At 42.2% G+C, this 57671-nt stretch carries 51 protein-coding genes and 1 pseudogene (1 of these 52 running past the window's edge); 33 read left to right on the plus strand and 19 right to left on the minus strand.

The genetic code is table 11. The features are described from left to right. The first annotated feature begins 255 nt into the window (after positions 1-255). Together DW917_RS17180 and DW917_RS05470 are read left to right on the plus strand one after the other, a co-directional pair. Positions 256-399 carry a hypothetical protein gene (locus tag DW917_RS17180; RefSeq protein WP_153082491.1) on the plus strand — a complete coding sequence of 48 codons (144 nt, stop codon included), beginning with the start codon at positions 256-258 and terminating at the stop codon, positions 397-399. Beyond that, entirely contained in the window at positions 386-883 is a 498-nt protein-coding gene (locus DW917_RS05470; protein ID WP_118117046.1) for a DUF6169 family protein, read from the plus strand. The genes DW917_RS17180 and DW917_RS05470 overlap by 14 nt, the downstream gene beginning before the upstream one ends. A 106-nt stretch (positions 884-989) precedes the next feature. Here the strand turns inward: DW917_RS05470 and DW917_RS05475 are convergent, their stop codons facing one another. After that, positions 990-1655 carry an ATP-binding protein gene (locus DW917_RS05475; protein WP_158570071.1) on the minus strand — a complete coding sequence of 222 codons (666 nt, stop codon included), beginning with the start codon at positions 1653-1655 and terminating at the stop codon, positions 990-992. A 598-nt stretch (positions 1656-2253) separates the two neighbouring features. Between DW917_RS05475 and DW917_RS05480 the strand changes: the two genes are divergently transcribed. Continuing rightward, positions 2254-2457 carry a hypothetical protein gene (locus tag DW917_RS05480; RefSeq protein ID WP_118064236.1) on the plus strand — a complete coding sequence of 68 codons (204 nt, stop codon included), beginning with the start codon at positions 2254-2256 and terminating at the stop codon, positions 2455-2457. Between the two features lie 7 nt (positions 2458-2464). Further along, entirely contained in the window at positions 2465-2992 is a 528-nt protein-coding gene (locus tag DW917_RS05485; protein WP_118117049.1) for a hypothetical protein, read from the plus strand. 372 nt (positions 2993-3364) lie between these two features. On the opposite strand, the gene tsaE is transcribed toward DW917_RS05485, so the two are convergent. After that, complete coding sequence (gene tsaE / locus DW917_RS05490; RefSeq protein WP_118117050.1) at positions 3365-3775, minus strand: tRNA (adenosine(37)-N6)-threonylcarbamoyltransferase complex ATPase subunit type 1 TsaE; 411 nt, start codon at positions 3773-3775, stop codon at positions 3365-3367. 29 nt (positions 3776-3804) lie between these two features. Next, positions 3805-5373: a bifunctional response regulator/alkaline phosphatase family protein gene (locus DW917_RS05495; RefSeq protein ID WP_118117051.1), complete on the minus strand. Its 1569-nt coding sequence runs from the start codon at positions 5371-5373 to the stop codon at positions 3805-3807. 232 nt (positions 5374-5605) lie between these two features. Between DW917_RS05495 and DW917_RS05500 the strand changes: the two genes are divergently transcribed. Both DW917_RS05500 and DW917_RS05505 read left to right on the plus strand, forming a co-directional pair. After that, positions 5606-5917: a LysO family transporter gene (locus DW917_RS05500; RefSeq protein ID WP_118117052.1), complete on the plus strand. Its 312-nt coding sequence runs from the start codon at positions 5606-5608 to the stop codon at positions 5915-5917. Then, positions 5914-6516: a lysine exporter LysO family protein gene (locus DW917_RS05505; protein ID WP_118117053.1), complete on the plus strand. Its 603-nt coding sequence runs from the start codon at positions 5914-5916 to the stop codon at positions 6514-6516. The genes DW917_RS05500 and DW917_RS05505 overlap by 4 nt, the downstream gene beginning before the upstream one ends. 91 nt (positions 6517-6607) lie before the next feature. Here the strand turns inward: DW917_RS05505 and DW917_RS05510 are convergent, their stop codons facing one another. From DW917_RS05510 to DW917_RS05530, 5 genes are read right to left on the minus strand one after another with little or no spacing between them, the layout of a single operon-like run. Further along, positions 6608-9955, minus strand: coding sequence for a tetratricopeptide repeat protein (locus DW917_RS05510; protein WP_118117054.1), 3348 nt, complete (start codon positions 9953-9955; stop codon positions 6608-6610). Between the two features lie 34 nt (positions 9956-9989). Then, the gene (locus DW917_RS05515) at positions 9990-10829 is read right to left on the minus strand and encodes a metal ABC transporter permease (RefSeq protein ID WP_022109865.1); all 840 of its coding nucleotides are present in this window, start codon (positions 10827-10829) and stop codon (positions 9990-9992) included. A gap of 20 nt (positions 10830-10849) precedes the next feature. Continuing rightward, positions 10850-11236: a hypothetical protein gene (locus DW917_RS05520; protein WP_022109864.1), complete on the minus strand. Its 387-nt coding sequence runs from the start codon at positions 11234-11236 to the stop codon at positions 10850-10852. A gap of 22 nt (positions 11237-11258) precedes the next feature. Beyond that, the gene (locus tag DW917_RS05525; protein WP_118117055.1) at positions 11259-12542 is read right to left on the minus strand and encodes a 3-phosphoshikimate 1-carboxyvinyltransferase; all 1284 of its coding nucleotides are present in this window, start codon (positions 12540-12542) and stop codon (positions 11259-11261) included. A 42-nt stretch (positions 12543-12584) separates the two neighbouring features. Continuing rightward, positions 12585-13832: a zinc-dependent metalloproteinase lipoprotein gene (locus DW917_RS05530; protein ID WP_118117094.1), complete on the minus strand. Its 1248-nt coding sequence runs from the start codon at positions 13830-13832 to the stop codon at positions 12585-12587. Between the two features lie 557 nt (positions 13833-14389). Here DW917_RS05530 and DW917_RS05535 point away from each other — a divergent pair. Continuing rightward, positions 14390-14896: a toxin-antitoxin system YwqK family antitoxin gene (locus DW917_RS05535; RefSeq protein WP_118117056.1), complete on the plus strand. Its 507-nt coding sequence runs from the start codon at positions 14390-14392 to the stop codon at positions 14894-14896. 125 nt (positions 14897-15021) lie between these two features. On the opposite strand, the gene DW917_RS05540 is transcribed toward DW917_RS05535, so the two are convergent. The 5 genes from DW917_RS05540 to DW917_RS05560 all read right to left on the minus strand — a co-directional run bounded on the left by DW917_RS05540 (position 15022) and on the right by DW917_RS05560 (position 19878). Next, complete coding sequence (locus DW917_RS05540; protein ID WP_118117057.1) at positions 15022-15777, minus strand: exodeoxyribonuclease III; 756 nt, start codon at positions 15775-15777, stop codon at positions 15022-15024. 74 nt (positions 15778-15851) lie between these two features. Next, positions 15852-16445: a GTP cyclohydrolase I FolE gene (gene folE, locus DW917_RS05545; protein ID WP_118117058.1), complete on the minus strand. Its 594-nt coding sequence runs from the start codon at positions 16443-16445 to the stop codon at positions 15852-15854. 3 nt (positions 16446-16448) lie between these two features. Further along, positions 16449-17117 (minus strand): SPOR domain-containing protein, encoded by a 669-nt coding sequence (locus tag DW917_RS05550; RefSeq protein WP_118117059.1) that lies wholly within the window; start codon positions 17115-17117, stop codon positions 16449-16451. A 93-nt stretch (positions 17118-17210) separates the two neighbouring features. Beyond that, entirely contained in the window at positions 17211-19274 is a 2064-nt protein-coding gene (locus DW917_RS05555; RefSeq protein WP_118117095.1) for a BT_3928 family protein, read from the minus strand. Positions 19275-19320: 46 nt separating this feature from the next. Then, positions 19321-19878 (minus strand): DUF1599 domain-containing protein, encoded by a 558-nt coding sequence (locus DW917_RS05560; protein ID WP_118117060.1) that lies wholly within the window; start codon positions 19876-19878, stop codon positions 19321-19323. Between the two features lie 192 nt (positions 19879-20070). Between DW917_RS05560 and DW917_RS05565 the strand changes: the two genes are divergently transcribed. The 15 genes from DW917_RS05565 (at position 20071) to DW917_RS05635 (ending at position 36873) form a co-directional block, all read left to right on the plus strand. Next, positions 20071-21498 carry a CCA tRNA nucleotidyltransferase gene (locus DW917_RS05565; protein WP_118117061.1) on the plus strand — a complete coding sequence of 476 codons (1428 nt, stop codon included), beginning with the start codon at positions 20071-20073 and terminating at the stop codon, positions 21496-21498. A gap of 316 nt (positions 21499-21814) precedes the next feature. Next, positions 21815-23026: an efflux RND transporter periplasmic adaptor subunit gene (locus tag DW917_RS05570; RefSeq protein WP_118117062.1), complete on the plus strand. Its 1212-nt coding sequence runs from the start codon at positions 21815-21817 to the stop codon at positions 23024-23026. Between the two features lie 33 nt (positions 23027-23059). Beyond that, positions 23060-26323, plus strand: a complete 3264-nt coding sequence (locus DW917_RS05575) for an efflux RND transporter permease subunit (protein WP_118117063.1) — start codon at positions 23060-23062, stop codon at positions 26321-26323. 27 nt (positions 26324-26350) lie between these two features. Then, positions 26351-27745 (plus strand): efflux transporter outer membrane subunit, encoded by a 1395-nt coding sequence (locus tag DW917_RS05580; protein ID WP_118117064.1) that lies wholly within the window; start codon positions 26351-26353, stop codon positions 27743-27745. A gap of 26 nt (positions 27746-27771) precedes the next feature. Continuing rightward, on the plus strand, positions 27772-28554 hold the full coding sequence (lpxA, locus tag DW917_RS05585; RefSeq protein WP_118117065.1) for an acyl-ACP--UDP-N-acetylglucosamine O-acyltransferase: 783 nt from the start codon (positions 27772-27774) through the stop codon (positions 28552-28554). A 304-nt stretch (positions 28555-28858) separates the two neighbouring features. Further along, a complete protein-coding gene (locus DW917_RS05590; RefSeq protein WP_022111662.1) occupies positions 28859-29737 on the plus strand; it encodes an ABC transporter permease in 879 nt (292 codons plus the stop codon). A gap of 26 nt (positions 29738-29763) precedes the next feature. Beyond that, positions 29764-29991 (plus strand): DUF3098 domain-containing protein, encoded by a 228-nt coding sequence (locus tag DW917_RS05595; RefSeq protein WP_022111661.1) that lies wholly within the window; start codon positions 29764-29766, stop codon positions 29989-29991. Between the two features lie 3 nt (positions 29992-29994). Beyond that, positions 29995-30792, plus strand: coding sequence for an undecaprenyl-diphosphate phosphatase (locus DW917_RS05600; RefSeq protein WP_118117066.1), 798 nt, complete (start codon positions 29995-29997; stop codon positions 30790-30792). A 3-nt stretch (positions 30793-30795) separates the two neighbouring features. Continuing rightward, positions 30796-31542, plus strand: coding sequence for a tRNA pseudouridine(55) synthase TruB (gene truB / locus DW917_RS05605; protein ID WP_118117067.1), 747 nt, complete (start codon positions 30796-30798; stop codon positions 31540-31542). 27 nt (positions 31543-31569) lie between these two features. Further along, positions 31570-32754 carry a tRNA preQ1(34) S-adenosylmethionine ribosyltransferase-isomerase QueA gene (gene queA, locus DW917_RS05610; protein ID WP_022111658.1) on the plus strand — a complete coding sequence of 395 codons (1185 nt, stop codon included), beginning with the start codon at positions 31570-31572 and terminating at the stop codon, positions 32752-32754. A 9-nt stretch (positions 32755-32763) separates the two neighbouring features. After that, positions 32764-33201: a 2-amino-4-hydroxy-6-hydroxymethyldihydropteridine diphosphokinase gene (gene folK / locus DW917_RS05615; RefSeq protein WP_118117068.1), complete on the plus strand. Its 438-nt coding sequence runs from the start codon at positions 32764-32766 to the stop codon at positions 33199-33201. 861 nt (positions 33202-34062) lie between these two features. Then, positions 34063-34629: a UpxY family transcription antiterminator gene (locus DW917_RS05620; RefSeq protein WP_147344119.1), complete on the plus strand. Its 567-nt coding sequence runs from the start codon at positions 34063-34065 to the stop codon at positions 34627-34629. A 137-nt stretch (positions 34630-34766) separates the two neighbouring features. Further along, positions 34767-35723, plus strand: a complete 957-nt coding sequence (locus DW917_RS05625) for a hypothetical protein (protein WP_118117070.1) — start codon at positions 34767-34769, stop codon at positions 35721-35723. Positions 35724-35743: 20 nt separating this feature from the next. Continuing rightward, positions 35744-36409, plus strand: coding sequence for a hypothetical protein (locus DW917_RS05630; RefSeq protein WP_147344120.1), 666 nt, complete (start codon positions 35744-35746; stop codon positions 36407-36409). A gap of 215 nt (positions 36410-36624) precedes the next feature. Then, positions 36625-36873, plus strand: coding sequence for a hypothetical protein (locus tag DW917_RS05635; RefSeq protein ID WP_118117072.1), 249 nt, complete (start codon positions 36625-36627; stop codon positions 36871-36873). 83 nt (positions 36874-36956) lie between these two features. Here DW917_RS05635 and DW917_RS05640 read toward each other — a convergent pair whose 3' ends face one another. Both DW917_RS05640 and rpsO read right to left on the minus strand, forming a co-directional pair. After that, on the minus strand, positions 36957-38522 hold the full coding sequence (locus DW917_RS05640; RefSeq protein WP_118117073.1) for an ATP-binding protein: 1566 nt from the start codon (positions 38520-38522) through the stop codon (positions 36957-36959). A 353-nt stretch (positions 38523-38875) separates the two neighbouring features. Next, positions 38876-39145, minus strand: a complete 270-nt coding sequence (gene rpsO, locus DW917_RS05645; protein WP_118117074.1) for a 30S ribosomal protein S15 — start codon at positions 39143-39145, stop codon at positions 38876-38878. A 181-nt stretch (positions 39146-39326) separates the two neighbouring features. Between rpsO and typA the strand changes: the two genes are divergently transcribed. Both typA and DW917_RS05655 read left to right on the plus strand, forming a co-directional pair. Beyond that, the gene (gene typA / locus DW917_RS05650; RefSeq protein WP_118117075.1) at positions 39327-41129 is read left to right on the plus strand and encodes a translational GTPase TypA; all 1803 of its coding nucleotides are present in this window, start codon (positions 39327-39329) and stop codon (positions 41127-41129) included. 163 nt (positions 41130-41292) lie between these two features. Next, complete coding sequence (locus tag DW917_RS05655) at positions 41293-42255, plus strand: transporter (RefSeq protein ID WP_118117076.1); 963 nt, start codon at positions 41293-41295, stop codon at positions 42253-42255. Between the two features lie 75 nt (positions 42256-42330). Here the strand turns inward: DW917_RS05655 and DW917_RS05660 are convergent, their stop codons facing one another. The 3 genes from DW917_RS05660 to DW917_RS05670 all read right to left on the minus strand — a co-directional run bounded on the left by DW917_RS05660 (position 42331) and on the right by DW917_RS05670 (position 44301). After that, positions 42331-42816, minus strand: coding sequence for an S-ribosylhomocysteine lyase (locus DW917_RS05660; protein WP_118117096.1), 486 nt, complete (start codon positions 42814-42816; stop codon positions 42331-42333). A 24-nt stretch (positions 42817-42840) separates the two neighbouring features. Then, a complete protein-coding gene (locus DW917_RS05665; RefSeq protein WP_118117077.1) occupies positions 42841-43539 on the minus strand; it encodes a 5'-methylthioadenosine/adenosylhomocysteine nucleosidase in 699 nt (232 codons plus the stop codon). Between the two features lie 81 nt (positions 43540-43620). Further along, complete coding sequence (locus tag DW917_RS05670) at positions 43621-44301, minus strand: porin family protein (RefSeq protein ID WP_118117097.1); 681 nt, start codon at positions 44299-44301, stop codon at positions 43621-43623. Positions 44302-44610: 309 nt separating this feature from the next. Here DW917_RS05670 and DW917_RS05675 point away from each other — a divergent pair, with 309 nt between their 5' ends. From DW917_RS05675 to DW917_RS05700, 6 genes are all read left to right on the plus strand, one after another. Beyond that, on the plus strand, positions 44611-47106 hold the full coding sequence (locus DW917_RS05675) for a YfhO family protein (RefSeq protein WP_118117078.1): 2496 nt from the start codon (positions 44611-44613) through the stop codon (positions 47104-47106). 5 nt (positions 47107-47111) lie between these two features. Further along, positions 47112-47966, plus strand: a complete 855-nt coding sequence (locus DW917_RS05680; protein WP_118117079.1) for a GSCFA domain-containing protein — start codon at positions 47112-47114, stop codon at positions 47964-47966. 39 nt (positions 47967-48005) lie between these two features. Next, positions 48006-50483, plus strand: a complete 2478-nt coding sequence (locus DW917_RS05685; RefSeq protein ID WP_118117080.1) for a bifunctional UDP-N-acetylmuramoyl-tripeptide:D-alanyl-D-alanine ligase/alanine racemase — start codon at positions 48006-48008, stop codon at positions 50481-50483. 212 nt (positions 50484-50695) lie between these two features. Further along, positions 50696-52072, plus strand: a complete 1377-nt coding sequence (locus tag DW917_RS05690; protein ID WP_118117081.1) for a PTS galactitol transporter subunit IIC — start codon at positions 50696-50698, stop codon at positions 52070-52072. 54 nt (positions 52073-52126) lie between these two features. After that, a complete protein-coding gene (gene kduI, locus DW917_RS05695; protein WP_022111640.1) occupies positions 52127-53089 on the plus strand; it encodes a 5-dehydro-4-deoxy-D-glucuronate isomerase in 963 nt (320 codons plus the stop codon). A gap of 92 nt (positions 53090-53181) precedes the next feature. Further along, positions 53182-54645 (plus strand): MFS transporter, encoded by a 1464-nt coding sequence (locus DW917_RS05700; RefSeq protein ID WP_118117082.1) that lies wholly within the window; start codon positions 53182-53184, stop codon positions 54643-54645. Positions 54646-54894: 249 nt separating this feature from the next. Here the strand turns inward: DW917_RS05700 and DW917_RS05705 are convergent, their stop codons facing one another. Then, positions 54895-55635: a nitroreductase family protein gene (locus DW917_RS05705; RefSeq protein ID WP_118117083.1), complete on the minus strand. Its 741-nt coding sequence runs from the start codon at positions 55633-55635 to the stop codon at positions 54895-54897. A gap of 348 nt (positions 55636-55983) precedes the next feature. Here DW917_RS05705 and DW917_RS05710 point away from each other — a divergent pair. From DW917_RS05710 to DW917_RS05720, 3 genes and pseudogenes are all read left to right on the plus strand, one after another. Beyond that, positions 55984-56487 (plus strand): annotated as a pseudogene (locus DW917_RS05710) (ribonucleoside-diphosphate reductase, adenosylcobalamin-dependent); the annotation flags it as partial. Next, entirely contained in the window at positions 56487-56867 is a 381-nt protein-coding gene (gene folB / locus DW917_RS05715; RefSeq protein ID WP_118117099.1) for a dihydroneopterin aldolase, read from the plus strand. The pseudogene DW917_RS05710 and the gene folB, both read left to right, overlap by 1 nt. Before the next feature lie 69 nt (positions 56868-56936). Continuing rightward, positions 56937-57671, plus strand: partial view of an N-acetylmuramoyl-L-alanine amidase gene (locus DW917_RS05720; protein ID WP_118117084.1) — the 5' portion only. 441 nt of this gene lie beyond the right edge of the window; 735 of the gene's 1176 nt are visible here — the first part of the coding sequence; it begins with the start codon at positions 56937-56939; its stop codon lies beyond the right edge, outside the window.

The following is a 57671-nucleotide window of genomic DNA, read 5'->3' on the forward strand; positions in this document are numbered from 1 at the left end:
CACAAAAAACTGCTCAAAAATTTGGTTATGTCTTAGGAATCGGGAAAACGACAAGGGTCTATATGCCACGATGAGAGGTGGGCGTATAGACCCTTCATCGTGTCTTGATACCTGTTGGGTGGATGATATGGGTGTGTGGGCAGTGGTTTTGAAATCCTAACTTTTCCCGAAACTTTTCTCCCGTTTTCTTTGCACTTTCAAAATAAAAGCTTATCTTTGCAACCAACAAGAAGTAGAACTTTAAAATGAATAAGTATGGCTTTAAAAATTAAAACTCGTGAAGAAGCAATTGCTGTATTACGAGATATGGTTAGACGTAAAAAAGAAATGGAAGCAAAGGCTCAAATAGACTTTGCTAAAGCCCGAGAGGAGGCTGCAGACTGTTATGCATGCCTTTAACTTAACTCGCCTCAATTTTCATTCTCCTTATAAGGTCTGGATAGATAATGGATCATATAAGTTCTTAACAGATTATGGTGTTCAGTATCGAATAGAATTTGTAGAAAACAATAATATTTGGGAGGATGAAAAAGCGTATGAATTCGGCATTCTCAATGAAAACAAGAAGAATTCTCCTAACGATTCTAAAGTTAAAGCAACTATACAATGTATTATAGAGGAATTCTTTCTTACGAATCCCGATATACTTCTATATCAATGTGAAACGGGTGATAGCAGACAGGCTATGCGAGCTCGCCTTTTTACCAGATGGTTTAACGAATTCGATAAACGAGATCGTTTTTGTGTCAAGGTTTCTATTCTTAGGGATGAAGAAGTTGACAATTACATAGCCATTATAGTTCAAAAGAGTAATCCTAAGTTGAATGACATTCTTCGAGATTTTGATGAGTTTATCGGTTTCTTTGATACAAAGCCCGAATAATATAGTAAATCTGCAATTAACTTGGTTGACAAGGGTCTATATGCCACGATGAACAGGTGGCGTATAGACCCTTGATTATATGGAGATATTCATAATCTACCTGGCATCAAACCAAAGTAGTCATTTTCAGAAAATCTCGCAGATGAATGTGTTTAATGCCATCAATATTGGTTTGACTGTAAAGCCTATCCATAGAAATTACGTATTTGGGATGACTGTCTTTTATCAATTTCAAATTGCCGAATTCACGCTCTACCGTTTCCTCAGAAGCCAGCAGATAGGTAACTTGCACATACGCCACACTATCCGCTTTCTCGGCAACAAAATCAATCTCAGCCTTATACATCTGACCAACATATACTTTATACCCCATCCTGCACAAATGGATATATACAGCGTTTTCCATCACCTTTTCGATATCAAAACGCCTGTTGCCACCTATAATATGATTCCTGATTCCCAGGTCTTCGAAATAGAACTTGTCGCCTAACTCGAAAAGTCGCTTGCCATGAATGTCGTATCTGTTAACTCGATCGATAATAAAAGCATTGCTTAAATACTCCAAATACGTGAGAATCATCTTGGCAGACGTTTCGGTGTTCTGGCTTTTCAGAAATTTTACAATACTCGTTGCTGAGAATTGTTTACCGATATTATCGCTCACAAACTTCAGCAGCGTTCGCAACAATGGTATGTTTCTGATGTTTTCTCGCTCTATGATATCACGAAGTACTATCGTATTATACACATTATCAAGATAATCTTCTACCAAATCCGTATTTTCCAATCCTAAACTGCGCAACTGAGGGAGCCCGCCATACTGCAGATACAGGTTCAAGGAAGCATCATCATTCCACGTCCAAACATGCGTTCGATACGATTGGAATACCCGAGTCTTTCTAATATTTTTTGTTTCATACGAGTAAAACTTTTCGCAAAGATACTCTTTTTGTTTCGCATAAGTAACAAAAACGATAGATTTTTTGTTTTTATTACTTATAATTAACAGGTTTGGTACACATTGCGCCTCACGGGAAACGACAAGGGTCTATATGCCACGATGAACGGGTGGCGTATAGACCCTTGATTATTTGGTGATAGTCGTAATCTACATTTTCGCTATTATATTTTTATGATATGGTGGATGGCATACAGACGGTAACAATGCCGTTTGCAGCCCTTTTGGGATATGATACGGATGCCGAAAGAGTCGGAATTTTGTGTTTTATGTTGTTTTCTTCACGAATAATTTGGTAGTTACAAAAAAGCGGTGTATCTTTGCAGCAGAATGCTGCACTTGGCTATTTGAAAACAAGTTTTCATTGCGTTTGTTTGCATAGCCAATGAATCAAATAACAAAAATTCTGCTTATGGGAAAGATAGTAGATAAAACAGAGACTAAGATAGTTACGCTTGATGGGGTTGAGATTATCAAGCAGGTAACAAAGGTACTTATGCCTAATGGTAAGTACCGATATCCTACAGTGTATTTTACGGTTAACGATGATGTTAAGGCTCTGACAACAGAACAATTAGACAAAATCCGCATCCCTGTCTATAAACAGTTAATTTGAAATTAATATGGAAGAAAGTGAAGGTTATCCATTCGTCTTTCAAATGATAGATAGGGATAGTGCTGATGAATGGCTGATTGAAACTTTGCAATATAGATTCAAGTCTGCTAAATCTCATCATTCTTATATTGTAAGAGTTGAACGTTATCAGGAACATGCTTATTGTGTGAAGTTCTTTGATAAGGCGAATATGAATAGTAAATTGAAATTTAGTCTTCGGACTAACACTTTTGAGCCAAGAATTATTTTCTATACATTGTTCCATATTATGCTTGATGTATTGAAAAGAGATAGCAAAGCCTCATTCTTCTTTGTTGGTGCAGAAGATGAAAATGATGAATTAGGAATGGCGACAAGACGATTTCGTGTATATAAGAAATTCACTACGTCTGTGGTATCTGAAAGATTATTCAAGCATTATGCAATAGAAAATGAGTCTTTGTATATTCTGATTAATAAGAACAGTTGTTCTGATTGTGATGATTTAGCCAAAAGAATTACTGTTGCAGTAAAAAAACTATTCTCTCGTCATTAAAACATAATTAGGTTTATAGTATATATCTGATTACGGGAAAGCAACAAGGGTCTATACACCTCGACAAAAGGGTGTATAGACCCTTGATTATTTGGTGATAGTCGTAATCTACATCTCCGCTTTCAGCAGCTTTATCTCCTCTGCCGTCAGCCCCGTCATATCCATGACCGATGCATCAGATCTTTTTTCTCCCTGCCCACGCAAGAATTTTTCCGTGGGCAGGGAAAAATAAAAGTGGGTACAGGGAGGGATAAAACATATTATATAGACATATCCATAACAAAGTAGTAAATTTACCGCTTTATTAGACCTTAATAAAGCGCTTCGTTATAGTTTGCTACTTTAATGGGGCTATCATGCCCCCAAAAAGTATCAGAATTCAACGGTTCTACTTCCGTCTTCTTCTGTGTGAATATGTACTCTTGTCACATCTTCTGGTAGAAGGTCTTCTATCAGTTCTGGCCATTCCAGAAAACATAAGTTTCCTCCATAGAAGTAATCCTCATATCCCATATCATAGACCTCGTCTATCTTTTTGATACGATAGAAGTCAAAGTGATAGATTGGGTCGCCATTCCCTGCGGTATATTCGTTGACAATGGCAAATGTAGGAGATGTGATGACATCATCTACTCCCAATTCTTCACAGATAGCTTTGATAAATGTGGTCTTACCAGTACCCATCTTTCCGTAAAAGGCAAAGACTTTACCATCACCCATGTTGGCCAGAAATTCCTTGGCTGCAGCATGGATGTTTTCTAATGAATCAATTTTGATTTTCATATTTTGTTTCCTTTTCTTGTTTTCTTTTTCTAACGTCTTCTTGGTGTCAATGTAATGAGTGGTATCAGCATCTCTTCCATAGATATGCCTCCATGCTGGAATGTGTCCTTGTAGTAGGATACATAGTAGTTGTAGTTGTTGGGGTAGGCAAAGAAGGCATCACCATACGCAAATACATAAGTTGTGCTCAGATTCGGAGCGGGCAATTGTGCTTTATGTGGCTCCTTGATTGTGAACACTTCCTTGGCATTGTAGGCAAGATTCTTGCCTAACTTATAGCGCAGGTTGGTGTTGGTATTACGGTCTCCTATTATCTTGATAGGTTTTGAAGCCCTAATACTTCCATGGTCGGTGGTGATGATGACCTTGAATTCGTCTTGCGATAAACGTTTGAATAGTTCTGCAAGAACTGAATGTCTCAGCCAACTCTGTGTAATGCTGCGATAGGCAGATTCGTTGTTTGCCAATTCTCTCACCATTTTAGATTCTGTACGTGCATGTGAGAGCATGTCAATAAAGTTTACGACCAGTACATTGAGGTCGTTATTCTTGCATTCATTGTATTTATCCAGAAATCTGTCGGCTCCTGCAGAATCATTTATCTTGTGATAACTGAATGTGTAGTGCTTTCTGAATCTTTCCAACTGGGTTTGGATGAGAGGCTCTTCGTTGAGGTTTTTGCCTTCCTCCTGATCTTCATCTACCCATAGGTCAGGAAACATTTCTGCTATTTTGTTTGGCATCAGACCGCTGAATATTGCATTGCGTGCATACTGGGTGGCTGTTGGCAAAATACTCATATACATGTCTTCCTCGATATCGAATAGTTCTCCAATATCTTGTCCCAACATTTTCCATTGGTCATATCTGAAGTTGTCGATAACTATGAGGAATATCTTTTCACCCTGATCCAGTTTTGGAAAAACCTTGGTTTTGAAGATGTCTGGACTCATGACGGGCTTACCTTCTATCGTCTTGCCGATATTCTTGGGATTTACCCATTCCAAATAGTTCTTGGTGATGTATTTGGCAAATCCGATGTTGGCTTCTTCTTTCTGCATGGTAAGCAGTTCTGTCATTGAACTCTCGGTGTCGCTCAGTTCAAGTTCCCATTTTACCAGTCTCTTATATACTTCTACCCAATCCTGTACTGTCCGGCAATCCATGATTTGCATGGCGATTTGCTGGTAGTCTTGCTGATAACCGCTTTGGGTTACTTCTGTGACTATATCTTTGCGATGTATGTTCTTCTTGAGAGAGAGCAATATCTGGCTGGGGTTGACCGGTTTGATGAGATAGTCTGCGATTTTTGAACCGATAGCCTGGTCCATGATGTTCTCTTCCTCGCTCTTGGTACACATGACTACAGGGGTAGCTGGTTGGATTTCCTTGATTTGCTGAAGAGTTTCCAATCCGCTAAGTCCTGGCATCATTTCATCTAAGAGAATCAGGTCGAAGGTCTGCTGTCTGCACTGGTCGATAGCATCCGGACCATTGCTCACAGTTATAACTTCATATCCCTTTTTCTCCAGAAATATGATATGCGCCTTGAGAAGTTCTATCTCGTCATCTACCCAAAGTAATAAACCGTTACTCATGTTTTTATTTTTTAGGCGCTAAAGTACAAAGAATAATTGAATACTGGCAGAAGAATGCTATTAAAGTATGTTAATGTTAAGGAAAGTTTTTATTCGTATGATTCTTTTGGATATTCGTATGTTTCCTCTACTTTTATATAATAATTAGGTGAAGATTCCGTTCTTTATCCAAGAATCAGTTTATTAATCCAATTATTCATCAAATAAAAAAATAAGAAGAAATCAAGAAACAATGCTCAAAATTGTATTGATAATGCTTTGCGGAATAGGTACAGGTTATCTGCTCCGTAATAAGAAAATGAGTTTTTTAGGTCGCATCATCACGGCGTTGATATGGATACTCTTGTTCCTGCTTGGTATTGAAGTTGGCTCCAATCCTCGTATCATAGGAGGTATTCAGACCTTAGGTCTCGAAGCCGTGGTTCTTACTTTTGGTGGTAGTGCGGGCAGTGTGCTTTTTGCATGGGCATTGTGGAAGTATGTTACTGCTAAACAGATGAAGTCTTCTGGTTCCGCTGATACGGAGAAGGGAGGTAAGGCATGAAAGGTAGCTTGATTATAGTTGGTTTCTTTGTCTTAGGTATCATCGCTGGATTGTGTGATGTAGTTCCTGCCAGTTTTTTAGATAGTGATGTGAGTTATATTGCGCTCTGTTGCCTGATGTTCTGTGTGGGTGTCAGCATCGGTTGTGATACTTCTATTTTGAAGAGTTTCAAGAAGGTGAATCCTCGTTTGATGATGCTTCCGGTGATGACTATTTTGGGTACTTTAGCAGGGTGTGCAGCCGTATCTCTGGTATTAGGTCACCGTCAGCTTACCGACTGTTTGGCTATCGGTTCAGGATTCGGTTATTATTCCCTTTCAAGTATTTTTATTACTGAATATCGTGGTGCCGAACTTGGAACCATCGCTCTTCTTGCTAATATTAGCCGTGAAATTCTGACGCTCTTAGCCGCTCCGTTGCTGGCGAGATATTTCGGTAAGTTGGCACCTATCAGCGTAGGTGGCGCCACCACAATGGATACTACGTTGCCTATTATTACCCGCGTGTCGGGAGAGAACTTCATCATCGTTTCCATCTTTCATGGTTTCTGTGTTGATTTTTCAGTACCATTCCTGGTTACATTTTTCTGCTCTCTATAATCAGTTCTGTAATTTATCAGGAATGATTTAAAAATACAAATGGCAGACTTCTCCAGCTATTTATTCTGGGAAAGTCTGCCATATTGTTTCTTTAAAAACCATCGAAATCAAAATATTCGTCTTCTAAGTCAAATTTGTCATCTTTGTCTTTCTTCTCCTCTTTGGATTTCTGGTTCTTATTTTCTTGCTTCTGAGTGTTTTCTGTGTCATCATCGAAATAGAAGATATCTTCATTCTCCTCAAGAGGTTCTTTCTTTTGGATTTCCTTCTTTGGAGTCTCCTTCTTTATGGTCTCTTGCTTTGGAGTTTCCTTCGTTGGAGTCTCCTGTTTTGGCTCTTCTACTTTAGGATCAACTACAATCATCTCATCCTCATTTCTTTCAACTTCAGTTTCTTTTTCAGAATTATTTTTCTTTGGAGTCTCTGTGTTGATGTCCTCTTTGATTTCAATGCCGTTATTATTTCCGGTTTGAGTATTCTCCTCTTTGATTTCTATAGACTCATTGCTGATGCTTGGTGCAACATCTTCCTTGATTTCTAATGAGTTGTCTATATCATTCTTGTCGTCAAGTATCTCTTCATCACCGGCTTCAGTCTCTTCTATTTTCTTCTTCTCTGTCACGATTTCTGTAGGCTCCGTTAAGAGAGGTGCGGCATTCTGTTTCAACTTGAGTGAAGCGAAGTGTTTCTGATAGAACTTCTCGTATTCATTATATGTGAACTGTGTGCCTAAGAGTTCGAGATTTTGTTCGCTGATGAGGATAGCTCGAGCCTTGTTGAGATGGCGGATGATAGCAGTCTGCTCCGACAGCGCATGTGCATATTGCCATGCTTCATCGTAACTTCTGAATCCTGACATAATCATTCTGTGCAGCCCATCTTGCTCCTCGATATTCATGTCGAAATTGCGCACAAGGTAATGGGTAAAGTTGTATTTAGCCATTTCAAAGAGCACCTGGTTCTCATTCACAGAGTCTGGCTGGTAAACAAGCATGAATACAAAGTTGGCATTGCGTTCATTGGTGAATGCTTTCTGTTGGGTGGAATCCTGGTCATTGAGTACAACACTTCTTCTGTTCCATACATCTTCCAAGTCAAACTTTCCACCATGCAGTCGTTTTCCCGCATTGACTCCATTGACTATCATACCCGCTATTTCGCTGATACGGCTATTCGGATATTTCTCTACCACTTCCTGCATATCCTTGATGCAGGCATTGGCGTCACCATCGTTGAGCTTGCTTAATCCACCGATAAACAAGAATTTATCCCTGTTTTCTCCCAGTGGGAAACGCTCGGCAGATATGCGTGCATTGGCCTTAGCCTCTTGGTATCTGTTTGCCTTGAATGCCTCGTAGGTTGCCGCATAAAGAGAGTCTTCTATATGAACACCAAACTGGGCATTTTCTTTGTAGTATGGATCTGTAAGCAATGTTGTCCATTGGCTTTCAGGATATTTCTCCTTCAGTTTCTGTACATAACGTTCTGCCTCTACCGGCATTTCCTTTCGGGAATATAACAGATAGAGGTGGTAATATACATCGTCCATGTGCTCAAAGTCATCAGCATAGTTGTCTTCCAATCTTCTGAGTGCTTTTTCGCTCAAGGAAAGATTATCCAACTTATCCTTGAAGATAACGCCGGAATTCAACAGTCCATCCTCTAACAGCTTGTTGCTGGCTTCTATTTGTTCTTCTGTAAAAGGAATCTGAGCCAGATAATATTCTCGCTTATGTGGATCGTTTTGTGCACTGTCTGTAATCTGTTTCAGAGAATCTTCCTTGATGGCTACATTGGCAAGAGAATCTCTTACTTCGTCTGTCATCTCTTCAGCACCTTGTGGCGCACTGACCACCGTCTTGTTGATGCGTTGCCAGTTATCTACATTTTCTCGTTTGCCCCATAGGCGTTGGAATTGGGTCTTACCCTGACTTACGGCTATAGGGTTGTAGAAATACCAGAGTCCTTTCTGTCCGATATTTCCTGTTGATGTATTGTTGTTCTTGTTCGAATTGTGGTTTCTGTAGGCATTTCCACCGTTTTTTGCTTGTTGACGGTTGCTTTCTTCTTCTGCCAGTTTATTCTTTTCTTCTTTTTCTTTCTTCTTGAGCGCATCTATTACGCGGTCGATGGCTGCATTTCTTTCTTTTTCGCTCATCTTGGCAAGAGCCTGGAGAGAGTCCTGCAGGTGGACAGCTTCTGTATGAGGAACTAATTCATCAAGTATTTTAGAACGTTCTGCAAGAATCTTATAGTCTTTACGGTCTTTATCAAGCAAGCCGATGGCTTCTCCGTAACAGCGTTGGGCATCACTGTATTTTTCCATACCCCAGTACAAGTCGCCTAAATGAAGCAAGAGCACACCTTTCTCAATACCACTGCGTGTCGCCTTGGCATTTCCTTTTTCGTAAGCAGAGATGGCTTGGACGGTATCTTTCTCGTTGAGATAGATGTTACCTATTGCGTAGTATATCTGGTCCAGGTATTCCTTGTTGTTGTCTGATGCAGCCATACGTTTCAGACGGCTGATCATCTGTTTGGCATTTCCTCTGGCCATCACCTCTGTCATGGAGATACGGGCGTTGAATTCCAGTTCGTATGGAGGATTGAGACGTGTGACATGCTTGAAGGCTTTGTAGGCCTCCTGTTTTTTGCCAGTGGCAGCAAGCAACTGTCCTAAGAGGAACCATTCGCGCGCCTTTTGCTTGCGTCGCATCTCGTGCTTGATTACTTTGCGGAGATAGGGAATAGCCTGTTCGAAGTCTCCTGTATGGATATAGTAATCAGCGTATGTATAGTCCCATTCTTTCTGGGCACGCCAGTGAATGCTGTCTCTTTGCATTTTACGGATTACGTCCTCTGCATCATACTGCCATCCTTGTTCGATATAACATTTAGCCAGCCAGGCCCTTGCTCTGCCGTAGATGGCTGGTTGGGTGGAGTAGAGGCGGCTCATATAGGAGAAAGTGGTTGCAGCACTTTCGAAATCGCCTTTGAAAAATTGGGAACGTCCCATCAGCAACCATGCTTTCCATAAGAACGGATTGTATTCCTTACGGCTCAACCATTCAATATCTTTTTCAGTTTTGCGACGGTTTTTGTTCCATTCCGGACGTTTCTTGATACTGTGTTGATGAATCGCTTTCTCACACTTGGTGATGGCTTTCTCATAATTGCCTTTTCCCAGTTCGCGGCTGTTTTTATTGCTTACGGTATAGAGAGGAATCATCTCCGTGAAGTTGTCCTTATTGCCGTTCTCTTTTTCCAATGAACCGTCAATATAGGCTAACGTACCATTATAATAGGTGTTATAACGGGCGTTGAAGGAATGCCACCAGCGGCTCTTCGCTGTATTCTTCTGCGTAGAGCAACTGCCAATACCAATTAGAAGTATAATTGATAATAGGGGAATGATATGTCGGAGATAATTTTGTTTCACTCTTGTATGATTTTAGAATGTTGTCTGCTGATTATCACTTTTTCTCAAGTGACAGCTTGTCTTTATTATACAACTTGTTTTGTAGGGCTTTTATTGTCTTACTGAGCATAAAAACCATGATACTGACAAAAATAATCGTGGCTCCTGATGGAACATTCAGCACATAACTGGCATAGAGTCCGATGATACAGTCTATCCATCCCAGGATGATGCTGGCAAAAATCATCTGCTTATAATTATAGGTGAACAGGTTGGCTGTCATCTGCGGAATTGTCAGCAAACTGATAGCCAGTACGATGCCCACCATTTTCAATGAAGCAACAATCGTCATGGCAATGAGTGTCATCATCAGATATTCTATCGCCGCTACCGGCAAGTGCTGCGAGCGTGCAAAGGTGCTGTCGAAAGCTACACTCTGAATCGGACGGAGGAAACAGGTGAATACGGCGATGGTGATACATGTCAGGATGCCCAATAGCCATAAGTCAGAACCTTCTATCGTCAGGATGCTGCCAAAGAGAAAAGAAGGAAGGTCTGGCATGAAGCCGGGCGTGAGAAAGCAGCAGATAATTCCTACGCTCATTCCCAAGGTCCAGAACATGGCGATGGCAGAATCTTTCCTGACATCTTTTCTGGATGACATCCATTGAACGCCAAATCCGCTCAATATGGCAAAGATCATGGCTGCCAGAATCGGATTGGTACCAGTGAATACGCCAATTCCTATTCCGCCAAATGATGCGTGGGTAATACCCCCGCTGATAAATACCAATCGGCGGGTTACGATATAAGTGCCTATGATTCCACACAGGATGCTTGTAAGGAAGGCGCCCAAGAGGGCATTCTGAAAAAATGTATATTGTAGAATGTTCATTTCCTATAAAATATTCTTTTTCAATCCTCGCTTAAAAAACTGATGACTTCATCTTTCAACTGGTCTGGCAAGTTGATGCCTCTGAGGATGAGGCTTCTGTTCCAGCCAGCCACTTCCTCTGGCTTCATTGTATATAAGACTTCAGCGAATTGTTCAACTTCTTCTTCGGAATAATCATCTGCCGCACGTCCTTTATACGTGTCTAATTCTTCGTCATCATAATATTCTATCTCTTTGGTTGCAGCTTCCATCATGCACTCCTGCTCGCATTTCGTGTTTTCTCCATTACAGGTGTTACACGAAACGCCTTCTTTTAGGGGCTCTTCTTCTCCTTTCCGTTGGGTGAAAAGTCCTATTAGTGCGCTTGCCAGTCCTAAGACAACCAATGCAATAATCAGGTAAATCATTCGATATCTTTTATTGTGATTATTATACCTCGCTGATCTCAAATCCTACTTTTTTCAGGTCTTCCCAGAAATGTGGATAGGATTTGCTTACCACTTCTGGATTGTTGATTTCCAGATAAGGTAACTTGAAGGCAACTGGTGCGAAGGACATGGCCATGCGATGATCCTCATAGGTATCTATGGCTTCGTAGGTTGGTTCGCAGGTTTCGCCATCCCAGATGAGTGTATTGTTGTTCTCGTCTTGAATCACATAGCCTACTTTTCGCAACTCTTTCTTGAGTGCTTCGATGCGGTCGGTTTCCTTGATTTTCAAGCTGGCAAGACCGGTAAACTTGAATTTGATTCCCATCAGACAGCAGCAAACTACAAATGTCTGGGCAAGGTCTGGTGAACCGGTAAAGTCATAATCCAATCGTGGAAGCAGACATCTGTGGGCTTTCAACGTAACGGTTGTCGGTGCGCTGGTATGTATGTTTGCCTTGTCATCTCTATCCTCTGGATTTTGAATGTTCTCAAACTCGGTCTTGACACCCAGAAGGCTGAAGATGTATTTGACGACAGAGTCACCTTGCTTGGAACCATCCATGAGGCCCTCTAATCTGATTTCAGAATCGATATTTCCGTTCAATGCCATCATTTCATACCAATAGGAAGATGCGCTCCAGTCGTTTTCGATCAGATACTTTCTTTCTTGGTATGGCTGAGGTTTTACGACAATTGTGTCCACGTCTGTCCATTCTGCTGAGGCTCCAAATTCGCACATGGTCCACAGGGTGAGGTCGATGTAGGGTCTTGATGCAATTTCTCCTGTAAGTTTGAGTTCCAATCCGTTTTTGAGAATCGGACCGATGAGCAGAAGAGCTGATATGTATTGTGAACTGATGCTTCCTACAACCTCCAGATGACCTCCTTCGAGTGCATGACCTTTGATGCGGAGTGGGGGATAGCCTTCTTTTTCTACATATTCGATGTCGGCGCCTAAATAGCGGAGTGCATCCACCAGAACACCGATAGGACGATTCTTCATCCTTTCTGTTCCTGTAATCGTATGTTCTCCTTCAGTAGCACTGAGGTAGGCTGTCATAAATCTCATGGCAGTACCGGCAGCCTTGATGTCTATCACCTCAGGCATGTTTCTCAAGGCATTGATGATCACTTCTGTATCATCACAATCGCTCAGATTGCATGGCTGAATCTTACCGCCCGTCATGGCATGGATGATGAGGGCTCGATTGCTGATGCTTTTACTGGAGGGCAAGTTGATGGTGGCGTTGAGTGCCTTAGGTGCTTTTATCTTGTATTTCATCTTATTTTTTATTATTTCTGAAATGATGGTGAATCCCATCCTTTATTTTTTGTTAGTACTATGTATTTCTTTTCTGAAAGAAGCTCTTTCCACAGGAATAGCCTTTTCTATAGCCAGACAGATTGGCAAGTCGATATCTTCGTCATTGTCCTGACTTCTTGTACCGTAATTGTCGTTTTTAATCTTTTTCGGACCAGGAATCAGCGGACTGTAATAAAGAACCTGTCTCATGCGGTATTTCTGCTCAGGTGTGAATCTGAAGCTCAAACTTACGGCATAGTCCATGAAATTGTCAGAATCCCATTCCTCTCCCGAATCATTGGAGCGTTTGATGAGTTCTTTCATCACAAGGTCATTACCCGCCTGCTTATGCTGTTCAATATATGAAATCAGCCATCTGTCGTAGGCAGGTTTGTTATAGCTCTTGGTGTCTGTGCAGTAGTCTGTGTCTGTGCAACTTTCATTAGGTTCGCTTCCTGTGTCTGTATCTTTCTCAGCAAACACATGCTTGAGACCTAAATAATGTCCCAGTTCATGAGCCAGTGTGACATTGATGTCCCCAGAATCATAGGTGTATTCTTTGTATCCGTGATCTGCGGCAGTATATCTGGATGACTCTTGGTTGATATAGGAACTGTTGATGGATACGCAGTATTCAAAAGACAAACTGTTCTTATTGATGGCACCTCTTGCGTCCTTCAAACCATCTATTGCGGGATAGCCGTTTTGCTTATAAGGTAGGTTGCTGATGCCAAGCGTTATGCTGTTGTCTTTTGTTTTCTTGAAGTTATACACCATGACGTTGATGTATTCATTCGGGTTCCATATAATCTTATTTTTCTTTTTGGTTTGATTCATGAAACTGTTGCAATCAATAGGATATTCCCCCGAATATTTGATATATTCCACTCCTGGGGTCTTCAGCTTTTTGCCAGATTCATCGTAGAGGGCCAGCTCAAACTGCACATGTATGTTCTCACTTGGCATATCTGCCCCCTCACCAAAGTTATATAATTTCCCTGCATAGAGGTCATTGACATTTTGCAGTATTGTTTTCAGACGGTCGTAAGATACATATTGATTCCTTTTATTGTTTTCATCTACGGCATTTTCATCCTGATACAGTACATGAAAGATTACAGGGAGATGATAGATATAATCGTCTCCTATAATTTCATCACTGTCATGGTCTTGTTCATTGTCTGAATAGAATGGGTCTGGTTCTGACTCTTTACAAGATGAGAAAGTCAGAGCTACCAGAGCAAAGATGATAGATATGTAATACTTCATGCGCATACCTTATTAATATAATAAACCAACTGCAAAAGTACAAAAAATAATCTTTATTCAGTTATAAAATCATTAAAAAGTCCATCTTTTTATTGATAATATGGAAAATAACCTTCTTATTTTGTGTTTTTCCTGATGAACAAACGTATCAAAATCATAGAAAGTTCTACTTTTTGCCTGTTTTTGGTGATAAAATACACCAAAATGTTTGTTATTTTGGTGGTTACCTTTCAAAAGTATATCTTTGATGATATATATTTACAAAATTATACTAACATCAGTAAGTCTGCATTTTTTTATAGATTATAAATGTTATTGGGTCTTAACAATATGTTAGTGAATCGCTGAAAAATTACCATTTTGTAGATTTTAGACTTTACAAAATGTTAGGAATTTATGTTGTAAGTTACAGTTTTGCTGTTTTAAAGCTAAAATTGATTTAAATCAAAAGTAGGTGAAAAAATATAATAAAATTGCGTTAATAAAATATACAACTTATCGTTTTTTTGCCTATCTTTGCATCAGAAAAAGAAAGTAAAACCTAAAAACGTAAAGATATGAAAAGAATAATATTACTCTCTATGATGGTGATGCTGACCATTGCAAGCTTTGGTCGCAAGCACATCGAAAAGGCTACTGTTGTTGCAGATACCATTTTCTATGCTGAAAATATGAGCAACGTAGCAAATGCTAATCAGGCAAGTTACTACAGACTCCTTATGACCACCGGTTCTGGCATCAATAAGAAGGATGTTTTCAAGGATTACTATATGAATGGTAATTTGAGAGCTGAAGGTGGATATAGCTTCATCGATTTAGGAAATGATAGAAATACTGTCTTCAATGGTGAGGTGACCACTTACTATAAGAATGGTAAGGAAAAATGGCACGGCAAGTATGTAAATGGCAAGCGTGAAGGTTACTTTACACTGCAGCTTCGCGAAGGTGGTGTGGCAGTTGTACAGTTCAAGAACGGTAAATCTGTTCACAATTACTTCACTGTAACTCAAAAGGATGGCACAATTGAAAAGAAACCTCTCTCTGAGATTCGTGCTTTCATGTAATATTCGATAAAATCTCTCTTATATAAATTAAAATTTTATGTTGATATGACCAAAAAGGGTTATCGTCCGTGAGGATGGTAACCCTTTATATTTTTGGTATAATCTTGTATGATATGATTCTTGTATTAAATGTCCAGATCAAGTTCTACCGGACAATGATCGCTTCCCATGATGTCTGTGTGTATCTTGGCGTCAGCGATGTTTGTCTGAAGCCTGTCTGATACGAGGAAATAATCAATACGCCAACCGGCGTTCTTTTCTCTTGCCTTAAATCTGTATGACCACCAGGAGTAGGTAACCTGCTCAGGATATTTGTATCGGAATGTGTCTGTGAAACCGTCATTCAGCAATTCGGTCATCTTTTCTCTTTCCTCATCCGTAAAGCCTGCGTTTTTACGGTTGCCTTTCGGATTCTTAATATCTATTTCTTCATGTGCCACGTTCATGTCACCACACACGATAACTGGTTTCTTGGCATCTAAGTTCTTGAGAAATTTACGGAAGTCTGCTTCCCATGTCATACGATAGTCCAGGCGGCGCAGTTCCGTTTGGGAGTTAGGAGTATAAACTGTGATGAGGTAGAATTTCTCATATTCCAGTGTGATAACTCTTCCTTCATGGTCGTGCTCTTCCACTCCCATACCATAGCTTACGCTTAATGGTTGATGCTTGGTATAGATAGCAGTTCCTGAATATCCTTTTTTCTCAGCATAGTTCCAGTAGCTGTTGTATCCTTCAAACGTCAGGTCGAGCTGACCTTCTTGCATCTTGGTTTCCTGCAGGCAGAAAAAATCTGCATCCAATTCTTTGAACTGGTTTTCAAAGTCTTTACCTACGCATGCTCGCAAGCCATTGACATTCCATGATATAAACTTTAACATATTACTTAGTGTTTAATGTTTAGTGCTTAATGTTTGGTGCCCATAAGTAAACACGAAACATTAAGCACTATATATTAGATTCTTTTGCTTTCTCCGCGGAGCAGGTTCATGAACTCCTGTCGTGTATTGAGAGAATTGAATACACCGCTATAATCACTTGTAGTAGTGATGGAGTTCTGTTTTTCCACACCTCTCATCTGCATACACATGTGTTTGGCTTCAATGACCACCATGACACCTTGTGGATTGAGAGTCTCCTGTATGCAGTCCTTGATTTGCTGGGTAAGTCTCTCTTGTACCTGAAGTCGGTGGCTATAGATATCCACTACACGTGCAATCTTGCTCAATCCGGTAATTTTGCCATTTGGGATATAAGCCACATGTACTTTTCCATAGAATGGAAGAATATGATGTTCGCACATAGAGAAGAAATCAATATCTTTGACGATGACCATTTGGTTGTATGTTTCCTCAAAGAGTGCATCAGTCAATACTTTACGGGGATCCTGACTGTATCCGCGGGTTAATATCTGCATAGCCTTAGCTACGCGCATAGGAGTTTTCAAAAGACCTTCTCTTTCAGGATCTTCACCAAGCAGGTTGAGGATTTCTTTGTAATGTGCTGCGAGTTCATCCAAGCCCTCGCGAAATTCTGTTTCTGGATTCATTTTCTAATATTGAACGGTTATTTTTCCCTTGACAAGACAAGCTTGTCGGTAGCCCATAGCTCGGATTTTAGCTAACATCTTCTTAGCTTCTTCTAAAGAGCGGAAGTTACCGATTCTGCATATCCAGCGAGGTGAATAAAAGTGTACATATACAGGCTGGTCTGGAAATCTCATCTTGATGGCATTTCCTGTCTGTTCTGCCTTGAGACGGTCGTTGCGTGAGTTGCCGCCAGCAAAAGCCTGTACTCTATATCCTGTAACCTTGTAGCTGCCACGCATCACTTTCTTGCGCATGTCCACTATAGGTGTCTCTTTTTCTTCTTTTTCTGTGTTTGTCTTTCTGTTCGGACTTTCGTGTGAAACTGTCTTTTCATTGCCAGCTTCGTGGTGCTCTGCCTTTTTTACAGAGTCTGGGAGTGTTTTCTTCTGATTCTCAGAAGTTTTCTTCTGGTTGTCAGGAGTATTGTGTTTTGTTGGGGTTGTAGTTGGGATAGTTTTGTCGTCTTGTGGGATCTTTTTCCCATTGATTAATTCGTCTATAGCCTTGCTTTGGGTCACAGTGACAGTACCTAATCCTGGTGTCTTCTTTTGCAAGTGCTCCAGATAGGTCTGACCATTACTCGAAACAGTGATTCCGAGCATGATAGTAAAAAGTAGGACGAATTGTTTCATAACTTTCTTTTATCGTTTTGTTTATATGTCTAAAATGAAGGAACCATGCCTGTCCCTTTTGGGGGAGGTACAGGCATGGTTATGTGAAAGCAATTACTTCTTCCAAGCGTCGATGATACCCTTGAAATCAGCAGCCTTCAAAGAAGCACCACCGATCAAGCCACCGTCGATGTTTGGCTTAGCGAAAAGCTCAGGAGCATTGCTTGCCTTGCAGCTACCACCGTAGAGGATAGATGTCTCCTCAGCAGCCTCATTGCCATACTTCTCAGCTACGATAGAGCGGATGTATGCCAACATTTCCTCAGCCTGGTCAGAAGTAGCAGTCTTACCTGTACCGATAGCCCAGATTGGCTCGTAAGCAAGGATGATGTTCTTCCAAGCGTCAGCGCTCAAGTGGAATACAGAACCTTCCAACTCTGCCTTAACAACCTCGTTCTGCTTCTCTGCCTCACGCTCCTCGAGAGTCTCACCGCAGCAGAAGATAACCTTCAAACCGTTAGCCAAAGCCAACTCTACCTTCTCCTTCAGGATCTCTGCTGTCTCGCCATAGTACTGACGACGCTCTGAGTGACCGAGGATAACATACTGAGCACCTGTGCTCTTTACCATCTCAGCTGAAACCTCACCAGTGAAAGCACCCTTAGCCTTGTCAGCGCAGTTCTCAGCACCGAGACCTACTACCTCAGAATTCAATACCTGAGCTACAGAAGCCAAGTGGATGAATGGAGTGCAGATTACAACATCACAGTTTGGTTTTTCTGCTACCAATGCCTCGTTGATTTCCTTTGCGAGAGCAACACCGTCTTGCAGGTTCATGTTCATTTTCCAGTTACCTGCTACAATTTTCTTTCTCATTTTCTTTTTCTTTTTAAAAGTTGATAATATTTTATTTGTATCTTCTTTTTCTCTTAACCAGGTTGACCATGCCCATAGGCGGTCTGCAATGGTGAGCAATACCAGTGGCAGTAGGAACCAGAGTACGGTTTGCAGAATTTTCCTTGCCATTCCTTCTGCTGGCAATTTGCCGTATTCGCTCTTTTCCAAAGGTTTGGCGAGCAAATCTTCTGCTGGTAATTCATTATGGCTCCATTTCTGGATGATGGTACCGTTGTGTAGCAGCATCAGTCCCGGATTACTCCTGATCATTGTCTTGAGTGTAGTGGCATCTGTGGTGTAGAATGGGTATTCTGCTCCCGTGATGTTTTGCCACTTGGCGATTTCCTTTTCTGTACTTGCTGTCAGACAGATGAATCGGTAGCCGTGGTCTTCTGCATATTCGTAGATCTGGTCTATCGTACCAAAGTTCGAATCGTCTGCCATAGCCAGGTTGGGCGAGATGAGCAGGAAGGAGTATCCCTTGTCATGGAGAACTTCCTGTGTGATGTCTTCCCCGTTTTTAGTATCTTCTATGCTGAAATCATGGATAGGAGGTACGTAACCTTCTTCGGTTTGTATGGTCTTGGAATCGATAAACTTCCATGTGGAGTCCGGATAGTTATCAATGGTAAATTCTTTCTGTTCGCCATTCTTCTCCAAGATAAAGGTTGTTTCAAACTGTGGCTGCTTGGCACCTTCTGGTATTTCCATGCCTTTCTCGATGTTTGCACCAATGTGGTATGGGCGGAAATCAAAGAGCGGCAAACTCCAGAGACTCCAGGTACTTAGGGTCACAGAAAAGAGTATGGTATAATTAATGACTATCCACTGTGTCGGCTTGGAGATAAACCTGACCATCTGCAGTGGGAATCTCCAGAGTAAGATGGAGATTGCCAAGAGTATGATGTTCTTACCTAAGGTTTCAAAATTGGTCAATTTAATAGCGTCGCCGAAACAACCGCAGTCCTTGACAGGATTTGCGATGGCTATCCACGTAGTGATGAGTGTCATCACCACCATGAATAAAAGTGAAATTTTGGTAGTGAGACGCCTGCGTATGGCAAATAATAAGAAAATGCCAATAGAAAACTCCAATGTGGAAAGAGCAACAGAAGCGGTCAGCGTCATCCAGTCTGGTACGATACCAGATAAACCAAGCGGTTGGAGATAGTCCGTAATCTTATATTGAGTGCCCAATGGGTCTATGGCCTTCACATATCCTGAGAAAATGAAGGTCACTGCAACAATCAATCTTCCTAAGTTGACTGTCAACTTCTTGATAAGATTACTGATACTCACTCTTTATACCTATTTTTATATTGATGATTTATTCTTTTTCCTGCTCTTTCAGTTTGATAGCACCGAAAACGGAATAGTTGATGATGTCCATATAATTGGCATCGATACCTTCTGAAACTAAAGTTGCACCATGAATATCTTCGATTTCTTTCACGCGTTGTATCTTGGTGAGAATAAAATCAGTATAGCTGCTTACTCTCATAGATCGCCACGCTTCGTCATAGTCGTGATTCTTCTTCAGCATCAATTCCAAAGCTTCCTTGGCATGCTGGTCATAGAGCTCCATTGCTTCATCGGCTGTCATATCCACCTCATCTACAAACCCTTTTTCCAATTGTATGATTCCTACAATACCATAATTGATAAGTGCGATGAACTCCGGGCGAATACCTTCACCTACCAAGGATTCTTTCTTGATTTCAAGCGAGCGGATGCGTTTCGCCTTGATGTATAGTTGGTCGGTAAGGGAAGATGGGCGCAAGATTCTCCAAGAAGCTCCATAATCATGCAACTTCTTTTGGAAAAGGGTGCGACACTCTACCATTACGTCCTTAAACTGCTGTTCTGTTTTTGATAATTCTGCCATATTATTTTCGAAAATCGCTGCAAATTTACGCATTTATTATGAAATAGCCAAATAATTATTTTGTATTTTACATAATTTGCAGTAACTTTGAATAAGTTACGCTGCATCTTAACAATAAAAACAAAAAAAATCTTTTTTTATTTTGTATTGTCTTCAATTTGCAGTAACTTTGCACCCCGAAAAGAAAAAATAATGAGAAATTTATCCAATGCCGAACTGGCGCAAATATTAGACAAAGATATATTCCATAAGATTTCTGATGCAGCGGATTCGTTGCATCTGGAGTGTTATGTGGTAGGTGGTTATGTACGTGATCTCTTTCTGGAGCGTCCTTCCAACGATATTGATGTCGTAGTGGTGGGAAGTGGTATCCAGGTTGCTTCTGAATTGAAAAAGATGCTTGGCAAAAAGGCGCATCTTTCTGTGTTCCGTAATTTTGGTACTGCACAGGTGAAGTATAAAGATACAGAGGTGGAGTTCGTGGGAGCCCGTAAAGAAAGCTATCAGCGTGATTCTCGTAAACCGATTGTGGAGGACGGAACATTAGAGGATGATCAGAATAGGCGTGATTTTACCATCAATGCCATGGCTGTTTGTCTGAATAAAGAAAGATTTGGCGAACTGGTAGATCCTTTTGATGGTGTATATGATATGGAAGATGGCATCATTGCTACACCACTGGATCCAGATATTACTTTTTCCGACGATCCGCTTCGTATGATGCGTTGCGTCCGTTTTGCTACCCAGCTTAATTTTCAGATAGAGCCGGAAACTTATGAGGCTTTGAAGCGAAATGCCGACCGTCTGAAGATTATCAGCGGCGAACGCATTGCTGATGAATTGAATAAGATTATGCTCGCTAAGCATCCAAGTTCCGGTTTCTATTATTTGAAGGATACGGGGTTGCTCGAATTGATTATTCCTGAACTGTGTGCACTTGATAAGGTGGAAACCCGCAACGGGCGTGCTCATAAAAACAACTATGATCATACAATGGAGGTTCTGGAGAATGTCTGCAAACATTCTGATAATCTCTGGCTTCGCTGGGCTGCTCTGCTGCATGATATAGGAAAACCTAAGAGTAAGCGTTGGGACAACAGTATTGGTTGGACTTTCCATAACCATAATAATATAGGAGCTAAGATGATTCCTTCTATGTTCCGCAGGATGAAGTTGCCTATGGATGCCAAGATGAAATACGTGCAGAAACTCGTAGAACTCCACATGCGTCCTATCGTGATAGCTGATGAGGAGGTGACAGACAGTGCTGTACGTCGCCTGATGAATGATGCTGGAGATGATATCGATGATCTGATGACGCTCTGTGAAGCTGATATTACCAGCAAGAACCATGTACGTAAGCAGAGATTCCTCGATAATTTCAAAATGGTGCGTGAGAAACTTGTTGATCTGAAGGAAAGAGACTACAAACGTTTGCTCCAGCCATGTATCGATGGTAACGAAATCATGGAGATTTTCCATCTGAATCCTTGCCGTGAGGTAGGACTTCTCAAACAGGCTTTGAAAGATGCGGTACTTGATAATAAGGTGCAGAACGAGCGGGAACCTTTGATGGAATTGCTCATGAAAAAGGCTGCTGATATGGGGTTGAATGTATAAAAGATATGGGTTTATATATAAAAATAATAGGCTTGTACAGATAAAAAGCAAAATAGTCCTTACGAATAATCGGTGGGGACTTTTTTGTTTAATTTATAAGAAAACTATAAATACTGAATAATTTTTGTTAAAAAGATAGGTGGTAAGTGACAAGTTTGCCATATTATTAGTAATTTTGCACAGTCAAAACTTAAAGGAATCTTAGAGTTTCCCAAAAAGACTACGTCATTCAGGATGTTTTGGCGGAGGTAGTGAGGCATGTGAGCCTTGCTTTTTATATTTAAAGGTAATAATCATTATAATAATATAAATAGGTATGAAAATTAAAAACGTTTTGTTCGTTGCAGCAGTTTGTGTTCTTGCTGCGTTGACGTCATGTGGTGGAAGTAAGAAGGGCGGTCTGCCTAACTTCGGCGACGATGAGTTCGCTGTGGCTACTATCGGTACTTCCAGTGCAGCATTGCAGACTACCTATCCTGCTACCATCAAGGGTATTCAGGATGTAGAGGTGCGTCCTAAGGTTTCTGGCTTCATTACAAAGGTTTTTGTACATGAGGGTCAGACAGTATCTGCAGGTCAGGCTTTGTTCTCTATTGATAGCGAGACTTATCAGGCTGCAGTTCGTTCAGCTGCTGCCGCAGTCAATACTGCTAAGGCACAGGCTAACACAGCTAAATTGACTTACCAGAACAACAAGAAGTTGTATGATAGCAAGATTATCGGTGAATATGAACTTTCTACTGCTGCCAATAGCTATGCAACCGCTAAGGCTCAGGTAGCTCAGGCAGAGGCTGCTCTGGCTTCAGCTCGCGAGCAGTTGGCTTGGTGTACCGTTACCAGCCCTTCTGCAGGTGTTGTAGGTAGCCTTCCTTTCAAGGTGGGTGCTTTGGTTAGCGCTTCTGGCCAGGCTTTGACTACCGTTTCCAATATCAGCACTATGGAGGTGTTCTTCTCACTCTCTGAGTCTCAGATCTTGAGCATGTCTAAGACCAGTGGTAGTGTTCAGGCAGCCATTGCTGCGTTCCCAGCTGTTAAGCTGCAGTTGGCAGACGGTTCTATCTATAATCACCCGGGTAAGGTGGTTAAGATGAGTGGTGTCATCGATGCTACTTCCGGTTCTATCTCTCTCATCGCTCACTTCGCTAACCCAGAGAAGTTGCTGAAGAGTGGTGGTGCAGGTTCTATCGTGGTTCCTAACGATCATAACAGCGCTATCGTTATCCCTCAGGAGGCTTGCTCTCAGGTTCAGGATAAGATCTTCGTTTACATCGTAACCAAGGATAACAAGGTGAAGTATTCTGAGATCAAGGTAAATCCACAGGATGATGGCAAGAACTATATCGTAACTGCAGGTCTTCATGTAGGCGATCGTATTGTTTTGAAGGGTATTACCAAGTTGACCGATGGTCAGCAGATCAAGCCTATCACTCTGGAGCGCTACAATCAGAAGATTGCTGAGGCTGCCAAGTTGGCTGAGTCTCAGGATAACGCTCATGCCTTCGCTACTGCTATGGGCGGAAAGAAGTAATATATAATAAGGTATAAAGAAAAATAGTAAATTATGTCATTTACAAACTTTATAAAACGCCCGGTACTTTCGACGGTGGTTTCCATCTTCTTCGTCTTGCTGGGTATTATCGGCTTGGTATCGCTGCCTATCGAGCAGTATCCGAATATCGCGCCGCCTACCATCGAGGTACATGCTACCTATACGGGTGCAGATGCCCAGACGGTGTTGAACTCAGTCGTTGCTCCGCTGGAGGAAAGTATCAACGGTGTGGAGAACATGACTTACATGACCTCTTCTGCGTCTAGCTCTGGTATGGAAATCACCGTTTACTTCAAGCAGGGGTCTGACCCTGATATGGCTGCGGTGAATGTACAGAACCGTGTGTCTCAGGCACAGTCTCTGTTGCCTGCTGAGGTTACCAAGGTGGGTGTCACCGTTACCAAACGTCAGAGTTCCAACGTTATCATGTTTGCTCTGACCACAGACGATGGCCGTTACGACGACCAGTTTGTTACCAACTACGCCCTGATCAACGTCATTCCTCAGTTGAAGCGTATCAATGGTGTGGGTGATGTGCAGAGCCCTTCTACCCGTAACTACTCTATGCGTATCTGGTTGAAGCCAGAGAAGATGAAGGAGTTCGGACTGGTTCCTTCTGATGTTTCTCAGGCTTTGGCAGAGCAGAATATCGAGGCTGCCCCTGGTAGCTTTGGTGAAAGCTCTGATATGCAGTATGAATATACCTTGCGCTACAAGGGTCGTTTGAAGACTCCAATGGAGTATGAGAACATCCTTATCAAGAGCAATACTTCCGGTCAGACTCTCCGTCTGGGCGAAGTTGCCAAGATTGAGTTGGGTGGTTTGCAGTATAACGTAAACCTGCTCAATGATGGTCAGCCTGCCGTGCTGGGTATGGTTCAGCAGATTGCCGGTTCCAACGCTACCCAGATTGCCAGCGACGTAAAGAAATCGCTTGATGAACTGGAGAAGAGTTATCCTCCAGGGTTGAAGAATGTCATCCTGATGGATGTTACCGAGTTCTTGTTCGCATCTATCGAGGAGGTTATCTTCACCTTGATCATCACCCTGGTACTGGTGTTCATCGTAGTGTATATCTTCTTGCAGGACTTCCGTTCTACGCTGATTCCTATGATTGCCGTGCCTGTGGCTTTGATCGGTACGTTCCTCTTTCTCTGGATCTTCGGATTCTCCATCAACCTGCTTACGCTGTCCGCCCTTCTGCTGGCGATTGCGATTGTGGTCGATGATGCCATCGTGGTGGTCGAGGCGGTTCACGCCAAGCTCGATCAGGGTTACAAGAGTGCTTTGACAGCAGCTATCGATGCGATGAACGAAATTTCCAGCGCCATTATCTCTATTACATTGGTGATGTCTGCCGTGTTCGTTCCTGTATCATTCATCGGTGGTACTTCCGGTTACTTCTACCGTGAGTTCGGTGTAACCATGGCTGTATCTATCGTTATTTCGGCTATCAATGCGTTGACCTTGTCTCCTGCACTTTGTGCCGTATTGCTGAAGCCTCACGAGGAGGGTCACGAGAAGAAGATGTCTTTCATCGACCGATTCCACGCTGGATTCAACTATCAGTTTGATAAGATTACCAATAAGTATAAGGGTGGTGTCAAGTGGGTTATCAACCACGGTGTCATCGCTGGTAGCCTCGTGGCTGTCAGTATCGTAGGCTTGGTTGCCCTGATGGGTACTACCAAGACGGGTCTGGTGCCTGATGAGGATACCGGTACTATCTTCGCTTGTATCTCTACAGCTCCAGGTACTTCTCAGGAACGTACTTCCGAGGTGGTTAAGCAGGTAGATAAGATGTTGGCCAACAACCCAGCCATCGCAACCCGTAACGCCATCATGGGTTATAGCTTTATCGGTGGTGCCGGTTCTAACCAGGGTACCATCATCGTAAAGCTGAAGCCATTCGAGGAGCGTCCGGGTGGATTCTTCCACCGTATCAAGGAGGCTTGTACAGGTGGCGGTATTGAGGCATTGTTTGTCAACCCTATGGAATATACTTCTGTTTTGGGTATGATCTACAAGCAGACTGCTGCCATCAAGGATGCACAGGTTCTTGCCTTCGCTCCACCTATGATTTCCGGTTTCTCTGTACAGAATGGTATCACCATGACTATGCAGGATAAGACTGGTGGTGACTTGAACAAGTTCTATGATAATGTGAAGAAGTTCCTGTCTGAGTTGAACAAGCGCCCTGAGATTCAGACCGCTCAGACTCAGTACAACCCTAACTATCCTCAGTATATGGTGGATGTAGATGTTGCCAAGACCAAGCAGGCTGGTATCTCTCCATCAACAGTATTGTCTGTAATGCAGGGTTATCTCGGTGGTCTCTACGCATCTAACTTCAATGCCTACGGTAAGCTCTACCGTGTGATGATTCAGGCTGGTCCTGAGAGTCGTATGCGTCCAGACGATCTGAGCAAGATTTATGTACGTTGTGCAGATGGTACCATGTCTCCAGTAAGCGAGTTCGTGAACTTGAAGAAGGTTTATGGTCCGTCTAACATCACACGATTCAACCTGTTTACCTCTATGGATGTATCTGTAACGCCTAACAGCGGTTACTCTACCGGTGACGGTATGAAGGCGATTGCTGAGGTTGCCAAGGAGACATTGCCAGAAGGCTACGGCTATGAGTACTCAGGTTTGACCCGTTCTGAGGCTGAGTCCAGCAACTCTACAGGTTTGATCTTCGCACTCTGTATCGTATTCGTTTACCTCATCTTGAGTGCCCAGTACGAGAGTTACATCTTGCCATTGTCTGTAGTATTGTCTATCCCATTCGGTTTGGCAGGTGCGTTCATCTTCACCAACCTCTTCGGTCACTCTAACGATATCTACATGCAGATTTCGTTGATTATGTTGATCGGTCTGTTGGCTAAGAATGCCATCCTTATCGTACAGTTCGCCCTCGAGCGTCGTCGTACGGGTATGGCTATCAAGTACTCAGCTATCCTGGGTGCCGGTGCCCGTCTCCGTCCTATCCTGATGACCTCTCTGGCGATGGTTATCGGTCTGTTGCCTCTGATGTTCGCATCAGGTGTAGGTAAGAATGGTAACCAGACCCTGGGTGCTGCCGCAGTAGGTGGTATGTTGATTGGTACTATCTGTCAGATCTTCGTGGTTCCTGCTCTCTTCGCAGTCTTCCAGTGGTTGCAGGAGAAGTTGACCCCAATGAAGTTCGAGGACGAGATGAACGAGGAAGTAGCTGCCGAATTGGAGCAGTATGCCAACGCCGCTCACGAAATGAAGGGTATCGAGAAGAAGTAATAACGCAATGTAACTTCAAAGGAAACAATGAAAAAGAATTTAAATATCATCATATTGGGTCTCGCAGCGCTCTCTCTGAGCAGCTGCAAGACTCTCTACGGAAAGTATGAACGTCCGGATGTGAAGACCAGCGGTATCGTTCGCGATGTAGCTTCTGATACAGATACTTTGGCTGTAAAGGACACTACTACCTTCGCCAACATCCCTTGGCGCAGTGTCTTCACCGACCCTCAGCTCCAGTCAATCATTGAGAAGGGATTGAACAACAATGTCAACCTGCTCAATGCGGCTTTGAACGTGAAGATGGCAGAAGAGCAGTTGAAGTGTGCCAAGTTGGCCTTCGTGCCTGCCTTGTCTTTCTCTCCACAGGGAACTATCGCTTCTTGGGATGGCAACGCTGCTACCAAGACTTACAGCTTGCCTGTTACAGCCAGTTGGATGGTTGACCTCTTCGGCAACCTGCTCTCTCAGAAGCGCAGTGCTCAGATGGCTCTTCTTCAATTGAAGGATTATCAGGTATCTGTAAAGACCAACCTCATCGCCAACATCGCCAACATGTATTATACCTTGTTGATGCTCGATAAGCAGGTGGAGTTAGTTAATAATATGGAAGGTTTGACCAAGGATACTTGGGAGACGATGAAGGTATTGAAGGATACCAAGATTGGTTATCGTGGTACTTCTGTTCAGGCTGCCGAGAGTAATTACTATGCTGTGTTGACTCAGAAGACCGACCTGATGCGTCAGATTCGTGAAACTGAGAATTCCTTGAGCCTTCTTATTGGCGACCAGGCTCATTCCATTGCCCGTGGCAAGCTGGAGAATCAGAGCCTTCCTGCAACATTCTCTACCGGTGTAGGCATCCAGTTGCTCAACAACCGTGCTGATGTTCATGCAGCCGAGATGAACTTAGCTCAGTGCTTCTATGGCGTAGAGACTGCCCGCAGCAAGTTCTATCCATCTATCACCATCTCTGGTACAGGTGCATTCACCAACTCTGGTGGTATGGGCATCGTGAATCCAGGTAAGTGGTTGCTTTCTGCAGTTGGCTCATTGGTTCAACCTATCTTCCAGAATGGTAGAATCATCGCAGGATTGAAAGTGGCTAAGATGCAGTATGAACAGGCTTACAATACTTGGCAGGATGCCGTACTGAAGGCTGGTAGCGAAGTAAGCAATGCCCTCGTGCTCTACAACTATTCTGATGAGAAGAGTAAGGTGGAGGCAAAGCGTATCACCGTACTTGAGCAGAATGTAGAGGACACACGTAAGTTGATGTCAGAGGCTGGTGGTTCTTACCTTGAGGTAATCCAGGCACAGTCTTCGCTGCTCAACGTACAACTTTCTAAGGTAGCTGATGACTTCTACAAGATGCAGGCAGTAGTAAATCTCTACTATGCATTGGGTGGAGGTGCTAAGTAATGTTAAATGTTAAATGTTAGATTATTATGGCTAGTATAATAAGTCCAAAAGCAGAGGTTTCTCCAAAAGCTAAGATTGGAGACAACTGCAAGATCTATCCATTCGCCTATATTGAGGACGATGTGGTCATCGGCGACAACTGTACCATCTATCCATTTGTGAGTATCATGAACGGTACTCGCATGGGTAATAATAATAAGGTATTCCAGGCAGCCGTTATCGCTGCCCTCCCACAGGATTTCAACTTTACCGGTGAGGAAAGTGAGGTAGTGATTGGCGACAACAATACCATCCGTGAGAACGTGGTTATCAACCGTGGTACTCACAAGGGTGGCAAGACCGTTCTGGGCAACAACAACTTCCTGATGGAAGGTGCCCATATCTCTCACGATACCGTAATCGGCAACGGTTGCGTATTCGGTTATGGTACCAAGATTGCAGGCGACTGCGTGATTGGTAACGGTGTCATCTACTCAACATCTGTAGTAGAGAATGCCAAGACCCGAGTAGGCGATTTGGCAATGATTCAGGCAGGTACTACCTTCTCTAAGGATATTCCTCCTTATATCATTGCTGGTGGAAAACCTGTGAAATATGCAGGCCCTAACACCATCATCATGGAGGCTGCTGAAGTTACCGAGAAGGTTCGCAAGCATATTGCGAATGCCTACCGATTGGTATTCCATGGTCAGACATCCCTCTTTGATGCCATCAACCAGATCAAGGATCAGGTGCCAGATGGTCCGGAGATTCAGAATATTATCCAGTTCCTGGAGAGTTCTGAGAAGGGTGTTATCACCAAGATGTAAGTTTATTCTCTCTTAAATGTAATAGATGAGCTTTGTTTTCATGACGAAGCTCTACTTAAAATCGGTAAAATTTAAAGTCATACCTATTTGAATTTTACTCCGTATGTAGAAAGGACTGGCCGTGAGGTCGGTCCTTTTCCCTGTTTGGTATGTTTCTTCATCCTCCGGACTGAAACACTGTGAATTTACGTGAAATTCATTGATGTTTCCCAAAAATACTTATTAATAACTGTTAAAGGTTCGTTTATGTCCTTATTTTTTTGTTACTTTGCACAAAATTTGGTGTATTATACCCTTTTGTAAAATGAGAAAGAAACAATATAAGCCAAGCAATCATCGTGGATTGCAGATGGTCACTTTATGTATAAGTACCTCTATGGTACTCGTTTTGTTGGGTTTTGTCATCTTTTCGGTCCTCATGGGTCGAAACTTGTCGTCGTATGTCAAGCAGAATCTTGTAGTAACGGTGATGTTTGAACAGGATATGACTAATTCAGAAGCTGTTCAGATGTGCAAAACCTTAAAGGCTCGTCCTTTTGTGAACAACTTGAATTATATCTCCAAGGAACGCGCTCTGAAGGAGGCTACCCGCGATTTGGGTGCAAATCCAAGCGAGTTTGCAGGTGTAAACCCATTCCAGCCTTCTATAGAAATCACAACCAAGGCCGATTATGCAAATAATGATTCCCTGAAATGGATTTCCAAGGAATTGAAGGCGTATCCGAGAGTTACCGAGGTTTCTTATCAGCATGATTTGATAGAAAAAGTAAATGAATCTTTGGCTAAGATAAGTTTAGGTTTGCTGATTGTTGCTGTGTTGTTGACATTCATCTCTTTCTCGTTGATCAACAATACGGTAAGATTAGGTATCTATGCACGTCGCTTCTCGATACATACAATGAAGTTAGTAGGTGCTTCATGGAATTTTATTCGTGCTCCTTTTATTCGCAGAGCAATTTTGATAGGTCTGTTATCTGCATTCTTAGCTGATGCATTCTTAGGAGGATGTATCTATGCTTGGTATCTGAACGAACCAGAATTGCTGACCGTTCTCGGTTGGGAAGAACTTGCCATCACAGGTGGAGCGGTATTCCTCTTCGGAATCATTATCACTTCATTGTGTGCAAGCATCTCTGTCAACAAGTTCCTGAAGATGAAGGCTGGCGATCTTTATAAGATTTAAATTCAACATTAAACTATTATATATTCATGGATAGAAGAAATTTGGCATTTGATAAGGTCAACTTTATCTTGTTGGCCATCGGTATGGCTATTGTCATCTTAGGTTTTCTCCTGATGAGCGGTGCAGGCTCTAATGAGAATACTTTCGATATGGACATCTTTAGTACTCGTCGTATAGTGGTAGCTCCTACAGTTACACTGATAGGTTTTCTGTCTATCATTTATGCAGTCATTCGTAAACCAAAAGATAAATAACAAATGAATTGGATTGAAGCTTTGGTCTTGGGTCTTATCCAAGGTCTTACCGAATATCTGCCAGTGAGCAGTAGTGGTCATCTGGCTATCGGTGCACATCTCTTCGGCATCAATGGAGAGGATAACCTGACTTTTACAATTATGGTGCATGTGGCTACTGTGTTGAGTACATTGGTCATTCTATGGAAAGAAATCGACTGGATATTGAAAGGACTCTTCAAGTTTCAGATGAATGAGGAGACAAAGTATGCCCTTAATATCGTTATCTCTATGATTCCTGTTGGTATCGTAGGTGTATTTTTCAAGGATCAGGTAGAAGAAGTCTTTGGCTCAGGTCTGCTCATCGTTGGCTGCATGCTCATCGTGACAGCTATCCTCCTTACGTTCTCTTACTTTGCAAAACCACGTCAGAAGGAAAATATCAGCCCTCTGCATGCTTTCATCATTGGTCTTGGACAGGCACTTGCTGTTTTGCCTGGTCTGTCACGCTCTGGTACTACCATTGCTACGGGTCTTTTGCTCGGCGATAAGAAGGAGAAGATGGCACAGTTTTCATTCTTGATGGTGATTCCTCCTATCTTGGGTGAGGCATTGCTCGACCTGTTGAAGGGGCTGAAGGGCGAAGAGGCATTGGGCGGTATTGATGCCTTCCCTATGCTTGTAGGTTTTATAGCAGCATTTGTATCTGGTTGTCTGGCTTGTAAGTGGATGATCAACATCGTAAAGAAGGGTAAACTGGTGTATTTCGGTATCTATTGTGCTATCGCCGGTGCAGTTACCATTATCTGTTCATTAATGTAATATATGGATTTCAGAAAAGGAGAAATTATAGCTATCGACAAGCCTTATCGGATGTCGAGCTTCGGAGCTTTGGCGCATGTACGCTATCTGCTCAGCAAGAAACTTGGCTTCAAGGTAAAGATAGGACATGCTGGTACGCTTGACCCCCTTGCTACTGGTGTCCTGGTGCTTTGTACAGGTAAATGTACCAAGCAGATAGAGCAGTTGCAGACTCATACCAAGGAATATACGGCTACGCTCCAACTTGGTGCCACTACGGCAAGTTATGACATGGAGCATTCTGTAAATCATACTTATCCTACTAAGCATATCAACCGAGAACGGGTAGAGGAAGTCTTGAAGCAGTTTGTCGGTGAAATACAGCAGGTTCCACCTACCTATAGTGCGGTAAAGGTGAATGGTGACCGCTCTTATGCCTTGCGACGTGCAGGTGAAGAGGTTCAGTTGAAGCCAAAGACTGTTAGGGTGGATGAGATAGAGTTGACCGACTATGATGATGAGCAGAAAACTGCAAGCATCCGTGTTGTCTGCGGCAAGGGTACTTATATCCGTTCGCTGGCCCGTGATATCGGTAGAGCCCTCGATAGTGGTGCTTTCCTGACAGCTCTTCGTCGTACCAAGGCAGGAAGTTTCTCGGTAGAGAACTGTATAGACTTCGACCGTTTCCAGGAATGGCTTGATGCACAGGAGTTGGAGGATAGTATCCTAGACAACAATCAACCGGCTTCTCATAAAAAGAATCATAAGTAATAATCAGAAAGGAGAAAAATATATAACATGAAACTATCACAATTCAATTTTAAATTGCCAGAGGCACAGGTTGCACTCTATCCACATAAGGCAAAGCGTGTCGTAAAAACAGCTAACGGTGAGCGTACTTTCGAAGTGACTCGTCGTGATGAATCTCGTCTGATGGTTCTTCACAAAAAGTCAGAGAAGATCGAAATGTACAAGAAGGATGCCGAAGGCAATGACATGGTCGATGCTGAGGGCAATCCTGTATTCTTGCAGTTTAAGGACATCGTCAACTATTTCGATGAGGGTGATACCTTTATCTTCAATGATACGAAAGTTTTCCCTGCTCGTCTCTATGGTACCAAGGAGAAGACTGATGCCAAGATAGAGGTGTTCCTGCTTCGCGAGTTGAACCAGGAAATGCGTCTCTGGGATGTATTGGTAGAACCAGCCCGCAAGATTCGTATCGGCAACAAGTTGTTCTTTGACGATGTGAACGAGATGGTAGCCGAGGTAATCGACAATACTACCAGCCGTGGCCGTACCCTTCGTTTCCTTTATGATGAGGATGGTCAGCACGATGTATTCAAGCGTTCTTTGTTTGCTCTGGGTGAGGCTCCATTGCCACGCTATATTATTGACAAACGCGAGAACCACCATGCTACCGAGGAAGATATGGATGACTTCCAGTGTGTATTTGCCGAGAAGGAAGGTGCTGTTACTGCACCTGCTACTGGTCTTCACTTCTCACGTGAGTTGATGAAGAAACTGGAGATTTGTGGCATTCAGCCAGCTTTCATTACCTTGCATTGTGGTTTGGGTAACTTCCATGAGATTGAGGTGGAGGACCTCACCAAGCACAAGATGGATTCTGAGCAGATGATTATCGGCAAGGAGTGCTGTGATCTTGTCAATCAGACCAAGTTGGCTGGTCACCATGTATGTGCTATCGGTACCAGTGTGGTCAAGGCTACTGAGTCTGCTGTCGGTACTGACGGTATGTTGAAGGAGTTCGATGGTTGGACCAATAAGTTCATTTTCCCTCCTTACGATTTCGGTCTCGCAGACTGTATGGTTGCCAATTTCTATCATCCAGAGTCACCGCTCATGATGAGCACAGCTGCTTTTGGTGGTTATGACCTCGTCTATAGTTGCTACAAGAAGGCAGTGAAGAATGGATATATGTTCGGCTGCTTCGGCGACTCCCTTTTGATTTTGAACGATTAAGCCTATATCATGCACAAAGTATATTTGAGCTTAGGTACGAATTTGGGCAATAGAAAGCGCAATATTCGTGAGGCTATTGAAAAGATAGAAGAGCTGGTTGGTGTGGTAGAGCGCCAGTCAGCTCTTTATGAAACCAAGCCTTGGGGTTTTTCCTCTCCCAATGATTTTATCAATGCCTGTGTACTGGTGGATACCATATTGGCTCCTCGCCAACTTCTTGAGGCTACGCAGAAGATAGAGTGCGAGATGGGCAGGGTAGGTAAGTCTGTGGATGGTGAATACCATGATCGTATTATTGATATTGACATATTGATATATGATGATTTAAAAGTGAATGAACCAGATCTCGTTATTCCCCATCCTTTGATGGAGGAGCGAGAGTTTGTCATGATCCCTTTGAAGGAAATCTTGCAGCTTCCACTGAATGACGATGCAAAGATAGGATAAATTTTTTCGGCAATGTCGTTTAATGTCGTTTAATGTCATTTAATGTCACGATAAAGTTGAAAAAAGTCATTTGAGATAGGTAAACAAGTCATTTGAGATAGGTAAACAAGTCATTTGAGATGGGTAAACAAGTCATTTGAGATGGGTAAACAAGTCATTTGAGATCATCAAATAAGTCATTTGTTTTTTGAGTTTCTTATTCTCTCAGTTTTTTGTAATACATTTTTTCAAAAAAAGGTAATCCCTTGGTGAACCCTAAGTAGATAGTGAAGGTATTTTCCTACTTTTATAGGGAAATAAGGTATAAATAAGGGTAATATAACTACCTGATTATCATTTCTTTATATTCTTTATTACGCGCTGTCTATATATATATGATAAGTATAGGGTTCACCTATGATCCCAAAAGGTGAACCCTGCCCAAAAGGGTTCACCCTATAAAATGGCATTACTCTTCGTATTACATTTTTAAAAATTTCTTATTATCTCTTTATTTTTTTTAGAAAAAATTTGGAGGTCTCGTTTTTTTATTATACATTTGCAGATGTATTCTATGTTGATAATGTTAGATGAAACTTAAACATGTGCATTCTGCATGGATACACCACTTTTTGAATAAAAGTAAATGGTCACTTTGATTAAAGGACAAAACGTAGGAGAAAAATCTCCTCTATGTGGCATACCTTCTGTTGCTACGTCTCCCTGTTGGCTACAAAATGGGGTGACCCCCAACTATGTTGTAAAGCAAAGTGCTAATCTCTCTACACTTCAGTGTGTAATTTCTATATGGACCGCCTTTTCTGCATATATATGCAGAAAAGGCGGTTAGTTTTTTTGTGTAAGTAATAAAAGATAATAACTGTGAGTATTAATAGTGAAGCGATGGTTTGGTTCTTGATGCGAGCTGCTTATGGACAAGAACAAAAGGCGCAAGAGTTTTTAGAAGCTAAAGGAATAGAGACTTTCTTACCTTTGCAGGAACATTGCTTTGTGCGAGACGGAAAGAGAGTGAAGAAGATGCAATCCTTAATACCCAACTTCTTGTTTGTAAAAAGCACTGAAAATGAGATGAAAAAATATATAGGAAAGCATCCTGTAGATTTTCTGCATCATTATTATGTGCCTCATAAGGATAATTCAGGGAATGCCATTGGGACTAAAGGCATCAAGCCATTAGTAATCCCTGATGAACAGATGGCTGCTTTCCAGCAATGGTATGCTATCCGTGATGATAATAAGCTCTTTATAGCCGATGATAAGATGCATTTCACTAAGGATCAGCAAGTGAAAGTGATTGGTGGAAAGTTCGCGGGTATGTGTGGCCGTGTGTGTCATATTAAGGGTCAATCGCGAGTCGGCATCGTCATCAGCGGTGTCGGCATCATCTTCACTGCTTATATTCCTAAAGGTATGTTGGAGGTGCTCTAAATAAAATCAGGTATGTGTTTTAAATTTAAAATGATAGGATTATGAATAAAGTTATTCAAAATTTTGGAGTGATATTCTCCTTGCTGATGTTTACTAATGTAAGTTTATCAGCTCAGACAAATAGGATATCTGTGAAAGTGCCGGATTTTAAGCGTTTTGTTATTGTTACTCAGGACAATGTAAATCTGCGTCGTACTCCAAGTGTAAATGGAGGAAAACTGATGCAATGGGAATCTGACGATGGCTCTTTCGATACATACTGCAAAATCTATTATGCAGATACGGAAGCGAGTCTTTATCGACCAAACTCTCGTACTGGGGCAAGAGTGTCTGCTTATCATCCTTTGAAAGATGCTGTCTTGCCAGTTAATCCTAATCAATTGGAACCACAGAATGGATGGTATCAAGTCGGAGTTACCGCACAAGCTTATGCAGGAAATCCTGATAAGGCTAATGCTAAGTTGGCTTGGGTGAAATCAGATTTCTGTAAAGTGATTGATGTTGATCTGAATGCGAATCCTTCTCGATTTACGTTTCCACGTTATGTCTATTTTGATACCGAACGGGAAGAAAATGTTCCGGGACCAAATGTGACGAAAGGTGAGGGTGTTAGACGAACTAATGGCGTTTATACGAATCTCACATATTTCGTATCGCCAAGCCCAGATGGAAATAGTGTTTTGGTAACAGTACCAATTCTTTCTGAACATTTCCTTTATGTAGCACGTGTAAGCATGGAGGTGACATATGATTCAGAGCAAAAGGCATCGGTTGAACTTCATGAAGAAGAGGATGATATGGGAGAAGGTTTACCTTATCTCAGACTGACAACCAATACGGACAATCAGAAGGCAAAGGTTGCTGCCGATTATGTCATGAAAATGTATGATGGCTTGTTTGGAAAGGTTGTCAAATGTTTGTTCCCTGATAGTAAGATACCTACGGATGAAGTTTATTTCATGACAACGGAAGGACAATGTTTGTCGTTTGGTTACGATCCAAACATATCAGGTGTTATTCCTGCCAAGAACAGAGGCATGTCTCTGCAACTAACGATTAAAAGCTCTTCTATAGGGGTTAATTCAACAAAGTAAAAGTAATTTATTATTGCATTATGGTTAAACAATATCTATTATTGCCAACAATGGTTTTGTCAATCGTATTGGCTTCGTGTGGTAATCCAAAGAAGACTTCCCCAAAGGAAGTGGATGGAGTGGAAACTTCTGATACGATTAAAGAGGCATCCGAAGCAGCTAAAGATATGCCGGAGTGTGTCTTTACAGAAACGGGTTATGGAGTGGTTCAATTGAATGGTAAGTTATCCAAACTTCCAAAAGCATATGAGAACCTTTATACCAATTTCGTTGTCTCTACAAACCCAGATACCCAGTTGAAAACCTATTCTTTGTACAATGGTGAAGAATTGGTAGCAGCTGCAGAAGGCTATGCTGATAGTGACCAAATAATTACTATCCGTATTTTCTCCGATAAGATTACGGTCAAGTGTGAGAATGGTAAAACAATGAAAATCGGCATGAAGGTTGCTGATGCTGTAAAGGAATTTAAGGATGATTGTTTTGCTTCCTGGACGGGTGAGGAACAAAAGCCTGTCATTCACTTTGGAACCACTATATGTGTAGAAACTACTGATGGAACCTTGACTCCTGCTAAGCAACAAGAGATGGAGGGTATTCAAAATTCTTTTGAGGATACTCTTCCTGTTGACCCTGGCGATGTGTCTTCAAGTCAGCTAATCAAAAATATGAAACTTGGTTATTAAGGCTATGATTTAGCATAAATACTAATAAATTTTTCACAGGTGATACGTTTCTTTTTAATCCTTTTATACTATCGTATATGGTAGGGTTACGGAAATGTATCGTTGTTTTATTCTTATATTTATTATAGTTAAAAATTAAAAAGGTTAGAAAATATTTTGCGTTGTCAGATATTTATGTTATATTTGCAAGCGAATTTATTTATAAAACTTAATATTTGAAAGAATTAAGTCACACTGCCGCTTTGTTTAAAGGGCAAGAAATAGGAGCTTCTGCTCCTGAAAATGGCAATCGGATTGCCGCTGTGTCTCCCTGTAAAATACATAATAGGGTGACCCCCGATTATGCTTCGAACGCTTCGTCTGCCGCATGTGTAGAAGAGGCGGTTTGGTTTTTAATGAGGGCTGCATATGGACAGGAATCCAAGGCAAGGGATTTCTTGGAAGCCAAGGGCATGAATGGATGACGATGATGATTTTTAATAAGAATTTCCCCTATAAAGGAAGCTTTTCTATGAAATCTTTCCTTTATAGGGGAAATTTTGTGTTATTATTCCACTTCGCTCCAATCAATCAAGCCTTTACCCATTTCATCTAGTTCTATAGCGAGAGCAACAACTTTTTTGTTCTCTGCTTGGAATGGGGCAGTATAATTATTGTTGATGATTTGTTGCTTGGCAGCAGTTAAACCTCCATTGTTTCTGAGTTTTAACTCTATCACATAGATGTAGTTGTTGGCTTCAACCACAATGTCGATTCTGCCAGTACTAATCATCTTTTCCACTTGCGGACGTAATCCTACGGCATACATGATGGAAGTTATAATCAAACGATAACGCTCTTCCATATCCATGCTGGCTAACTTTTTGTTGCTATATGGCACGTCAGCTATTAGTTGCTTCAGAGCATCCATTGCTCCTTGAATATTTCCGAGGTTCATGTCTCTGTAGAATGAGATTTGCATGGTTTGAATGTCCATCTGTGAACGAGCGGTAAGAGCAGGAAGTGCCATCGAATATAGGGCTTTTCTCACTTCGTAATTTGGAAATCCTAATGTGTAGCTCCACTCATCTTCGGCTTTTATAGTCAGATATCCAGATTGGTAAAGGAAAAGTTCTGCTCCACCTCCTGTAACATCTGATGTTTCTAAAATGTCTCTGTCAATGTAGCATTTCTCGAAATTCTTGATTCGCAATTCGATATTGTCAACAAACTTAGATAATAGGGTGGTTGCACCAGAAGCTACCCAGAAATTCTTGATTCTCTTTTGAGCTAAGGCACATATTAGACTATATGGGTTAAAGATGTCTGTCATGTTTTCACCACTGAAATGATAACCATCGTAATAACCCTTAAGCTTCTGTAATGTTGTAACCTTATCCCATTTGTTCTTTTCCCCCAATTCAACCAACTCTTCATGGAAGTATTCGATAATTTCTTGTTGGGTGATGCCGCATACTGCCACATATTCTGGTAAGACACTGAGGTTTGTCAAGTTGTTGAGTACTGAGAACAAAGATATTTGCGTGAATTTAGTGATGCCTGTAATAAACACGAATCTCTCGTCAGTACTTGACGACTTTAGTACAGCAAAGACTTGGCGATAAACCTCTGTGCATTCTTTATGATAAGGAGTTTTCCAAGAGTGTTGGAGAGGAGCATCATATTCATCTACCAAAACAGCAGCAGGTTGTCCTGTGGACTGATGTACGACTTTTAATATTTCGGTAAATCTGACTGATAGAGAAGATTTTTTCGTAGAGGTGATATGGTATTGCTCTTCGTAATTGCTGAAGGCATAGTCAAAATAAGACTTGATTTCTTCTGCAGTGTTACCTGCAATGCTCATGTCGAATCGAATGACAGGATATTTTATCCAGTCTTTTTCCCATTGCATAATCTTTAGACCATCGAAAAGTTCCTTGTTTCCCTCAAAGTAACATTGCAATGTATCGACAAGAATAGACTTGCCAAACCGTCTAGGACGGCTTAGATAATTGAACTTCCTTCCATTGGCAATTTGCCAAACGAGATCGGTTTTGTCAACGTATTTGTAGTTGCCTGTTCTGATTTCTCTAAAAGAGGTAACTCCTTCTGGCAGTCTTTGTGCAATCATACTGATTCTCCTTATTATATATAGCTGTTTGCAAAGTTAGCACTTTTTCTTGATAATAAGAAGAATAATGAAGTTTTTTAGAAAAATTTTGTGGTTCCGATACCAGCCATGCTCTTCACGTGGTCCCTCGGGGATCACGTGATGGGGAACTGGTGAACAAGAGACGGGCAACCGTTGCTCACGTGATGGTCAACGAGTGCCCAAACGGATAGCTATAATTTGGGCAACATGTTGTTGACTTTTCCTTATTATATATAGCCGTTTGCATAGTTTGCACTTTTCTAAATTAAAAAATCCCATCACTCTCAATGAGAATGATGGGATTCAATGTCTTAAAGCAAATTGCTTTCAGATTACTTACGAAGACCGAGGGCCTTGATGATGGCACGGTAGCGATTGATATCGCGGTCGTACAAGTAATCGAGCAATGCGCGACGCTTTCCTACAAGCTGTGTCAGAGAACGTGTTGTAGTATAATCTTTACGGTTCTTCTTTACATGTTCCGTCAAATGAGCAATACGGTATGAGAACAATGCTATCTGGCTCTCAGCTGAACCAGTATCAGAGTTAGACTTTCCGTACTTGCTAAAGATCTCTTCTTTTTTTGCTTTGTCTAAATACATAGCTGTGTTACTTAATAATAAATGTTACTTTAATTGTTTCTAATGCATTCAGGACCCTTCCTCGCGGCGGTTTCTCTAAAAATGCGCTGCAAAGTTACAACTTTTCTGTGAAACTTGCAAATTTTTCCGATATTTTTTGTAATTTTGCACCCAAATTCATTAAGTATTTAAGGTAAAGGAAATGCAAGACATTAGAAACATTGCAGTTATTGCACACGTTGACCATGGTAAGACTACCTTGGTGGACAAGATGATGCTCGCCGGAAAGCTGTTCCGTGACGGCCAGGATAATAGCGGCGAAGTGCTCGATTCCAATGATTTGGAGCGTGAGCGTGGTATAACCATTCTTTCAAAGAATGTATCTATCAATTGGAAAGGTGTTAAAATCAATATCCTCGATACTCCTGGACACTCCGACTTCGGTGGTGAGGTGGAGCGCGTACTCAATATGGCAGACGGTTGTCTCTTGCTTGTTGACGCTTTCGAGGGCCCTATGCCTCAGACCCGTTTCGTGTTGCAGAAAGCTTTGCAGCTCGGTCTGAAGCCTATCGTTGTTGTTAATAAGGTGGATAAGCCTAACTGCCGTCCTGAGGAAGTTTATGAGATGGTATTCGATCTCATGTGCGACCTTGATGCTACTGAGGATCAGCTTGATTTCCCTGTAGTATATGGTTCTGCCAAGAATGGTTGGATGGGAGAGGATTACAACAATCCTACAGACAATATCGACTATTTGCTCGACAAGATCGTAGAGGTTATCCCTGCTCCTAAGCAGTTGGAGGGTACTCCTCAGCTCCTTATTACTTCTCTTGACTACAGTTCTTATACAGGCCGTATCGCTGTAGGTCGTGTTCATCGTGGTACTCTGAAGGATGCCATGAATGTGACAATCTGTCATCGTGATGGTACACAGGAGAAGACCAAGATCAAGGAACTTCATACATTCGAGGGTATGGGTCACAAGAAGACTGATCATGTAGATTCTGGTGATATCTGTGCAGTTATCGGTTTGGAGAAGTTTGAGATTGGTGATACCATCTGTGATTATGAGAATCCAGAGCCACTTCCTCCAATCGCTGTTGATGAGCCAACCATGAGTATGCTCTTCACCATCAACGATTCTCCATTCTTCGGTAAGGAGGGTAAGTACTGTACTTCCCGCCATATCCAGGAGCGTTTGAATAAGGAGTTGGAGAAGAATCTTGCTCTTCGTGTTCAGCCATTCGAGGATTCTACTGATAAGTGGATTGTCAGCGGTCGTGGTGTGCTTCATCTCTCTGTGCTCGTGGAAACCATGCGCCGTGAGGGTTATGAACTTCAGGTAGGTCAGCCTCAGGTTATCTACAAGGAGATTGACGGAGTGAAGTGCGAGCCTGTAGAGGAGTTGACTATCAATGTACCAGAGGAGTTCGCTTCTAAGATGATTGATATGGTAACCCGTCGTAAGGGTGATATGACTTCTATGTTGAACATGGGTGAGCGTGTGGATATCGAGTTTGATATTCCTTCTCGCGGTATCATCGGTCTTCGTACCAATGTGCTGACTGCTTCTCAGGGTGAGGCCATCATGGCTCACCGTTTCAAGGAGTATCAGCCATTCAAGGGTGAAATCAACCGCCGTTCTAATGGTAGTATGATTGCACTTGAAACTGGTACTGCTTATGCTTATGCTATTGATAAGCTTCAGGATCGTGGTAAGTTCTTCATCGACCCAGGTGAGGAGGTTTATGCCGGTGAGGTAGTTGGTGAGCATGTTCACGAAAACGACCTTGTCGTCAATGTGACTAAGGCAAAACAGTTGACCAACGTCCGTGCTTCTGGTTCAGACGATAAGGCTCGTGTGATTCCAAAGACCGTAATGAGTCTTGAGGAGTGCTTGGAGTATATCCGTGAGGACGAGTACGTAGAGGTAACTCCTAAGAGCATGCGTATGCGCAAGGTAATCCTTGATCACTTGGAGCGTAAGCGTAGCAATAAAGACTAATAAAGTATAGCTTTAAGGATATAAATGAAAAGAGAAATCCTCTCCTATCGGATGTTTCCGATATGGAGAGGATTTGAGTTATTGTACTTTTGCACTTGAATTTCTACTCTGTTTGGACTTGCAGTCAAATGGTTTATTCAATAGGACTCAAAATCACGTAATTATGAAGTTGTGGAATTTTTTCAGGAAGTTTTCCTTGCCCTGTTCGCTGGTCATAGGAGCAGTGGGTTATTTGATTTTTGCATACGTTCCTTTCTTGGAACCATTGGGTGATGCGGTCGGACCTCATTTGGTCAGTGTGATGCCGGTTGTATTGTTTGCTTTGCTTTATGTTACGTTTTGTAAGATAGAAATAAAGGAAATGAAGCCTAAAGCCTGGCATTTTATATTGCAACTGATTAGAACTTCTTTGGCTTTGATGATGGTGGTACTCATCTTTGAGTTTGGTAACGACTATAATACAAAACTGATACTGGAGGGTGCTTTCATCTGTTTTATTTGTCCTACTGCAGCTGCTGTGGCTGTGGTAACAGAAAAATTGGGCGGCTCTATCGGCTCGCTTACTACCTATACGGTGATAGCCAATATTTTCACGATGGTTATCATCCCTTCTCTTTTCCCGATGGTAGAAAAAGGTGCTGATGTATCCTTTCTTTATATGAGTTTGATGGTGTTTAGGAATGTGACTACAGTTTTGGTGGTGCCATTACTTTTAGCCCTATTGAGTCGCAGGTTCTTGCCGAAGTTTGTGGATAAAGTAAAGAGCATAAAAGATTTGGGATTTTATATGTGGTGCTTCAATCTGACGATTCTGATGGGCGAGACGGTGCGTAATATCCTTCATGCTATGGTATCCGGTTGGATTCTTGTTCTGCTTCTGATTGTTCCGCTTTTCGTCTGTCTGATCCAGTTTGCCATCGGTAAGGCGGTAGGACGCCATTTTGATGCGAGCATTAGTGCAGGACAGGCTTTAGGTCAGAAGAACACGATAGTGGGTATCTGGCTCACCCTTACTTTCCTGAATCCGTTGGCTGCCGTAGCTCCAGGTGCCTATGTGGTTTGGCAGAATTTAGTGAATGGTTGGCAGTTGTGGTATAAGGAGAAGTATGGTAAACTCAAGTGGTAAAAAAGCATCTTAAGATACTCGTGAATGTATCTTAAGATGCTTTTTCTATATTTCAGTCTTTGACTTTTCCTGATTCTAATCCTGTGTAGGATAAATCAAGTTTTCTTCCTTGATAACGTTCAAGACCTCTTCGAGATATTTCTTGGACTCGTATTTTGCCATAGGCAGGTCGTGGAGCAGATAGTTGCCGCAATCCTTGGCAGCCTGTCCAGGAATCTCGCCTTCGAAGTCTGCGATAAACTTGAAGGTGCGCTTCATCAACTCAACGATGTCCTTGCTTTCCAAGTCTCCTTTGACGAGGAGGTAATTACCTGTGAGACAACCCATCGGACCCCAATATACGATGCGGTCTTTCCACTCTTCGTCATTGCGGAGATAGGTGGCAGCGAGGTGCTCGATCGTATGGATGGCACCGTTGTGGAGACAAGGCTCCTGATTAGGTACCTTCATGCGGATATCGAAAGTAGTGACAACTTCGTTTCCAATTTCGTCCTTACGGCTAACGTATATACCGCGGAGCAACTTGTTATGATTGATAGTAAAACTTGGTATCTTGTTCATAATTTCTAATTTGTCATTTCTCATTTATAATTTCTCCAAGAATGCTTTGGTAACATTGAAAGAACCTTCTGCCATCTTAGCCCAGAAATCAAAATACATCTGCGCCTTGGTGTCCTTGAGAGGTACATCACTGATGATGCGGAAGGAGATGAAAGGAGTATTGTATATATGGCAGGTCTGTGCAATAGAACAGCTCTCCATATCGACAGCCATTGCATGAGGAAAGTGCTCCAGGATAGAGCGCATCTTTTCCTTACTATCTACAAACCATTCTCCACTGACAATCTGTCCTGCATGTATCTTAGGATGGGTGTTGTCTGGAAGATGATTGATGGCAAGTGCCTTCTCTACATATTCCTTGGGAGTTTTAAAGGTGGCTGGCATTCCTAAAATCTGTCCAAATTCACATTCATCGCCGCAATAAGCATCATGATATACACATTCTGTTGCTACTACGACCTCTGTGACATTGAGGTTGATGTCTGCTCCACCAGCAACACCGGATGAGATTACCAGGTCTGGATGGTAATTGTCTATCATTTCTATGGCACCGATGGTACTGTTTACCTTGCCGATGCCGCACTGTTGCATGACTACTTCATTGTTGCCAATCTTTCCAATCACGAAATCCTTGTGGTTCTTTCGCTCTGTCTGTGATTCTGTCAATAATGTCTTGAGTTGCGTGAACTCCTTGTCCATCGCAACGATAATTCCTATTTTCATATATTTATTGTAACTTTTCCGATTGAGAATTTGCCGATATTAAAATCGGCTGCAAAGTTACGAAAAATATCTGATAAAACCTTAGAAGTTAACACCAAAGTTGAGTAGCAGTCCTCCATTATGAGATGTGTCGAAGGTATCATGACAGATGTTTGCCAGACCGATATCGTAGGTAAGGTCGGCATAGAACATATCGTATTGTATGCCACAACCCAGACGGAGTCCTCCATCTACCCGGCGGAAGTTATCGTCATTAAATGAGTTTTGAGCTTCTCTCTGTTCGAAGTTCTTGATCTTTCCACCAACTCCTGAAGCGAAATATCCTCCAAAAAATGGTTGGAGAGAGAAGTGTGGATCGATATTGTACTTATATTTCAGTACAAGTGGAATTTCGATGTAGTTGAGGTCGTAGGTCATCTTCTTGCCATTAGCCAAATTTTTCTTACCACCTTTCTCTGTATAGAATAAGCCTCCTTCCAGATAAAGTGGCTGGGCATTTGAAAGTGCGACACCTGCCACAACTCCCACGTTGAGACCCGTCTGCCAATTTCCACCATCCAGTCTGCTATCATCCGAATTGACGTAAGAGAAAGAAGGACCAATCCTGAATCCAAAGTAGGAGTCAGGGAAATCATTGTCGTGACGGCCGTAGTCGAGATGACCAGTTTGCTTGTTGTAATATCTGCTCTGTGTATAGTGTTGAGCTGAGGATGGCATTGCGATGAGCAAGAGAGCCATCAGGAGAAATGTAATCTTTTTCATATTTTTCATCAATTTATTAGTTATACCTTATTATATATAAAGAGCTTTTTGTATGATATGAAACTCTTTTTCTGATGCTGCAAAAATACGTATCTTTTCTCATGTTGCAATTAGAGAATCCCTAAAAGAAAAGGGAAATTCCCTATTATAATGGGTAATACCATCTTCTACAGATCCATTTCAGGCAAGTCTGAATGCTTCTTAAGTTATTTCTTTAACACTAAAAATAGCAAAAACTACCTTTTTTATTTTGTATTGTCTTCATTTTGCACTATCTTTGCAGTCAAAATATAAACGTTTATAGAAATAATGAAATTTTTGAAGAAGTATCTACTGGATATTCTGGTAGTAATCGTATTTGCAGTTGTCTCCTTTGTTTATTTCATGCCAGCCGACATGGACGGGCGCATCTTGTTCCGTCATGATGCTGCAGCAGGCAAGGGACTGGGACATGAAAAGGAACTTTTCCAGCAACAGACTGGCGAGGTGACCCGTTGGACAAACTCAGTTTTTGGTGGAATGCCAACTTATCAGATGTCACCATCTTATGAGAGTGGCACTGTTTTGCAGCAGGCTGTCAATGCCTATCATCTCTGGTTGCCTGACTATGTGTGGTATGTTTTTGCATACCTCTTAGGATTCTATATCCTGTTGAGAGCCTTTAACTTCCGACAGTCATTAGCAGCATTGGGATCTATTATCTGGGCATTTTCGTCCTATTTCTTCATCATCATTGCTGCCGGACACATCTGGAAAGTGATGGCTTTGGCTTATTTGCCTCCTATGATTGCAGGTGTCGTATTGGCTTATCGTGGTAAATATTTGTGGGGATTGCTCGTTACTGCTATCTTTGCAGCCTTTGAAGTCAATGCCAACCACGTGCAGATGACTTATTATTACCTCTTTATCATCTTCTTTATGCTTCTCGCATTCTTGTGGGATGCCTATAAGAAGAAGGAAATGGCTCGCTTCGGTAAGGCTACTGCAGCTTGTATCGTGGGTGCCGCCATCGGTATATCGCTCAATCTTTCCAACCTGTATCATACTTGGCAGTATGGTCAGGAGTCTATGCGTGGAAAGAGTGAACTGGTGAAGAAAAACGCTGCTAACCAGACCAATAGCGGTTTGGATAGAGACTATATTACCCAGTGGAGTTATGGTATTGACGAGACTTGGACGCTCATGATTCCGGATGCAAAGGGTGGTGCTTCTGTTCCTTTGGCACAGAACACGAAGGCAATGGAAAAAGCGGATCCTAACTTTGTACAGATTTATCAGCAACTCGGACAGTATTGGGGCAACCAGCCTGGAACAAGCGGTCCTGTATATGTAGGCGCTTTCGTCTGTATGCTCTTCATCTTGGGCTTATTCATTGTGAAGGGGCCGATGAAGTGGGCTTTGTTGGCGGCGACCATCCTCAGTGTACTTCTCTCATGGGGTAGAAACTTCATGCCGTTTACGGATTTCTTCTTGGATTACGTTCCGATGTATGCCAAATTCAGGACGGTGGCTTCCATCCTTGTGATTGCTGAGTTTACCATTCCTCTGTTGGCGATGATGGCACTCAAGAAGATCGTGGATGAACCGGAAATATTGACTACCAAGGCCAAACTCGTTTATGCAAGTTTCGGACTGACAGCAGGTTTCTGTCTCCTCTTTGCCTTGGCACCAGGCCTGTTCTTCTCAGATTTCGTGTCTGCACAGGAACTTCAGGCTTTGCAGCAGCTTCCTGCAGAATATCAGGGACCTATCATCAGCAATCTGACTGAAATCAGAAAGGGTATCTTTACTTCCGATTGTTGGCGTTCTTTCTGGGTTATCGTCATTGGCTCGGCCTTCCTCTTCCTTTATAAGATGAAGAAGTTGGGCAAGGAGTTTATGATTGCTGGTATTGCTGTACTCTGTCTGGTAGATATGTGGATGGTCAACAAGCGTTATCTCTATGATGATATGTTCGTGGAGAAGAGCGTGCGTGATACTCCACAGCAAATGACTGAGACCGATAAGATGATCTGCAGAGACAAGTCGCTTGATTATCGTGTACTCAATATGGCATCCAATACCTTCAATGAGAACGAAACTTCATATTATCATAAGAGCGTTGGTGGTTATCATCCAGCCAAACTCCGTCGTTATGCGGAGATGATAGAAGCTTATATCTCTCCAGAGATGCAGAAGGCGATGAAGGCTGTAGCTGAGGCTGGTGGTGACATGACGAAGGTGAATGGCGACAGCATATTCCCTGTGCTCAATATGCTCAACACGAAGTACTTCATCATGCCTTTGCAGGGTGGACAGACTGTGCCTGTGCAGAATCTTTATGCCTATGGCAATGCTTGGTTTGTTGATAAGGTAAGCTATGCAGAAAATGCCAATGAGGAGATTGATAAGGTAGGAAAGATCAATTTGCGACATGAAGCTGTAGCTGATGCGAAGTTCAAGCAGCAGCTCGGTGAAAGTGTGCCTCAGGATGATACTTCTATTGTGAAGATGACTCAATATAAGCCAAATAATCTGACTTATGAGGTTACTTCCAACAAGGGTGGTGTCATTGTGTTCTCTGAAATATATTATCCTGGTTGGACGGCTACGATAGACGGACAGCCTGCAGAATTGGGCAGAGTGGATTATATCTTGCGTGCCCTGAATGTAAAACCGGGAACTCACAAGGTGGTACTTGATTTCCACCCTACATCCCTGAAGACAACAGAGACCATTGCTTATGTAGGCTACGGTGTACTGTTGATTCTCTTGCTCGCAGGTTTATTCTTTGAATGGAAGAAAAATAAAGTAACAGAAAAATAAGCAATATGGACTTTAGAACGGAAGTGAACATAGAAAAGGCAGACTTTGAGATACAGCCTTCTGACAGACTGCTTTTCGTGGGCAGTTGTTTTGCGGATCATCTCGGCAATCGTTTTGTCGAGAATCGCTTCCGTGCCATGGTCAATCCATACGGAGTCATGTATAATCCTACGAGCGTATATCACTCTGTGGACCGGTATCTCAAGGGGGAACCTTGTACCGCAGGTTTGAAGGCTGGTACTGAATATCAGAACCAAGACCGAAAAGTGGATGTGGCTGTCTTTACGCTCGGAACCAATCATGTATATATCCTGAAAGAAACGGGTGAAGTGGTGGATAACTGCCAGAAGCGTCCGCAACGCCTGTTTGAAGAAAAAAAAATGAGTGTGGGTGAATGCGTGGTAGAACTTTCCAAGGCGGTTTTGGCATTGCTCGGTCAAGGAGTCAGGCACATCATCGTGACGGTGAGTCCTATCCGTTACCAGAAATATGGATTCCATGGCAGTCAACTATCCAAGGCCACGCTTCTTTTAGCGGCAGATATACTTTGCCAGCGCTTTCCAGAAGTGGTGCGCTATTTCCCTGCCTATGAAATTCTCTGTGACGAACTGAGAGATTATCGCTTTTACAAGGAAGATATGCTTCATCCGAGCGAACTTGCCGTGGAATATATCTGGCAGAAGTTCCAAATGGCTTACTTTGGCAAGACTGCCGAGGACTTTTTAGAGGAATGGAAACCTATCCGTGAAGCCCTTGGACACCGACCTTTCAATCCAGAGAGTGAGGAATACAAGAAGTTTCTTGCCAATGCACAGGAAAAAGAACGGAAATTCATGGAAAAGTACCAGTTGGGGAAATGACATGATTATCTCATATAGAATATTTTAAAAAGTAAGATAATGACTTATACTATCGAAAAGGTAACCACACTGATAGGTGCGCGTCGCTATGGAGACAAGGATACGAATATCGGTTTCATATTGACCGATAGCCGTTCACTCTGTTTCCCAGAGGAAACTCTGTTCTTCGCCTTGAAGTCAGAGCGTAATGATGGTCACAACTACATTCCTGAGTTGTATCGTCGTGGTGTTAGAAATTTCGTAGTTACTAATGTTCCTAAAGGATATGCTTCTGACTATCCGGAAGCTAATTTCCTGAAGGTGGTTAATACGCTGGAAGCTCTCCAGCGTCTGGCAGAGCGCCATCGTGATGAATTTAATATTCCTATCGTGGGCATTACTGGTTCCAATGGTAAGACTATGGTCAAGGAATGGCTTCATCAGTTGCTTTCTCCAAATATGTTTGTCACCCGCAGTCCGCGCAGCTACAATTCTCAGATAGGTGTGCCTTTGTCTGTCTGGTTGATGAACGAGCAGACTGAGGTTGGTGTCTTTGAAGCTGGTATCAGTCAGCCTGGCGAGATGCTTGCTCTTCGTGACATCATTCAGCCAACGATAGCCGTGCTTACTTATTTGGGTTCTGCGCATCAGGAGAATTTCGAGTCTTTGGAGGCTAAGTGTCGTGAGAAGATCATTCTTTTCCATGATGCAGAAACTATCGTCTATAATGGTGATGATGAAATTGTTGCCAGGGTGGTAGGCGAATATCATGATTACAAGGGTGAAAAACTGTATTGGTCATTGAAGGATTCTGCTGCTCCTTTCTATGTGAAAAATATAGAGAAGAAGGGTAATCTGTCTATTATTACCTATATATATAAAGGTGAAGAGGATAGCTATTCTCTACCTTTTATTGATGAGGCTTCTGTCACCAATTCTATTATAGCGGCAGTTGTTTCCCGTAAGTTGGGGTTGACTGCAGAGGAAGTGGATAAGCGTATGTCACTTCTTGAACCGGTAGCTATGCGATTGGAAGTCAAGGAAGGACAGCATGGTTGCACTTTGATCAATGACAGTTACAACTCAGACATCAATTCCCTCGATATCGCTCTCGATTTTATGAGCCGCCGTCCAGATCATAAGGGCCGCCGTCATACGTTGATACTCAGTGATATCTTCCAGAGCGGTGAAAATCCTAAGGACTTGTACAAAGAGGTCTCTGACTTATGCCGTAAGCGTGGTGTGGTCAAATTCATCGGTGTCGGTCCGCAGTTGTATGAACAGAGTGATGAGATTCAGATTTCAGAGAAATTCTTCTTCCGTAATATTGAGGACTTTATCAAGAGTGAGGTGTTCGCTTCCTTGCGCGATGAGGTCATCCTGCTGAAGGGTGCCCGTCAGTTTGGCTTTGACCAGTTGACTGAATTACTCGTGAAAAAGGTGCATGAAACCACATTGGAGGTAAATCTGAATGCAGTAGTGGCCAATCTGAACTATTACCGTTTGTTCATGAAACCAGAGACCAAGTTGGTATGCATGATCAAGGCGGATGGTTATGGAGCCGGAGCGGTAGAAATCGCCAAGACATTGCAGGATCATCGTGTGGATTATCTTGCCGTAGCAGTAGCCGATGAAGGTGTTACGCTTCGCAAGAATGGTATTACGAGCAATATCATGATTATGAATCCGGAGATGACAGCCTTCAAGACCATGTTCGACTATGATTTGGAGCCCGAGGTTTATTCTTTCCGTATTCTGGATGCGCTGATCAAGGCTGCAGAGAAAGAAGGTGTTACTGGTTTCCCTGTACATATCAAGTTGGATACAGGTATGCACCGTCTGGGCTTTGATCCGGAAAATGATATGGAGGAATTGATAGCACGACTGAAACATCAGAATGCCATCATACCTCGAAGTGTGTTCTCGCATTTTGTAGGTAGTGATGATGATTCCTTCGATGCGTTCTCTGCCCAGCAGTTCGCATTGTTTGATAAGGGTAGTAAGCAGTTGCAGGCTGCCTTCGATCATAAGATATTGCGCCATATCTGCAATTCTGCAGGTATAGAGCATTTCCCTGACAGACAGTTGGATATGTGTCGCTTGGGATTAGGACTTTATGGTATCAATTCCCGCAACAATAAGACCATCAACTGTGTAAGTACCCTGAAGACGACTATCCTGCAGATGCATCACATCAAGGCAGGGGAGAGTATCGGCTACAGTCGCAGGACCATTCTGGATAAGGACAGTGTGATAGCAGCTATCCCAATCGGTTATGCTGATGGTTTGAACCGTCATCTCGGTAACCGTCATGCTTATTGTCTGGTGAATGGTCAGAAAGCAGAGTATGTAGGTAACATCTGTATGGATGTAGCCATGATCGATGTGACAGGCATAGATTGCAAGGAAGGTGACAGTGTGGAAATCTTTGGAGAGCAATTGCCAGTGCAAACGCTCAGTGATATTCTCGACACGATACCTTATGAGGTGCTGACTACTATCAGTAATCGTGTGAAGAGAGTGTATTATCAGGATTAAACAGAGGCGAAAATCTGTTGAAAATGTACAAAATCATATCAATCCCATCCGAAAATATCGGGTGGGATTCTTTTTTAAGTAATATTTTTAATGAAAACGTATTGAATTTAAAGAAAAAAGCGTATCTTTGTGCCCATAAAACTTGAAACAAATCAATGTTGCACTTTATATGGGTGCCCCAAATTATTAACTAACATTCATTAAAAATTAAAATGGAACAGGTATTTAGCTATATCATTAGCTTAGGCGCGAGTGTGATGATGCCAATCATCTTTACCGTCATCGGCTTGTGTATTGGCATGAAATTCGGTAAGGCACTGAAGTCGGGACTCTTCGTAGGCGTGGGTTTCGTAGGCTTGGGTGTTGTTACTGCTTTGTTGACAACTAACTTCAATGACCCATTGAAAGCAATCTCCGACCTTTATCATCTGCAGTTAAATGTATTCGATATGGGTTGGCCTGCTGCAGCAGCAGTTGCCTATAATACTGCGGTGGGTGCATTGATTATCCCTATCTGCCTGGGTGTCAATTTTCTGATGTTGATTACCAAGACAACCCGTACGGTCAATATTGACCTCTGGAACTACTGGCACTTTGCTTTCATCGGTGCGGTAGCTTACTTCGTGATGGGTCAAAGTTTGTTGTGGGGTTATTTCGCAGCAATCGTTTGCTACATCATTACTCTGATCTGTGCAGACTTGACAGCAGAGAAATTCCAGAAATATTATGATTTGGATGGTATCTCTATTCCTCAGCCTTTCTGCCAGAGTTTTATGCCTTTGGCTATCGGTTTCAACAAGCTTCTGGATATGATTCCAGGATTCTCTAAGTTGGATATCGATGCAGAGGGTTTGAAGAAGAAGTTTGGTGTATTAGGTGAACCGTTGGTTCTCGGTGTCATCGTTGGTGCCCTGATCGGTTGGGCTGCGCAGCTTGATATTAAGAAGGTATTGTTCTTAGGTGTTACCATGGGAGCGGTGATGGAACTGATTCCACGTATTACCTCTTTGTTTATTGAAGGTTTGAAGCCTATCTCAGAAAAGACTCAGGAATTGGTGAAGTCTAAGTTCAATGGTAAGAAGGTACATATCGGTATGAGTCCTGCTCTTGTTATCGGTCATCCTACAACATTGGTCGTATCTGTCATCTTGATTCCTGCTATCTTGGCTATCGCAGTATTCTTGCCTGGCAACCAGTTCTTGCCATTGGCATCTTTGGCAGGTATGTTCTACCTCTTCCCAATGATATTGCCTTTTACCAAAGGTAATGTAGTAAAGACCCTTATTATCGGTCTCTTTGCTCTGGTAATCGGTCTTTATTTTGTAACCGATATGGCTCCTGACTTTACTTTGGCTGCCAATCAGGTATATGCAGCTACAGGTGATAATGCAGCTCACATTCCTGCTGGTTTCTCTGGTGGTGCTCTCGACTTTGCCTCATCTCTCTTCGGATGGATTATCTATAGAGGTGTGAAACTTTCATACATCGGTATGGGTGTACTCACAGTCATCACTGTAGCTTTGATGATTATCAACCGTCAGCGCATCGTGAAAGAAGAGAAGAAGGCTGCTGAGGATTTGCAGAAATAAACAGAAAGATAGAAATAATTCTGAAAAATAAAAAATAATATAAAGATTTTAGTAATGAAGAAGGTATTATTATCATTTGCAATGTTGCTCGTTGCTGGTGCTGGTTTTGCACAGTGCTGCAAGAGTGCTTATGAAGTGAAGGCAGAAAATGCTTACACTAATTACAATGTTCGTTATGCAAGCAACCCAATGGATGCAAAGCATTACACAACAGACCGTCTTCGTGGTGAATATGCCATTGAGAAGGTTTTTGCTCCAGGTGAGGTAAACTGGACTTACACAATGTTTGACCGTTTTCTGATTGGTGGTGCGCAGCCAACAACAGCTCCTTTGAAGTTGACTTCTATCGCTCCTCTTTATACAGACAAGCCAAACGATCAGAAGAACCTGCTCGATAACCGTGAGTTGGGTATCATCAATATCGGTGGTGAGGGTACTGTTACTGTAGATGGCAAGAAATATACGCTCGGTTTCCAGGAGGCTCTCTATGTAGGTCGTGGCGCCAAGAATATTGAAGTAGCCAGCAAGGATGCCAATAAGCCAGCTAAGTTCTATATGAACAGTGCTTGCGCACATCAGACCTTCCCTACTAAGAAGGTAACATTGAAGGATGCTAACAACATCAAGGCTGGTAGCTTGAAGGAAAGTAATGACCGCGTTATCCATCAGTTGATTATCGATGGTGTTGCTGGTGTACGTACATGCCAGTTGCAGATGGGTGTAACTGAGTTGAAAGAGGGTTCTGTATGGAACACCATGCCAGCTCATACTCACCTCCGTCGTATGGAGACTTATCTCTATTACAATGTACCAGAGGGTCAGAAGATTCTCCATGTAATGGGTGAACCACAGGAGACTCGTCCTATCTGGTTGAACAACGAGCAGGCTGTGATTGCGCCAGAGTGGTCTATTCACTGCGCAGCTGGTACAAGCAACTATACCTTTATCTGGGGTATGGCTGGTGAGAACCTGATCTATAATGATATGCAGGTAGTTAAAATTCCTGAGATGAAATAATATGAAAATAATCCTCTTGTGGGCATCATTTGTCCACAAGAGATTTTTCGTTCTCATTTAAACGCTAATTTTAAACAGACTCTATAATAAGTATGAACGCTATTAAAACAAGTAAGATGTCCAACTTCCGCTGGGTCATTTGTGCGTTGCTTTTCTTGGCAACCACCGTGAATTACATGGACCGTCAGGTCTTGTCATTAACATGGAAAGATTTTATCGCTCCAGAGTTCCACTGGACTGATGATGACTATGGTACGATTACCGGTCTCTTCTCCATTTTCTATGCCATTGCAAATCTTTTTGCAGGTAAGTTTGTGGATTGGATGGGTACTAAGAAAGGTTATCTCATCGCCATCTTCGTATGGTCAACAGGTGCTGTGATGCATGCAGGTTGCGGTTGGGTAGCTATGCAGGTAGAAGGCTATGATTCTATTGAAGCTTTGCGCCTGGTTCAGGCTGGTAGTGATGCAGCAATTGCTATTGCCACTATCAGTGTATGGCTTTTCCTTTCCTGCCGTTTGATTCTTGCCGTTGGTGAGGCTGGTAACTTCCCTGCAGCTATCAAGGTAACAGCAGAGTATTTTCCAAAGAAGGACCGTGCTTTCTCTACAGCCATTTTCAATAGTGGTGCTTCTGTAGGTGCATTGGCAGCTCCAGCTACTATTCCTCTTTTGGCTCGCGCCATGGGTTGGGAGTGGGCTTTCATCATTATCGGTGTGCTCGGTTATGTCTGGATGGGTCTTTGGGTATGGCTTTATGACAAACCTGCCAAGAGCAAGTATGTCAATCACTCAGAGCTTACTTATATCAATCAGGATGAGGAAGCTGAGCAGGTTGAGGCTGAAAAGACTGCAGGTGATGAGGAAGAAGAGAAGACTATCGGTTTCTTGAAGTGCTTTACCTTCCGTCAGACTTGGTCTTTTATCACAGGTAAGTTCTTGACTGATGGTGTATGGTGGTTCTTCCTTTTCTGGGCTCCAGCTTATTTCTCAGATCAGTATGGTTATTCTTCTGACTCAAGCATGGGTATTGCTTTGATTTTCACCCTTTATGCGATTGTTACCATCTTGAGTATCGGTGGTGGTTATCTGCCAACTTACTTTGTTGATAAGAAGGGTATGAATCCTTATATCGGCCGTATGCGTGCGATGTTGATCTTTGCATGTTTCCCATTGTTGGGTCTGATAGCACAGCCTATGGGTGAGTATAGTGCATGGTGGCCTGCTATCATTATCGGTCTTTTAGGTGCTGGTCATCAGGCATGGTCTGCCAACCTTTATTCAACCATTGGTGATATGTTCCCAAAATCTACCGTTGCAACGATCACTGGTATTGGTGCTATGGCAGGTGGTGTAGGTTCTTTCCTCATCAATAAGGGTTCTGGTATGCTCTTTACCTATGCAGAAGGTCAGGGTGCTGCCTTTACTTTCATGGGCTTTGATGGCAAGCCAGCTGGTTATATGATTATCTTCTGCATCTGTGCAGTGGCTTATCTCGTTGGTTGGTGTATCATGAAGGCATTGGTACCAAAGTACAAGCCAATCGTCGTTGACTAATTAGAGAAAGATATCAAGTAAAAATAATAATCCCTGCTAAGGAAATGATTTTTCCTTAACAGGGATTTCAGTTTATGGGTTAAAATCATGCTCTGCTTAAAGGGGAAATTTCTTCCGCTTGGGCAGGCATTTTTTTTTGCGTGGACAAGGACGAATTTTTCCCTGCCTACGCAAAAATGAAAGTGGGTGCCTGTCTTTTTTCTCATGAAGACAGGCAACATCTTGCGAATTATGCACCGAGTGCGGTTTTTATTTTACAAAACCTTGTTGCTTGAGCGCATCCATAAAACCAATGCTCATGGCCTCACAATCTTTTTTCGTATAACGGATGTCTGTGAAAACCTGGGCGAGGGTTTCTACGTTGTTGATTCTTACAAATTCCTTGTTTTCTTCCAAGGATTCCTTTTCTGCATAGAAATCATCTATCTTCTCTGGGGTATAATCGCTGTATGATTCCTGATGGATGATACTACGCAATGGGAGTCTATCGCTCTTGGCTGGATGCTCGTCAGGCCATCCCAAGGTAATGGTGGCTACTGGCATTACGAGCTTTGGTAATTTCAAGGTGTCGATAATCATCTTAGGCATATAGATAGTTGTGCCCAAGAAACAGGTGCCTAATCCTTCTTCTTCGGCTAAGTTACAGAATGTTTGTGTGAAAAGCAAAGCATCTGTAGCCGCATTCATGAATGATAGGATATTGTCATAACCAGGGGTGCCCTTGCGGTTCTCTGCCCAGATGGTTGTACGTCGGTAATCTGCGCAGATGGTAAGTACAACAGATGCATCTGTCACCATAGGTTGGTTGAAATGTGCTGGAGCAAGTGCTTTTTTACCTTCTTCACTTCTGGTAACGACGACACTATAGAGCTGGAGATTGCCCATCGTAGGGGTACGCTCTGCTTCTTCTATCAGCCGATTCAGTAATTCATCGCTTACTTCACGGTTGGAATATTTGCGAATGGTTGTTCTGTTTTTAATTGATTCCATATTCTTTATTTTTGATGTTTCTTGATATCGTTTTCCTCCTTATTCTATTGCAAAGGTAAATAAAGTTTTCTAAAAAGTGGCATATACTGCTATCTTTTTAAGAAATATCTCCAAAAACCTTTCATCATTTAGAATAAAAAGTTTAATTTTGCACCAAATTATTAAACGTTTAATATGATTGATACAGAAAATATGACTTTTGAAGAGGCTCGTCTTGCACTCGTGGATGATTTGAAGAGTAGTTTGGAGAACCTGCGCAACCGTTTTGCAGACCAGCAAGTTGATTGGGGTAAGCTGCAAGACAGTTTGCATAAGGTAGTCGGAGATTCTGTCAATATTCGGAATATGCAACCGGATGTGGTTGAGGTGCGACCAAGAGAATTGGAATGTGATGTTGTCCGTTTTCAGAATAATAAGGAGAAATGGGTGGCATTGGTGGGTTTGCTTAATGGTCATCCTTACGAGATATTCACAGGTTTGCAAGATGATGAGGAAGGCATCATGTTACCAAAATCTGTCACCAAAGGTAAAATCGTGAAGACAGTTCTCAGTGAGGGAGCCAAGAGATATGATTTTCAGTTTGTCAACAAGCGTGGTTATAAGATAACCGTGGAGGGATTGAGCGAAAAGTTTAATCCGGAGTATTGGAATTATGCCAAGTTGATTTCCGGTGTGTTGCGCTATCGTATGCCTATCAAGCATGTTATCAAACTGGTTAGTCAGTTGCAGCTCACTTCTGAGAGTATCAATACCTGGAAGGTGGGTGTAGAACGTGCCTTGAAAAATTACTTGAAGGATGATGAACAGCTAACTTCTTGTAGTGATGAACAGCATGATGGAGGTGAACAATGATGAATTTACGTCAGAGCTATATCCTTTTGCAAGACTTGAAGTTTCATGCCTTTCATGGTGTTTTGCCACAGGAAAGAAAAACGGGTAATGATTATCTTGTAAGTTTACGTATCAAATATGATGTTACGAATGCATTGACGAGTGATGATGTCAATGATACCTTGAACTATGCAGAGGTTTATCAGTTGGTTTCCCAGGAGATGTCTGTTCCTTCTCAATTGATAGAAAGAGTAGGAGGCAGAATTGGTGATCGTCTTTTTCGCCGTTTCCCAACTATAGAAGAAATTCATCTGAAAATCATCAAGCAGAATCCACCTATGGGAGCCGATTGTGAAGGAGCTGGTGTGGAATTTCTGTTTGAGCGTTCACTTAATAAATAATAAAACTTTGTTGCATATTTTGGTTTTCTGCCATTAAATGCTTAATTTTGCACAATCATAATAAATAGTATGTTGAAGAAGATCGTTCTTTTGCTGGTTGCATTCTTTATGTTGGTGGCATATTCTTTTGCTGCCAATGATAGATTTACGCTCGTTATTGACCCTGGTCATGGTGGTCATGATGCAGGTGCCATGGGTGCCAGATCCAAAGAAAAAGATATAAACCTGCGGGTGGCATTGGCTTTTGGTAAGTATGTAGAACGTAATATGCCAGATGTGCGTGTCATTTATACCCGAAAGACTGATGTGTTCATTCCGTTGAAGGAAAGAGCAAATATTGCCAATAAGGCTGGTGCTGACCTGTTTATTTCAGTTCATACCAATGCCTTGCCTGGTGGTAAGATAGCCAGAGGTTTTGAAACCTATTCCTTGGGTATGCACCGTGCCAAGGATAATCTGGATGTGGCTATGCGAGAGAACTCTGTCATCTCCATGGAGAAGGGATATCAGCAGACTTATCAGGGATTTGACCCGAAGTCTTCTGAAAGCTATATTATCTTTGAATTCATTCAAGGTAAGAATATGGAGCGCAGTGTTGAGATTGCCCGCTCCATTCAAAAGTGTGTTTGCAACGAGGCCAACCGCCCGAATAAAGGAGTTCACCAAGCAGGATTCCTGGTTCTTCGCGAGACCTCTATGCCAAGCTGCTTGATAGAGTTAGGCTTTATCACCACCCCTGATGAGGAGGAACTGCTCAACAATGAATCGCGCGTGGATGATGTGGCTAAGGCTATTTTCCATGGT

It is taken from the genome of Prevotella sp. AM42-24 (genome assembly GCF_003461825.1).
GTDB classification, from domain to species: Bacteria; Bacteroidota; Bacteroidia; order Bacteroidales; family Bacteroidaceae; genus Prevotella; species Prevotella hominis.

Coding starts and splice junctions, on each gene's coding strand:
- DW917_RS17180 (WP_153082491.1), top strand. CDS start 256: ATGGCTTTAAAAATTAAAACTCGTGAAGAAGCAATTGCTGTATTACGA.
- DW917_RS05470 (WP_118117046.1), top strand. CDS start 386: ATGCATGCCTTTAACTTAACTCGCCTCAATTTTCATTCTCCTTATAAG.
- DW917_RS05480 (WP_118064236.1), top strand. CDS start 2,254: ATGGGAAAGATAGTAGATAAAACAGAGACTAAGATAGTTACGCTTGAT.
- DW917_RS05485 (WP_118117049.1), top strand. CDS start 2,465: ATGGAAGAAAGTGAAGGTTATCCATTCGTCTTTCAAATGATAGATAGG.
- tsaE (WP_118117050.1), bottom strand. CDS start 3,775: ATGAAAATCAAAATTGATTCATTAGAAAACATCCATGCTGCAGCCAAG.
- DW917_RS05495 (WP_118117051.1), bottom strand. CDS start 5,373: ATGAGTAACGGTTTATTACTTTGGGTAGATGACGAGATAGAACTTCTC.
- DW917_RS05500 (WP_118117052.1), top strand. CDS start 5,606: ATGCTCAAAATTGTATTGATAATGCTTTGCGGAATAGGTACAGGTTAT.
- DW917_RS05505 (WP_118117053.1), top strand. CDS start 5,914: ATGAAAGGTAGCTTGATTATAGTTGGTTTCTTTGTCTTAGGTATCATC.
- DW917_RS05515 (WP_022109865.1), bottom strand. CDS start 10,829: ATGAACATTCTACAATATACATTTTTTCAGAATGCCCTCTTGGGCGCC.
- DW917_RS05520 (WP_022109864.1), bottom strand. CDS start 11,236: ATGATTTACCTGATTATTGCATTGGTTGTCTTAGGACTGGCAAGCGCA.
- DW917_RS05525 (WP_118117055.1), bottom strand. CDS start 12,542: ATGAAATACAAGATAAAAGCACCTAAGGCACTCAACGCCACCATCAAC.
- DW917_RS05530 (WP_118117094.1), bottom strand. CDS start 13,832: ATGAAGTATTACATATCTATCATCTTTGCTCTGGTAGCTCTGACTTTC.
- DW917_RS05535 (WP_118117056.1), top strand. CDS start 14,390: ATGAAAAGAATAATATTACTCTCTATGATGGTGATGCTGACCATTGCA.
- DW917_RS05540 (WP_118117057.1), bottom strand. CDS start 15,777: ATGTTAAAGTTTATATCATGGAATGTCAATGGCTTGCGAGCATGCGTA.
- folE (WP_118117058.1), bottom strand. CDS start 16,445: ATGAATCCAGAAACAGAATTTCGCGAGGGCTTGGATGAACTCGCAGCA.
- DW917_RS05550 (WP_118117059.1), bottom strand. CDS start 17,117: ATGAAACAATTCGTCCTACTTTTTACTATCATGCTCGGAATCACTGTT.
- DW917_RS05560 (WP_118117060.1), bottom strand. CDS start 19,878: ATGGCAGAATTATCAAAAACAGAACAGCAGTTTAAGGACGTAATGGTA.
- DW917_RS05565 (WP_118117061.1), top strand. CDS start 20,071: ATGAGAAATTTATCCAATGCCGAACTGGCGCAAATATTAGACAAAGAT.
- DW917_RS05570 (WP_118117062.1), top strand. CDS start 21,815: ATGAAAATTAAAAACGTTTTGTTCGTTGCAGCAGTTTGTGTTCTTGCT.
- DW917_RS05575 (WP_118117063.1), top strand. CDS start 23,060: ATGTCATTTACAAACTTTATAAAACGCCCGGTACTTTCGACGGTGGTT.
- DW917_RS05580 (WP_118117064.1), top strand. CDS start 26,351: ATGAAAAAGAATTTAAATATCATCATATTGGGTCTCGCAGCGCTCTCT.
- lpxA (WP_118117065.1), top strand. CDS start 27,772: ATGGCTAGTATAATAAGTCCAAAAGCAGAGGTTTCTCCAAAAGCTAAG.
- DW917_RS05590 (WP_022111662.1), top strand. CDS start 28,859: ATGAGAAAGAAACAATATAAGCCAAGCAATCATCGTGGATTGCAGATG.
- DW917_RS05595 (WP_022111661.1), top strand. CDS start 29,764: ATGGATAGAAGAAATTTGGCATTTGATAAGGTCAACTTTATCTTGTTG.
- DW917_RS05600 (WP_118117066.1), top strand. CDS start 29,995: ATGAATTGGATTGAAGCTTTGGTCTTGGGTCTTATCCAAGGTCTTACC.
- truB (WP_118117067.1), top strand. CDS start 30,796: ATGGATTTCAGAAAAGGAGAAATTATAGCTATCGACAAGCCTTATCGG.
- queA (WP_022111658.1), top strand. CDS start 31,570: ATGAAACTATCACAATTCAATTTTAAATTGCCAGAGGCACAGGTTGCA.
- folK (WP_118117068.1), top strand. CDS start 32,764: ATGCACAAAGTATATTTGAGCTTAGGTACGAATTTGGGCAATAGAAAG.
- DW917_RS05630 (WP_147344120.1), top strand. CDS start 35,744: ATGGTTAAACAATATCTATTATTGCCAACAATGGTTTTGTCAATCGTA.
- DW917_RS05640 (WP_118117073.1), bottom strand. CDS start 38,522: ATGATTGCACAAAGACTGCCAGAAGGAGTTACCTCTTTTAGAGAAATC.
- rpsO (WP_118117074.1), bottom strand. CDS start 39,145: ATGTATTTAGACAAAGCAAAAAAAGAAGAGATCTTTAGCAAGTACGGA.
- typA (WP_118117075.1), top strand. CDS start 39,327: ATGCAAGACATTAGAAACATTGCAGTTATTGCACACGTTGACCATGGT.
- DW917_RS05655 (WP_118117076.1), top strand. CDS start 41,293: ATGAAGTTGTGGAATTTTTTCAGGAAGTTTTCCTTGCCCTGTTCGCTG.
- DW917_RS05660 (WP_118117096.1), bottom strand. CDS start 42,816: ATGAACAAGATACCAAGTTTTACTATCAATCATAACAAGTTGCTCCGC.
- DW917_RS05665 (WP_118117077.1), bottom strand. CDS start 43,539: ATGAAAATAGGAATTATCGTTGCGATGGACAAGGAGTTCACGCAACTC.
- DW917_RS05670 (WP_118117097.1), bottom strand. CDS start 44,301: ATGAAAAAGATTACATTTCTCCTGATGGCTCTCTTGCTCATCGCAATG.
- DW917_RS05675 (WP_118117078.1), top strand. CDS start 44,611: ATGAAATTTTTGAAGAAGTATCTACTGGATATTCTGGTAGTAATCGTA.
- DW917_RS05680 (WP_118117079.1), top strand. CDS start 47,112: ATGGACTTTAGAACGGAAGTGAACATAGAAAAGGCAGACTTTGAGATA.
- DW917_RS05685 (WP_118117080.1), top strand. CDS start 48,006: ATGACTTATACTATCGAAAAGGTAACCACACTGATAGGTGCGCGTCGC.
- DW917_RS05690 (WP_118117081.1), top strand. CDS start 50,696: ATGGAACAGGTATTTAGCTATATCATTAGCTTAGGCGCGAGTGTGATG.
- kduI (WP_022111640.1), top strand. CDS start 52,127: ATGAAGAAGGTATTATTATCATTTGCAATGTTGCTCGTTGCTGGTGCT.
- DW917_RS05700 (WP_118117082.1), top strand. CDS start 53,182: ATGAACGCTATTAAAACAAGTAAGATGTCCAACTTCCGCTGGGTCATT.
- DW917_RS05705 (WP_118117083.1), bottom strand. CDS start 55,635: ATGGAATCAATTAAAAACAGAACAACCATTCGCAAATATTCCAACCGT.
- folB (WP_118117099.1), top strand. CDS start 56,487: ATGAATTTACGTCAGAGCTATATCCTTTTGCAAGACTTGAAGTTTCAT.